We start from the raw sequence: 57671 nt of genomic DNA, 5'->3' as shown, positions 1-57671 counted from the left end.
CGATCATACCTCTTCCCACTGGAGTTTTCCATGCCAGGTTCAGTCCATCAATTGGAAAGAAAAAAATCAGTTAAAAGAATTTCTGGATGAGTATAACCAAACAACAGATCTAAGTGGTTTCATTTTTTACGTGGATTCTTATTTAGCGGAATTAGAAATTTATAATACTTTAAAAGATTATTGCTCTGAACTTATTTGCATTGATGACGACTGCCGTATTGAGTATCCCGTTGATTCCACAATATTAAATCCTGGTTATCCTGGCCTTTATTTAGAATACAACACTGAAAAATATAAAATTTTAACGGGTAAAGACAGAGTTTTACTGAGAAAACCATTTCGAGAAAACTTTGAAATCCCAAAGAAAAACAATCCTCCCCTGAAGATTTTGGTTACACTCGGTGGTAGCGACCCGCATTTATTTTCAGAAGCGATTCTTTCTCTGTTAGTAAAAAACTTTCCCACGATAGAGAAACATTTGGTTGTTGGTCCTGGGTTTACCAACGAAATTAAACTAAAAGACTTATCTGATAAAAAAACATACCTTCACAAAAAACTTTCTGCCATTCAAATGCGGGACTTAATGATCCAAATGGATTTTGCGATTACAGCAGGTGGGCAGACCACTTATGAATTGGATCGATGTAAAGTTCCTATGGTTATGATTAAAACCGCAGAGAATCAAGAAGGTAATATTCGTGGTTTTGTGGAGTTTCAAAAAGCCCAAGTCGTAAGAGAACCAAAAGAACTCGTAGGCATACTAAAAAACAACTTCTTTCAAACATCGGATATTGATTAGGCATAAAAAATTGGACTTTCACCTCCGACCTGTTTCCATTTCTGACTGCGAACTTCTGTTTGGTTGGGTTAACGAACCTGAAGTTAGAAAAAATTCGTTTGATTCGAAGCCGATCGAATGGAAGAATCATCTAGTTTGGTTTGAAAATAAAATTAAAGATAAAAATTCAATAATACTTATTTTAGAATCTGAAAAAAAGCCAATCGGTCAGATCCGATTTGATAAAGAGAATAAAACAAAAACTTATAGAATTGACTTTTCAGTAGATGCAAGATACCGGGGCAAAGGATTGGGAAATCATATAATTAAATTAGGATGCGAGTATTTAGAAAATCAGTTATTGAAGAACAAAATCTCTTTAATTGGAGAGGTTAAAACAGAGAATATTGCATCTCAAAAGAGCTTCCTTTCAAATGGTTTTAAAATTAACTCTAAAGGCTCGAATAAGATAGTATTTGAAAAAAATATTTAAAGCGGAAGAATACAGATATGAAGAAGACTATACTTACAATAGCCGCACACCCTGATGATGAGATTTTGGGCTGCGGTGGTACAATGGCTAGGCTTTCGGAGGAAGGTCACAACGTTCATATTTTAATTTTGGCAGAAGGATTGACTAGTAGGCAAGTAATTCGTGATAGAAATTCCAAAGTTACGGAGTTAGGTGATTTAGCTATTTCAGCAAAAAAATCTGCGGAAGTCGTAGGAGCAAAATCAATTGAATTGTTGGATTTTCCCGATAATCGAATGGATTCAATTGATAGATTGGATGTTATAAAGGTTATCGAAGAAAAATTAGATGAATTGAACCCATCGCTCGTTTTCACCCACTTTGGAAATGACTTAAATATTGATCATAGAGTTGTTAACGAAGCTGTCGTTACAGCCTGCAGACCAATTCCAGGTCATTCGGTAAGAGAACTCTATTTTTTTGAGGTTCCTTCTAGTACTGAGTGGCAAATTCAGAATGGTATATATTTTCAACCTAATGTATTTTTTGAGCTAGGAAATTCACATATCAAAAAGAAAAAAGAGGCACTTTTGTCTTACGATTCCGAAATGCGGAATTTTCCACACGCTCGTTCAATTGAAGCTGTTGAGGCTCTGGCAAAGTGGCGAGGAGCTTCAATTGGAGCAAATTTTGCCGAAGCGTTTATTGCAGGAAGAGTTATTAAGTAAACTATGTCATCATATTTGGTAGCAAGTGTTGGGAGCTGGAACAGGGAGCTTTACGAAAAATATTCCTCTAACATAGATGGAAATTGGCGATTTGTAGACACACCAGATAAATTAGTAACCGAACTTAAGGATTTCAGTCCAAAATTCATTTTCTTTCCCCATTGGCGTTGGATTGTCCCTGAGGATATTATAAATAATTATGAATGTGTTTGTTTCCATATGACTGATGTTCCATACGGTAGAGGAGGTTCTCCTCTTCAAAATTTGATCTTAGCAGGAAATCAAAATACTGTTTTAACAGCGTTGAGGATGGAGAAAGGTTTAGATTCAGGACCAGTGTATCTCAAACTGCCACTGAGCCTAGATGGTTCTGCTCGGCAAATATACTTAAGAGCATCAGAGCTAAGTTGGGAAATTATTAAAAAATTAGTGACAGAATCACATCAACCTTTTCCTCAAAAAGGTGAACCTACGTTTTTTAAGAGAAGAAAGCCAGAAGAAAGCGAGTTACCAAGTGACTTAGATATTGGTAGACTTTATAACTTTATCAGAATGCTTGATGCAGATGATTATCCTTATGCATTTATTAACTATGGTAATTATAAGTTGTGCTTCAATGAAGCCGACTTTTCGAATGGCAAACTAACCGCAAAAGTAGAATTTATTTTAAAAGGTAGTAACGATAAATGAGTCAATTTTCAATAGGGAAACATATCATAGGGAGTAACGTAAAACCATTTGTCATTGCAGAAATGTCGGGAAATCATAATCATTCAATTGAACGAGCATTTGAAATCGTTGATGCTGCCGCAGAAGCTGGTGCCCATGCGTTAAAAATTCAAACCTATACATCTGATACTATGACGATCGAGAAATCGGATGGAGAATTTTTTATTTCTGATCCAAAGAGCTTATGGAGGGGGAGTTCGCTATATGATTTATATAAAATAGCATATACTCCGTGGGAATGGCACAAGCCGATAATGGATAGATGTAAAGAGAAAGGAATTCTCTGTTTTAGTAGTCCCTTTGATTTTACCGCAGTTGATTTTTTGGAAGAATTAAATGTGCCTGCTTACAAAATTGCTTCTTTCGAAAACGTGGATCTTCCTCTCATCAAAAAGGTAGCAAACACTGGTAAACCGATTATCGTTTCTACTGGAATGGCAACTGTGCAGGAAATTGCTGATGCAGTGGAAACTATTAGAAGCACTGGGAACGAACAAATTATTCTTTTAAAATGTACGAGTACGTATCCTGCAACTCCTGAGACTACGAATATAATCACTATTCCGCATATGCGTGAACTATTCGGATGTGAAGTCGGTCTTTCTGATCACACAATGGGGATTGGTGTTTCTGTTGCAAGTGTTGCCTTAGGTGCGGTTGTGATCGAAAAACATTTTACCATAAGAAGAGAGGATGGAGGAGTCGATTCTACATTTTCGATGGAACCAGCAGAGTTGAAAGCCCTCGTCATTGAGACGGAAAGGGCATGGCAGGCAATGGGTAAAATTAATTACGGACCTACCGAAAAAGAGAAAGCATCGTTAGTGTTTCGAAGGTCTTTGTATGTCGTTGAAGATATAAAAGCTGGCGACGTGATCACTGAAAAAAATGTGAGGAGCATACGTCCAGGTTATGGATTGCCACCGAAATTTTTTGATGTCGTGATGGGTAAGAGAGTGAACCGGGATGTGAAGAGGGGAACGGGTTTAAGTTGGGAGATGTTGGGGTGACAAGAATTTTATTGAATGTGAGCTTAAACTAATATGAAGAAAAAGATTCTAAATTTTATAGATAACTACTTTCGAAAAAAGGATTTAAACCTTTTTTATGGAGATTTTTTAGCGGGTGCTGGAAATAAACTGGAAATCTTTCTTTTGGATTTACTAAAGAAAGAATTCTATAAAATCCATCTAAAATATTCCAGAAGAAAAGCCTTTAAGAAAGTTGCACTAAATTCTAAACTTTCTAGGAAAGAATACGATTCCTATTTAAATGAATTTAAAGCTAACGGTATTGTCGTTATAAAATCATATTTCTCACAGGAGGCCGAAGAAATCCTGAAAAACTATGATTATTTCTTCAAAAAGATTGAAAAAGACGATAAGGATTATAAGAGGATCTTTTCACTTTCGATTAAGGAACATTTATTTCAAAGCGTGCTTGATTCAAATATTTTGCAAATGTTATGTGAATATACTGGCACCCAACAATATCTTAGGGCATCACCAGCATTAAATATTACTTATCCAGGGTTTTCTGACATTACGTCGAAAAATATTGGAGAAACTAAATATAAAGATGGAGGTTTTGCAAATTTTTATCATCTAGATACTCCAAACTTAAGACAGTATCATATTTTGCTAAAAGATGTGGGAATGGACGATCCACACATGTTATTTGCAAGAAAGTCCAAGAAAAAATATTTTGGACTTCACTACCGAATTGCTAGTGAAGAATATGTGAATGCAAATTATGAGATAACACATTGTATCGGTCCAAAGGGAACTGTTTATGTTTTTGATGGTGGGAGTGGGCTTCATCGAATGTATGCAACTGAAAAGAACTATAGAATGACTATGGATATAATGTTTACACCGGGTAATTCTATATTAAAGGATTCCTGCCCGATTGTCAATCTTGGTGAAATGAAGTTTGAAGGCTTCGATGATTTACAGAAAGAATCTCTTAGGTATCTAAAATAAGTTTTGTGAAATTAGTTTTTTTTGATACAGAATTTACCGGGGAGAGAGCCGACACTACTTTGGTTTCTATTGGATTGGTCACTCTTTCAGGAGAAAGTGCATACTTTACTCTGAATGATTATGACCAATCCCAGGTTAGTGATTGGCTAAAAGAAAATGTCCTCTCGATGATCGATAGTTCCCAAAGCGTATCAAGTAAAGAAACCGCCGAAGGTATTCGTGTATGGTTAGAGAAACAAGCTGGCGATGATAAAATTTCCCTAGTTTCTTTCGGTAAAACAAACGATATTATTTTGTTGTTTAATCTTTGGAAAAATTTCAAAGAGGATCCTTCTCAATTTCATTTTCTTTATGATCTCCCGCCTTATCTAAATCATGCTGAACATATCGATTTTTGTACTCTACTTGTGACAGCCGGAGTATCCTTGTCATCCTTTGATAAGGAAAAATATGCAATGTTAGATAAAGTAGGGAAAAAGCATAATGCGTTATATGACGCAGAATTGTTGAGAAGTTGTTTTTTAAGATTAGTTTTAGAGAGCGATATTCTTTCTCAATTTAGAAAACGAATCGGCTTGGCTTTGTTTGATGGAATTGTTTTTTCTGAAGAAACGAACTTAAATTTCACCGCAAGTCACGTGGAGAACGGATCGCAGTTTTCTAATGCCATAGAAAACTTTTTATCGAATGATCCATTTTCCATTAAACAGATTTCCAAGCAGAACCAACAAAGTTCTGTCTATATTGTAGAGCAGAAAAATAAAAAATACATTCTGAGATCATTTTCTTTAGCTGAGTCAAGAATAGTAGAAACTCAATCAGAATTGTTGAATTTACTCCCAGAAGATATTATGATTCGGCCAATTTCTGTAGCAGGAAAGAAACATTATGTATTTAATACTTCTGATCTTAGTTTTATAATATATCCGTATCTGGACGGTCAGCCATTTAATGGACGGCCTGAAAAATTAACAAATATTATCGATTCAGCGATGAATCTATTTGAGTTACTAAATAGTAAGCAGTTGAACTCCAAATTGGTTACCTTAGACTATTCGGTATGGAATGTAGATGTTCTTAATATCTGGAAAGATAAGGACTTTTTTATCGATAAGATTGTAAATGAAGTATCAGCTCCCATCGGAAATTATATAAAAACCTATTACGATGAGATCATTCAAGAATTGGAAAATGTAATTGAAAATAGAGATAAATTCTCTTCGAACGCATTTGTTCATGCTGACTTAAACCATTCTAATGTGATCGTTGATGATGAAAAAGTTCGATTTATTGATCTTGAAGATCTATGCTTTTCGAATGTAGGGATTTCTGTAACTCACTGTGTCTTTAAAATTTGTCGTCACAGCATTTTTACAAAACAAATGAATTTAAATGAATTTAAGCTTAAGTTTGTAAGTGAGATTCGGCCAATGTTAGAAAAAAGTAAAATATCGCAAAATAATCTGCTCGATTTTAATCTCTATGGTATTGCTAGAATTTATTTCGATTTATTTGCAATAACCGAATATTTTTTCCTTAGAAAAGATAGAAGATACATGTATGATTTAAACAAGAAATTTTCGAATCTAATTGAGTTTAAAAGGATGTTTTATTAATGGATCTTGGTTTGAAGAATAAAAAGTGTTTTGTTATGTCCGCAAGCAAGGGAATCGGAAAGGGAATTGCAACTGCTTTGGCTGCTGAAGGAGCTAGTGTTACTATTTCTTCATCCAATATGGAAAATTTAAAAATTGCATCTAGTGAAATTGATTCAAAAACAAATATCAGGCCTAGTATACTAGAAGCTGATGCCAAAAATATAACTGAATATTTAAAGAAAGTATCGGATTTGTTCAATTCCTTAGACGGAGTAGATATCCTGATCACCAATTCACCGGGTCCTTCTCCGATTCATTGCGATCAAATTTCTGAGACAAATCTTCAGGGTTCGTTGGATGTAAATTTGAAGATCCAGATTTTAACTTCACAATTGGCGTTACCCTTTATGGTCAAAAAAAAGTGGGGCAGGTTGATACACTTAACGTCTACTACGGCAAAAGAGCCGGAAGAAGGTATGGTCCTTTCTAATTTAACAAGAGCTGCTGTTGGCGCCTATAGTAAGACAATTTCTCGTGAGTATGGAAAACACGGAATTACCAGCAATTCTATACTGACAGGCGGAGTTTTAACCGATCGCACTTTTGAATTATCAAAGAGAGAGGCAATCGAGAAAAATGTATCAGTTGATGAAATTATAAATAATTCAAATCAGCTTTTCCCAACGGGTTATTTCCCGAAGCCATTAGAGTTTGGAGAAATTATTGCATTTTTATGTTCACCAAATGCCGGCTTTTTGAATGGATTAAGTCTTCCTGTTGATGGGGGGCTTCTGAGGAGCCACTGATGACGTCTATGGTCGATCAAAGAAATAGCTTTTTCCAGTTTCGTCCTTTTGATGAAGAAATCGAATATAAGTTTCACTCGGCTGGTTTCGATACGAATGAGTATTTTGGGACGTTGAAAAATGAACTAGTTCGGTTTGGCTTAACACAAGTAGATACTTTAGATGAGTTGCTTCATTCCATTGATAAGAAGCTAACAGATGAACCTTATCGAAATTATATGAATCACCCGATTCGTGTTACTCTGTCTTATGTTTCTCTGTTATCAGAACCGACGATTCAGGATGTATTGTTTGGATTAAGTCATAATGTAATTGAATTGCAAATCCAAGATGGCTTAGGCATTAGTTTAAAGAATTTGGAAAAAATTCAAACTATTTCAATAGATAGGAAACGGGAAAAAGATAAAGTATATCGAAAAGAATTCTACGATCAAATTGAGTTTTATTCCCCTGAACTTCTATTGTTTAAAGCACTCGATAAATTAGATAACACATTAAGTTGGGTTTTCTTAGATCTTGATCAATATCACATAGATGTAGTGATTGAAGAAGTCTGTCCAAGGTTACGTAAGTATAATGAAAAAGTTTCAAGTTACTTAGAAAATCTTGTGTATTATACAATTGATGAGAAAGTTAAAAAAAGGTTTAGATTGAAGTATGATAAATAATAAATCAGTTGTTTGTATCATCACCGCTAGAGGTGGGTCGAAGGAAGTTCCAGGTAAAAATATAAAATCGATACAAGGAAAACCTTTAATTGCTTGGACAATACTGGCTGCTAAGAAATCGAAATACATTGATAGAGTGGTTGTAACTACGGATTCTGAGGAAATTATAAAAGTTTCGAAGGAGTTCGGTGCTGATGTACCTTTTAAGCGGCCAGATAATATTTCCGGTGATAAAGCAAAACAAGAAGATGCAATTTTCCATGCAATGGAATATTTTGAAAAACAAGAGGGGGTTAAATACGATTATATTGTTATTCTCACACCTACCCATCCATTACGGGATGAAATCGAAATTGATTTAGTGATAGAGGCATTAGTTAATGATCCTAATGCAAAAGCCTATGTAACAATGATAGAAGCAAAGGCAAATCCCCTCCATTGCAACACGATTCCTGAGAATAATTCTTTGGCTGATTTTTTATCTGATGATGTAAAGTTAAAAAACCGTCAGGAATTACCGACTTATTTTCAACCGAGCGGGTCAACTTCGGTGATTGAATGGGATTGTTTTGCGAAGAATGGTTCTATTTTTACAAACGATTCCTATGCATATTTGACTGATTCTATTTCTGGTCACGATATCAATTCAGTAATTGATTTCAAAGTTGCTGAAGTCCTTATGAAAGAAAAATATCACTCTTTATGAAATTTTGTAAATCTTGCCTACAACCTGACACAAGACCAAATTCAGTCTTCTATAGTGACGGGATTTGTCCTGCTTGTAAATACCACGACTCGTTAAAGGACGTAGATTGGGAAGACCGTAAAAGTGAGTTGGAAGCGATTGTCAGCTTTGGTAAGGCAAATAATCATTCTGGATATGATTGTATCATTGGTGTTAGTGGTGGGAAAGACAGTCTAAGGCAAGCACTCTTTGTTAAAGAAACCTTAAAAATGAAGCCACTCCTGGTTTCGCTCGGTTATCCTCCGGAACAGGTCACACAGCGAGGAGTCGAAAATATATCCAATATGATTTCTCATGGTTTTGATTGTGTTACGATCAATCCTGCACCTGGGATTTGGAGAGACCTAAAACGGAAAGGTTTTCGGCAGTATACCAATAGTTTTCGATCTACGGAATTAGCTTTATTTAGCAGTGTTCCCAAATTTGCGATAGCCTACCAGATCCCACTTATCTGGTGGGGGGAAAATTCTGCCTTACAATTGGGTGAAACAGCAATCTTAGGAAAAAGCGGAAGTGATGGTAACAACCTTCGAAAAATGAATACATTGAATGGCGGTGATATAACTTGGATTATTTCAGAGGAAATCAAAAAAAATCAAATCCTCCAGTATTGTTATCCGAGTCCTGAAGAAATGGAACAAGCTAACTTACGAATTACTTTTCTAGGTTATTTTTGGAAGGATTGGTCACTTGTCAATAATGGAATATTTTCAATGTTACGTGGTTTAGAAATAAGAGATGATAAACCTTGGGAAATTGGAGATCCGTATGGAGTTACCGCTTTAGATGACGATTTTGTGACTTTTAACCAAATGATAAAATATCTAAAATATGGTTTTGGTAGAGTGACTGATTACGTGAACGAAGAAATACGAAATGGATCAATGACTCGGGAAGAAGGCATTTCATTGGTTCAAAAATATGATGGAACCTGTTCTCCTTATTATATTGAAAAATTTGCAAATTACATTGGCATCACTGTTAGGGAATTTTGGGAACAGCTGGATCAATCAGTGAATAGGGATCTATTTGAAAAAGTATCACTGGGTGAATACAAACCTAAATTTACGGTAGGTGTGGGACTTTGAATACCAAATTAAAAATTGGTATCATTGACTACGGAGTCGGCAATACCTGCTCCATTTTCAATGCGCTTTCTTACTTAAGTTATTCGAAAGTATCGATCACAGACAAGGAAAGTGAGATTGAGTCAATGGATGCTCTCATCTTTCCTGGAGTTGGTGCTTTTGATGAGGCGTGCAAACAGCTTGCAAAGAGGCAATTAGCACCGGTTTTGAATGAACAAGTATTGGTGAAGAAAAAACCAATTCTTGGAATTTGTCTCGGTATGCAACTCTTTGCAACAAGTTCAGAAGAAAATGGACTTCATGAAGGTCTTAACTGGATTCCAGGACAAGTGAAAAAAATAGATACAAACAATCAATTTCCAATTCCACACGTAGGTTGGAATGATATAAATATCGAAAAGGAAGAACCAATATTTAAAAATAATTCCGATCATGTTCATTTTTATTTTGATCACAGTTATCATTTCGAATGCGAATCGAAATTTATTTCTTCTTGGTGTGATTATGGAGCCAAGATCACAGCATCTGTTCAAAAGGATAATATATTTGGCGTACAATTCCATCCTGAAAAAAGCCATATCAGTGGTTTGAAACTTTTTAGAAGTTTTTTATCTTCCATATAAAACATGCTTAAAAAACGAATCATAGCAGTAGTCATCGTGAAGGACGATATCGTAATACAGAGTATCGGCTTTCGTAAATATTTGCCTATAGGCAAACCAGAGATAACATTAGAATTTCTTACCTCATGGGGCATTGACGAAATTGTTTATCTCGATATTTCAGCAACAAAGGATCAAAAACTGCCGAATTACGAAATGATCCGGAGGGCAGCAAAGAAATGTTATGTTCCGCTTACTGTTGGCGGTGGGATCAGGCAAATGGACCAAGTTCATGAGTTGATGAGCGCTGGTGCAGATAAAGTTTCCTTGAATCAGATTGCTTGGAATGAGATTTCCTTTGTTAAGGAGGTTGCCTTAGCTTATGGAAATCAATGCGTAGTGGCATCAGTTGATGTCCTTAAAACTTCAAATGGCTATAAGGTTTACGATTACACAAAAAAACAAGCCACTGGAATGGATCCTACTGATTACGCAAAGAAACTTGCAGACTATGGTGCTGGTGAAATTTTTATAAACTCAGTGGATCGAGATGGAACTTATCTAGGTTATGATTTAGATTTGATTCAGTCGGTTACAAATTCAGTCCATATACCGGTAATTTGTTGCGGTGGTGCGAGAAATGCAGCGGATATGGTTCAAGTTTTTTCAAAAACAAATGTTTCTGCGGCAGCTGCTGCTAACTTTTTTCATTTTACTGAGCACAGCGTTAATGTTTCAAAATCTATTGTTTACAAAAATGAAAATATTCGTTTAGAAACTCATGCAAATTATTCAGAGAATACATTTGATTCTGATATGAGACTCACTAAAAAAGATGATAAGATTTTGGAGGAAATGCTTTTTCTCCGAATTGAAAAAGAGACTATATGAAGATTTGCAGTCGTTGTTTATATTCGGAACTTCATCCACTCAAGATTACAATTGATGAAGATGGAGTCTGCAGTGGGTGCCGAATCCATGAAGAAAAAGACTTACTCGATTGGAATGCGAGATTTCAAAAATTAAAGCAGATAACAGAGAATTACCGTAACCAATCAGGAAATAACTACGATTGTATCGTGCCAGTCAGCGGAGCAAGGGATTCTTATTTTATAGTTCATACAGTAAAAAATGTATTAGGTCTTAATCCTTTATTAGTTACATACAACAAACACTACAATACGGATCTGGGAATTCGCAACCTTGCCAATCTTCGAATCAAATTTAATCTTGATATCATGACACTTACGGTAAGTCCTGAGACGGTAAAAAAAATCACACGCGGCACGTTTCGAAAAATGGGTAGTATTTACTGGCATTGTATTGCGGGACAAACCGTATATCCAGTGCAAGTGGCTGTGAAATTTAAAATCCCTTTGATCATTTGGGGCGCCCACCAAGGTATCGATCAAGTGGGGATGTTTTCTCATCTTAATGAAGTCGAAATGACTAGAAAATACCGAAAAGAACATGATTTAATGGGTTTCGAAGCTGAAGATCTAATTGATGAATTTGATGGAATTGAAGAATCGGATATTTTGCAGTTTCGTTATCCGCATGACAAAGAGATTGAACGAATCGGAGTTCGCGGAATTTATCTGAACAATTATATCCGCTGGGACAGCAAAGCGCAACATGAGAAAATGATTGAGCTTTATGATTATGAAACTAGTGAACAAACACGAACCTTTGATACTTACAATGATGTTGATTGTTTCAATTATTCTGATGTTCACGATTATATAAAGTTTATTAAACACGGATATGGAAAGGTAACAGACCATGTTTGTCGAGAGATCCGACTTCGTCGACTCAGCAGAGAAGACGGGATTAAGTTAATAAAAGAATACTCAATAAAAGGGCCTAAAAATCTGAACCAATTTTTGAAATGGTTCGGAATGACTGAAAACGGGTTTAAATTTATTTTAGATCAACATCGAAATCCAAAAATATGGTTTAGAAATCAAAATTGGGAATGGGAACTAAAGAATCCAGATCCATTCCAAAATGAAAATAGTAGAAAGTCTGAAATAGATCAAGTTAGATTGGATCTTGTCGAAAACGAATGTAAGTTTAGATATACCCAAAATAAAAGACCAGATTTTTTAGATGATAATTATATTCTAATCGGGAAAGGATATTATAAGTAATTGTTTCATTTCTCTTTAGATATTATTTTCTCGGAGCTAACCATCGTTAGTTCTTTTTTTGCAATACTAATTAGGATATTTTTTCGAAAGGTTTATTATTTAAAACTCACTAGTAAAAATAGCGAAAAATTGGCGAATTTTCTGAAAAAAGTTGGAGTTATTGCCTTACCAATTGCTGAATTAAAGAAAATTTCTACTTTTGCAGATGCTGATAGTGATCCAAATGGATACTCTTGGAGTTGGTTGGATCAAAAACTGCAACACCTCCAATTGGATAAGTTAGGAAATTTATTTCCAAACGTGAAGAATTTAGATGAGAAAATATGTTTATATCTATTAGATTTTGTTGCGCTGAAACTCACTTCTTTAGGTAGCAAGTTGATCTTTTGGCGTGAAAATTTTCCTGAAAGAAAAATCATTTTAGTTAGCTTTTCTATAGAGGATTTTTCTATTCCAAAACTGCCTACTAACTGCATAAGGCTAGTGATTCCATTCCCCAATCTAATCGGCTATTTCAATTTTATTTTTAAAGTTATCCTTAGTGTTTTTTTAAAGGTTCGAAGTTTGGTTTCAAAGAAACCAAACTTAAATGAAAAATTTCGTCCGGAACCTCATTTCGGCTGGGAAAAATATGAACATGCTTATGTGACTCATTCTGGTTTAAAGTATGGGAGTTTATACGAAAAGAGTTTATACTATAGTGATACTGATTCTTTTTTTGAACCAAAAAACTTAGTTCATTTTGATTATTCTGGATATAATTCTCCTTCAGAAGAACTTCCTTGGTTTAAACTGACTCCTGCGAAGAGATTAAGCTTAAAAGATATAATTTCAATCAGTCTTAAGTTGGTATACATACTTAATTTTCTATCGATAAGATTGTCCTATCTTTCTGTAAAGATTAGAATATTGATCCTTGCTTTAAAATTTACTGCACATAAAAACGATCTGTCTTCTTTTAAACAATTGAAGCAGGCTTATATTGATTATGATATTATTTGCCCCAAATCATTGATTTTGGCATTAGAGTCGCATGGTGTTCTGACAATCGGCGTTCAGGAAAGGTTTGTTTATACATACTATAAGTCAGCGACTGTTATTTTGGATCAATATCTCGTATCAGGTCTTGACAGCCAATTGGTCATGGAAAAATCAAAGAATTACTTTTTCACAAACTCTATTCCAGTAGGACAATATAGAACAGATGAGTTTTTTAGAAAGTATCCCAAGAGTGCGAACGAAGATTCTTTAGGTGATTATAATAAAAGAATTTTAGTATTAGGTTATCATTGCGACATGACTTGGGTAGAAAGCCAAGTAAATCCTCTCCTGAATTGGCAAGCGCAGGCACATTTTTTAAACGAAATTATGGATCTTGCGACTGAATTTAAAGATTCCCTTTTTACATTAAGGTATAAGATGATAGATTGGTTGGAGTTGCCATATTTTTTTCAGGTAAAACTTCGACTAAAGGAATTTAAAAATATTATATTTTCCTATGAATATGGAATCTCATTCTATAGTTACTACTTAGCGCAGAATTCAGATATTATCATAGGGAAACACACTTCACTTATGGATGAAGCGATTTCTGTTGGAAAACCCGTATTAGTTCATGACTATACTCATAACATCAAATCTATTATTGGTGATACCTTTGATTATTTCGGATCTGGAATTATCTGTAAAAATTTTGATACTTTCAGAGATCGACTTAGACTTTTAGTAGAGGATGACTCCGATCTAAAACTTGAGATCAAGAAAGTATCTACAAAACTATACGGTGAGTTGTCTGATGGTAAAGTGAAAGAACGTGTTCATTTAGCCATTAAGTCTATGAAGTAGCCAAAGATGAATATTTTAGCATTTATTCCGGCAAGAGGTGGTTCGAAGGGAATACCCGGAAAGAACCTATATCAAATAGCAGGGAACCCCTTACTTTTTTACACCATTGATCTTGCAAAAAAAATAGATAAAAGTGTCATTCCATTTTTATCAACGGATGATATCGAAATCAAAGCTTATGGAAGATCATTAGGGTTAAACGACGATTATCTTAGGCCAAAGGATTTAGCAAGTGATTCATCCGCTACGATTGATGCGGTGATGCATGCTTTAGAGTGGATTCAGAAATCAAGTGAGTTGCAAGTCGACGCAGTCTTACTATTACAACCTACGTCACCCATTCGAATTTTATCAGAAGTGCAGAACGCTATCCATAGGTTCAAAGAAAAAAAAATGGAAAGTCTTGTGAGTGTGACTCTCATGAGAGAACATCCATTTGAATGTATTAAGTCCGTTGAGGAATCCTGGTCTTTTTTAGAGAAACCTAGTGAAAAAGTTACGGGAAGACAGGGTTATACAGGAAAGTATTACTTTCTGGATGGTTCTTTTTACTTAGCTTCAGTTGATTTTTTGAAAAACAATAAGGCTTTTGTAGTGGAAGGAAAAACCAAACTGTTTGAATCAGATTTACGTTATTCGATAGATATTGATGAATTAGAAGATATGAAAATTGCCGAAAGCATTTTAGAAAGGAAACTAAAACTATGAAAAATATACTGTTAATTGGTGGAGCAGGGTACGTTGGATCAGTGATTACTGATTTTTTACTTAGAAATGGCTATAAGGTTACTTGTTTTGACGGATTTTTGTATGAGAACCAAAGAACTGTACTTCCTTACATTTTGAATGAAAACTACAAATTTATTTGTGGTGATCTCTGTGACGAAGATGCAGTGAAGAAAGCGCTAGTTGGAATTGATTCGGTTGTTTTACTTGCCGGATTAGTTGGTGATCCAATTACAAAAAAATACCCCGATTTATCTAAAAAGATAAATGATGATGGGATATTGAATCTTTTCCAAATAATGAATGGAAAGGGAATTGAAAGACTTATTTTCATTTCAACTTGTTCTAATTATGGACTGATTAAAAACGACGAGCTTGCTGACGAAAACTTTGAACTATCTCCGCTTTCATTGTATGCAAAAGCGAAAGTTGCAGCTGAGAAAGAACTATTAAGTGAGAAAAATAATTTTGATTTTTCTACTGTAGTTTTACGATTTGCAACTGCATTTGGATTATCTCCAAGAATGAGATTTGATCTTACCGTTAGTGAATTTACTAAAGATTTAATTTTAGGAAAAGAATTACTTGTGTATGATGCTCATACATGGAGACCTTATTGCCATGTAAAAGATTTCGCAAGATTAATTGACATCGTTCTGAAATCCCCTAAAGAAAAAACTCATAAAGAAGTTTTTAATGCAGGTGGCGAAATCAATAATTTTACAAAACAAGGAATTTTGGATATAATCTTAAAATACTTACCCAATTCAAAAGTTAGTTTTAAAGAACATGGTAGTGATCCTCGTAATTATAAAGTTAATTTTTCAAAAGTGAAGTCAGTTCTCGGTTTTGAACCTAAATACACAGTGGAAGATGGGGTAAAAGAATTAATTGAAGCATTTCAATTGAACCTTTTTAAAAATTTAGAACAAGATATCAACTTTCATGGGAATTATACAATAAACTATCCATGATAAAATCTTTTTTAGATCTAGTCAGAGATCATTACAATTCAGCTGATGATTTCATTCCGCTCCATGCACCTGTATTTCGCGGGAATGAAATCAATTATGTGACTGAAACCATTAGGTCCACCTTTGTATCATCCGTTGGTGCCTATGTAGACCAATTTGAAGTGATGATGAAATCTATCACTGGCGCTAAATATGCCATTGCAACAGTAAATGGAACAGCCGCACTTCATATTGCTCTTCATAGTTTAGGAGTCAGTTCGGGGGATGAGGTTATTACGCAAGCATTGAGTTTTGTTGCAACTGCAAATGCCATAAGGTATACAGGTGCTGATCCTGTTTTTCTTGATGTTGATTTAGATTCCATGAGCCTTTCACCAAGTGCGTTGTTATTGTTTTTGGAATCTGAGTGCGAATTTAAAGACCAAATTGTTACGAACAGACAAACAGGAAAACGAATCAAAGCCATTGTTCCTATGCATACATTTGGAAATCCTGGTAGGATCGAAGAAATTTGTAAAATAGCAGAAAAGTTCCGATTAGATGTTGTTGAAGACTCTGCAGAATCTCTGGGAAGTTATGTGAATGGTAAACATACTGGATCTTTCGGTCGTTTAGGTGTATTCAGTTTTAATGGCAATAAAACCGTAACTTGTGGTGGCGGTGGTGCTGTGGTTACAGATGACGAAATTTTAGGAAAAAGATTAAAACATATTACCACAACTGCAAAAGTTCCCCATCCTTGGGAATATTCTCACGATGAATTGGGATTCAATTATAGGTTGCCCAATCTAAATGCTGCACTTGCTTGTGCACAGTTGGAGCAGCTTGATGTTTTTTTAAAAGAGAAAAGAAGCCTTTCTTTGAAGTATATTCAGTTTTTTGAAAATACTGAGATAACTTTCAAAAAAGAAATAAAAAATTCGGTTTCGAACTACTGGTTAAATACAATTGAATTTCAATCAAAATCAGATAGAGACAAGTTCCTGGCTGAAACCAATGGGGCAAAGGTTATGACACGTCCCTCCTGGAATCCACTGAACACATTACCCATGTACCAAAACTGTTTTTCTGATTCGTTAAAAAATACTAATCACATTGCAGATCGCTTAGTGAATATTCCTAGTGGAGTGAAATGGAAGGAATAATACTGATCGGAGGAGGCGGCCACTGCAAATCAGTGATTGAAGTCATTCGAAAAGAAGCTAAGTTTGAAATTTTAGGAATTGTTGATTCCAATTTACCAGTCGGTCACTTGGTTTTGGATGTGAAAGTATTGGGTAATGATTCCGATTTAAGTGAATTATCTAAAAAATGCAAAAACTTCCATATAACAGTGGGCCAAATCCAATCAAACGTAGTTCGTAAAAAAATAGCCAATGAATTAATTGCATTGGGCGCAGAACTCCCTAACATTATCTCTTCAAGTGCTATCGTTTCCTCCTATTCAAAGTTAGGTCAAGGAATCACTGTTATGCACCAGGCTACTATCCAAGCAGATGCTATGATAGGTGATTTCTGTATTATCAATGATCATGCACTCATTGAACATGAAGTTCATATAGGTAAGTTTTCTCATATTGCCACTGGGGCAATTGTCAATGGAAATGTTGAAATCGGAGAGAACGTCTTTATCGGAAGTGGAGCAGTCATTGTTCAAGGTACGAAAATTCCGGATGGAACTTTTATAAAAGCAAACCAGTTAGTCAAATGAAACAAAAAACAATAATTATAGCAGAAGCTGGCGTAAATCACAATGGTGATCTTAAAATCGCCGAAGAACTCATTCAAGTGGCCGCAAAAGCGGGTGCCGATTTTGTAAAATTCCAAACCTTCCAGTCAACCTCGATTTCTTCGAAACTTGCAGGCAGAGCGGAATACCAAAAGGCAAACATGAAAGAAGATGGATCACAAATTTCTATGTTAAAAAAACTAGAGTTGAATTTTGAGATGCATCAACACCTAATTCAAGTTTGTAAACAAAACAAGATTCAATTTTTATCAACTGCGTTTGATTTACCAAGCATTGAGTTACTCATCCAACTAGGAATCAATCTTTGGAAAATTCCCAGTGGAGAAATTACAAATTATCCCTATTTGAAAAAAATCGGCTCTCTTAAAGGGGAAGTGATACTATCTACTGGTATGTCTAATCTCGGTGAAATAGAAGCTGCTCTATCGGTTTTAGAAAATTCCGGAACTCAAAGAGAAAACATTACAATCTTGCATTGTACCACTGAGTATCCTGCTCCGATGAATGAGGTCAATTTGCGGGCGATGCTTGCGATTCAAAACGCATTTGGAGTTAAAGTTGGATATTCAGATCACACAGTTGGAATAGAGATATCTTTAGCAGCAGTGGCTCTTGGGGCAAATATGATTGAAAAACATTTTACCCTGGATCGAAATTTACCAGGTCCAGACCACAAAGCAAGTTTAGAACCAAATGAATTGAATGCATTGGTAAGCGGTATCAGAAATATTGAGCTAGCATTAGGTGACGGTGTGAAAAAACCTTTTCCTTCCGAAATAAGAAATATGACAATTGCTCGCAAGTCACTCATTGCTAAAGAGAACATTCGGAAAGGTGAGATTTTTACTGAACAAAATGTAACAACCAAAAGACCCGGAAATGGAATTTCTCCCATGAGGTGGGCTGAAGTAATGGGAAAAACAGCATCGAAAGATTTTTTAGAAGATGAATTGATTGAGATCTAAACTAAAGATTTTTTCCCAGTTTAAAGTTTTCAATTTAATGAGTAACCTGCAATGAATAGAAAAATTTGCTTTATCACTGGCACTAGAGCAGAGTACGGCTTACTCAAAAGATTAATGAAATTAGTTTATGATGCGCCGAATTTTGAAATACAAATCATTGCTACAGGTATGCATTTATCCCCGGAATTTGGACTTACCTATAAGGAAATTGAAGGTGATGGTTTTCGAATTGATAGAAAGGTAGAAATTCTATTAAGCTCTGATTCTTCTGTAGCCATTGGAAAGTCTATTGGTCTAGCTTTAATTTCTATGACAGAAGCACTAGAGCAGATGAATCCGGACTTGGTATTTTTAGTTGGAGATAGATATGAAACGTTAGCATGTGCTATAGCAGCCATGGTAACAAGGATTCCAATTGCTCATATACACGGCGGCGAAAGAACGGAAGGTTTGATTGATGAGGCAATTCGTCATTCAGTGACCAAGATGTCTTATTTGCATTTTGTGGCTAATGAAGAATATCGTACACGAGTCATTCAGCTTGGTGAAAGTCCTGAGCGAGTAAAAGTATGCGGTGGTTTAGGTGTCGATATCATACAAAACATAAAATTATTCTCAATTCAAGATTTGGAAAAATCTCTAAAGTTTCAATTTAAAGATAAAAATTTGATGGTTACCTTTCATCCGACCACATTGGAACATGCTACGTCTGAGGTTCAATTCAAAGAGCTTTTACGAGTGCTAAAGGAGTATGTTGGAAAAGGACATGGGCTTATTTTTACAAAAGCTAACTCCGATACCAACGGTCGAATCATCAATCAACTGATCGATGATTTTGTAAGGGAATATCCAGATAACGCAATTGCCCATGCTTCACTTGGTATTCAAAGGTATTTATCAGTTTTAAAATTTGTAGATGGAGTCATTGGAAATTCTTCGAGCGGTTTATTGGAAGTGCCAAGTTTTAAAAAAGGAACTATAAACCTTGGTGATCGTCAAAGAGGTAGAATTATGGCTACAAGCGTAATCCAAGCTGATTGTGATTATACATCGATTCGGTCAGCTTTGGAAAAATTGTATAGTAACGAATTTCAAGAAAGTTTGAAAAATACAATTAATCCATATGGAGAAGGTGGTGCTTCTGAAAAAATATTCAAATATCTAAAGGATTTAGATTTCGACAATTTAGATGTTAAAAAACCATTTTTTGATGTTAGGTACCAGCTATGAGAATCCTTTTCATAGGTTGTGTCATTTATTCTAAAAACATCTTGGAGTTGTTAGTTGAAAATAAGTATAATGTTGTTGGAGTGATTTCCAAGGATGATACAGGTTTCAATTCTGATTATTATGATACTTCTAACATTGCAAAGCAGTACAACATACCTTTTATTAAAACTAAAAATGTAAATGAATTACCTATTCTTGAATGGGTTAGGGAACTGAAACCGGATATCGTTTATTGTTTTGGTTGGAATAGTTTACTTGGAAATGATTTCATTCAAATCCCAAAGAAAGGGGTTGTTGGATATCACCCAGCTTCTCTTCCACAAAACAGAGGAAGGCATCCCGTTATCTGGGCATTAATATTAGGACTGACAGAGACAGCCTCAACATTCTTCTTTATGGGTGAGGGTGCCGATGATGGAGATATAGTTTCGCAGAAAAAGATAATTATAGAGAAAGAAGATACTGCGAGCACCTTATATGATAAGTTAATTCAGGAGTCTCGGGCACAGGTGATTGAATTTACGAATCTACTCATAAATAACCAATTAATTGCAAAAAAACAAGATCATAGTCTGGCAAATTCCTGGAGAAAACGTTCCAAAGTTGATGGGGTTATTGATTTTAGAATGTCCAGAAAAAGTATTTATAATTTAGTCAGAGCATTAACTAAACCTTACCCAGGAGCTTTAATCCTTTATAAGGGTGAGGAGTATCCTGTTTGGCAAGCAAAGATAGCAGAAACTCCACATTCTAATTTTGAACCAGGGAAAGTTTTAAAAATTTCTGAATCTTCTATTTTAGTAAAATGTGGTTTATTAACAGAAGCGATATTACTTGAAAATCATGAATTGCCAGATACAATACAAGTAGGTGATTATCTTTGAATAAAAAGTCAATTTTAGTTTTTACACCCCATCCCGACGATGAAACATTAGGTGCAGGTGGGTTTTTATTATCGAAGAAAAAAGCTGGATATGATCTTATTTGGCTTATTATGACACATATGAAGGAAGAGTTTGGTTGGACCAAAGACCAAATCAATCGGCGTGAAGCGGAAATTCAAAACGTATCACGAATGTATCCTTTTGACTATGTGTATAACTTAGGTTTTGAGCCGACCGGGCTTGATAAGTACTCATTTTCTGAATTAATAAGTCCAGTATTGGATATCGTTAAAAAACATCAGCCAGAGATTGTTCTATTACCATCGGCTCAGGATCCCCATACTGATCATAAAATCACTCATCAGATAGGAATTTCTGTTACAAAGAAATTTAGAAACTTAAATATAAAATCTATCCTTGAGATGGAGATATTGTCAGAAACAAATTTTGGTGAAATTGATTCCATCTCGGCAAATTTATATGTAGATATTTCTGATTTTTTCGAACGAAAAGTGGAAATATTAAAAGAGTATGAGGGTGAATTGGGAGAGCATCCTTTTCCTAGAAGTTTAGATTCTGTTAAAGCATTAGCAATTTTGCGGGGCTCTCAAAGAGGCACAATGTTTGCAGAAGCGTTCCGTATTCTTAAATCTTACGAGTAAGAGTAATAAATAAATGTCCAACCATTGGCATAAAGCACTACTTCGATCAAGCGACTCAATTGAAAAAGCGATACAAAATCTTGAGTTAACAGCACTACAAGTTGTGTTAGTCGTTGATGAGGGAAATAGTTTACTTGGTACCATCACCGATGGTGACATTCGCAGGGGACTCTTGAAAGGAATGGATATGACTGCCACCGTTCAGGGTATCTTAAATCCAAATTCTTTTGTCGTCACTCCATCCATGAGCCGAGAATTGGTTTTGCAACTAATGAAAGCCAATAAAATTCATCAAATTCCCATTGTTGATGAAAATCGGAAAGTATTAGGCTTACATGTGTTAGATGAAATTCTCCTGCCGGAAAAGAGGGAGAATGTGTTTGTGATTATGGCTGGGGGTAAGGGTGTCCGACTTCGCCCTTATACAGAAAATTGTCCCAAACCATTATTGCCGGTAGCTGGGAAACCAATCTTGGAACATATCATTGAAAGGGCAAAAGCAGACGGTTTTCAAAGATTTATTATTTCTGTTCATTATCTCGGACATATGATCGAAGAGTATTTTCAAGATGGGAAAAAATGGGATGTTGAAATTCGATATTTAAACGAGGATAAACCTTTAGGAACAGCAGGTGCACTGAGTCTTATCAGAGAGAAGATTAAACATCCGTTTTTAGTTTCCAATGGGGATGTATTAACCCATATTCGATATAGTGATTTATTAGAATTTCACCATGATCATAAAGCAGTGGCAACAATGGCAGTGCGAATGCACGAATGGCAGCATCCTTTTGGTGTAGTCCATACCAAAGGTGTTGATATCATCGACTTCGAAGAAAAGCCAATCTATAAAACTCACGTAAATGCGGGAATCTACGCTCTTAATCCTGAAATTTTTAGTTATTTGAACCAAGATGAATATACAGATATGCCAACTCTCTTTAGTAAGATAAAGGCAACCAAAAGGAAAACAATAGTTTATCCGATGCATGAATCTTGGATCGATATTGGGCGACCAGATGATTATGAATCAGCTGATCAAGTTTTTCAGTAGAATTAGTAAGGATTATATGAATAAGAAAAAAGTCATCATCATTGGCGGAGGAACCGCAGGTATTGTCATTGCAAATCGTCTTCAGGAGAAATTTGCGGTAACAGTCATTGAAAAAAGTGAGTATAAAGCATATCCATTGCTCTATCGTGTTCCATTAATGATTGGTATTTTATTCAGAAGGAAAAATTCGGAGTATATTCATAAGACAGAGTTTGATTTAGCCAATGGTCGTAAAATTCCATTTTATCAGTCAAATTTGTTAGGTGGAGCCTCAGTGATGAACGGGGCTGTACATGTTTTTGGTTTTTTATCCAAATGGATACCGATACTAAAGCAATTCGAATTTGAGGTGTCTGATTTAAATGAGAGTCACGAACTGCTTTATTCTGAAAACAAAGTAGTGAAGAATAAAATTACCATTAAAAAAGCTCCACTAAACTATATAGACAATTCATTTTTAGAAACTTTAAAAAGTCGGGGTATAGCTCTCGATAATATGAGTGTTTCGGAGAAGGAAGCATGTGGGCCAATTTTTAATACAGTTCGCACATTCTTTAGAACTTCGGTTCTGTCAGTATTGGGTAAAAAGAAGTTTAAGACAATTTTAAATGAAAAAGTCGAAAGGATTCTTTTTGATGAAAACGGATACACCAAAGGAGTGAAAACGAATCGTTCCACTTATAATTCGGATTTTGTGATTCTATCCGCAGGTGTTATGGGTAGTTGTTCTTTACTATTACAACAGCAGTTAGATCCCAATTCTTTGATTACTGATCCAAAAATCGGCAAAGAGATCCAAGACCATACAAACTTAAGAGTAAATGTTTTTGCCAATCATCCACTGAATTCCTTAAACGAGGTATACGCGAGTTTTTGGAAAAAGATGATTCTGGGAATCAAACATTTTTTAGGGATACCAACTGTAATGAGAGGAACAGGTGCTACTTCTGCGGCTTATCTAGACCTCGACAAAGATGGCGAAATTGATACCAGGATCCAAATCCTTCAATTTTCTGAATCGGGTAGGCACGGCAGTAAGGGTTCTGTTTTTAACACCTCTGAACCAAGTTTTTCAATCTCTATCAATGCAATACATCCATTATCGAAAGGTTATGTTTCTTTCCAAGATGGCAAATTAAAAGTGGATCCCAAGTTTTTATCTACGGAATCAGATGTAACTCTCTTAAAGCTTGCCATTAAGTATTGTATAGAACTTTTAAAATCAGCTCCGATACGGGATCATGTGAAAGAAATTGATCAACTAGATTTAATGGAAAAAGATCCAGACAAATACATTCAGGACACAATGTATAGTGGCCACCATTTGATAGGTGGATTACAAAATTCGATTACTTCGGACTTCGAATTAAAAAACTGTAAAGGATTATATGTTTGTGATGCGAGCGTATTTGATCGATTTGTTGCGAGCAATATTCATTCCTCTGTCGTATTACTTGCAGACATGTTTGCTAAGAAATTTATAAATAAGCAAGGTTAGGGAATCATAAGTGCCTGGATTTGAATTAGTCGGAAAAGAAGAAAGAGAAGAGGTCAACCAGCTTTTTGATGATGGCGGTATTTTATTTGCTCATGGCTTTGATGCGATTAGAAATGGTCGATACCGAGTTCGTGAGTTTGAAAAAGCTTTCGCGGAAAAAATTGGAGTAAAGTATGCACAAGCTGTGTCTTCTGGGACAGCCGCAATCAAAGTAGCTCTTTTCGCTGCAGGAGTTAGGTCTGGAGATGAAGTCATAACCCAAGCTTTCACATTCATTGCAACTGTTGAAGCAATAATTGATTTGGGTGCAAAGCCGATTTTAGTGAATGTAAATGACACTTTAAACTTGGATCCAGTAGAACTAAAAAAAGCAATTACCCCGAGAACAAAGGCAATTGTTCCTGTCCACATGTTGGGTGTTGCATGCGAAATGGATAAGATCCAAGAAATTGCCACTGAATATAATCTCGCAATTATCGAAGATAATTGTGAGTCGCTCGGTGCAAGATGGAATGGTAAATACTTAGGTACAGAATCTCTTGCTTGTGCTTGGAGTTTTGATGCAGGAAAAGTCATTATCACTGGCGAAGGTGGAATGGTGACCACCAATGATGAAGAGGTTTATAAACTAGCAAGGGAATATCATGATCATGGTCATGAATACAATGCAAAATTTCCGAGAGGAAGAGATACGCATAGGATTCGTGGCTTCAATTATCGGATGAGTGAACTACAGGCTGCTATCGGTTTAGCACAATTGAAGAAACTGGATTTCATTGTGGCCAAAAACGCTGAAAACTATAACATTTACTTTGAAGCGTTAAAGGAACTTTCAAATATTTCTTTTCGAAGAATTCCTAACAAATCGCAACCGCTATGTGATTGTTTGATCTTTCAATTGGATACTGCCGAAAAGGCAAAATGGGTAGTAACAGAAATGAATAAAAGTGGATTGGGAACAAAAAACGTTCCTGACGCGATTGAGTGGCATTTTGCTCGTTATTGGGATCATATGTTAGGCGAGCTAGGGATGTCTAAGAATGAATTGTTAGATACTATGGAACCCTCTGAAAGAGAGTTAAGCAGAAGTGTTGCCATACCAATTCTTGTAAAGATGGATAAAACCACCATAACATCTAATGCAGAGAAATTGGTATCAATTTTAAAACAAGTGAATTAACGAAGACAGATGCCCAAATATGAATCCATTATTTTTTTTGTAGAGACTCCTTTTACCGAAAGAGATGAAAAACGTTTTGGGATTAGAGAATTATCGCAACAAGGATTTATTGTTGAAGTTTTTCAGTTAGAAGATATATTTCATAAACAAAAATACTCAGCAACAAAAGAAAGTAACAAAAAAGAATATATTACATATTTTTCAACAATTAAAGAATTAGAGAATGAGTTACAAAAAAGAAGTAAAAGATTTTTGGTAATTTTATTAACGGGCTACTATTTAGAATTATTGAAATTATTTAATAAACAATGCATTGACTATGCTTTGTATTGTACAAATCGGATTCCAACACCACTGGAAGTAGTAAATGATAGTAAATACATCAGAATTAAGCAGAAATTAGTTGAAGAAGGTTTATTGTCGGTTTTGAAATCTATTGGGCGAACTTTAAAGAAATCCTTAGAAGTAGTGAATGGGAAAACACCCTTGGCACCAACATACGTTATTGCCGGTGGAAGTCGATCGATTGAACATTTAACAAAGAAAACACTAGATTCTGCGAGAGTAATTTGGACTCACGGTTTAGATTTTGATTTATTTTTGCAATCCAAACAAACAAATCGCATTTCGCATTCCTTTCTTGATATTTATGGAAACCTAGTAGAACAAAGTAAATTTAACAACTATATTGTTTTTTTGGATGAATATACTCCTTATCATCCAGATAATGATTTTTTTAAAATACCGCATGCAGACAAAAAGGAGACTTATTATCCAAGATTAGAGAGCTTTTTTCAATACCTTGAAAAAAAATACAATGCGAAAGTGATTATTGCTGCCCATCCAAGGTCGGAATATGAAACGAAGACACATTTTAAATCATTCACTATCATTAAAGATCGGACTTTGGACTTAATAGAAAACTGTCAATTTGCACTGATTCATTCTAGTACAAGCATTAATTTCATAAATCTCTTTGAAAAGGAAGCTGTATTTTTTTATACATCAACCATGCGAAATTTTTATAAAAACATGGTAGCTACGTTTGCAAATCTGCACGGAAAGAATCCAACTGAAATTGATTTTAATACTGATTATGATAGTCTAAACTTACTTGATGAAAAAATAGACCGAAGTAAATACCTGGAATACAGGAATGCGTTTATCAAAAGAAATGATTCAAGAATGGAATATTCTTGGGTTATCTTAGCCGATGAATTTAGAAATGAATGAAAGCATTGAATTTAAAGAATTTTCTTCTTTTGACTGGGAACGTCAAATTTTAATAGAAATTTCCCGAATTTTAAATCCTCCCTTTTCTGCAAACCAGGGAAGTGATGCGAAGTTTCATATATTGCTTTCCGGTGGAAATACACCTTTACCTATCTATCTTAATTTTCATAGGCTAAATCTCGATTGGTCAAATCTTCATATTTGGCTTGCAGATGAAAGATGTGTTGATTTACAAGATTCCGAAAGATCAGAGACTATGATAAAAAAAACTTTAGGTGATCCAATTCTCTGCCAAGCAAAATTTCACTCTCCTGGCACTGGAAATCCGACTCTAATGGCAAGTGAGTATAATCGGCAGTTGGTCGCTAACGAGAAGTTTGATTTAGCAATTCTTGGAATTGGTGAAGATGGCCATACAGCTAGTTTGTTTCCTGAAAATGATCTTGGGCAAGATTCGTCATCTGCCGATGTATTACCAATATATAATTCTCCAAAGTTTCCTAAGGAAAGAATTAGTTTATCCTTAAATAAAATCAATCAATCAAATCATGTATTATTTTTAGTTTCAGGTAATGGGAAAAAGGAAATCATTCAGAAAATTATGGCCGGCCATGTCTGCCCTGCATCGAAGGTGAAGGGTCGGTATAGCACTAAAATTTTCTATTGTATAGATTAAATGAAGATTCTTGTATTTGGTGGGTCAGGTTTTCTCGGATCTCATGTAGCAGACGCATTGAGCGATGCCGGTCATGAGGTAACTATTTTTGATTTAGTAAAATCGCATTGGTTGCGTTCAGATCAGAAGTTTGTTTCAGGTGACCTTTTAGATGAAAAGATCGTTTCTGAAATCGTCGCTGGGTTTGATGTAGTTTATAATTTTGCAGCACTTGCAGATTTAAACCAAGCACTTGATAAGCCAGTTGATACAATTCGTATTAATGTGCTTGGAAATACATACATTCTAGAAGCCTGTAGAAAACACAATGTTAAACGATTCATATACGCAAGTACTGTTTATGTTTATAGTCGTGAGGGTGGTTTCTATCGGTGCAGTAAACAAGCATCGGAAAGTTATATCGAGGAGTACCAAAAGTGTTTTGGATTGGATTTTACCATTCTTAGGTATGGCTCCTTGTATGGTCCGAGATCTGATGAGTCAAATGGTCTTTTTCGAATTGTAAAATCAGCTTTGGAAACGGGTCGGATTACATATGAAGGAAGTGCCGATAGTTTAAGAGAATATATTCATGTTGAGGACGCTGCCAAAGCAAGTGTTGTTGCAATGGGGGATGAGTTTAAAAACCAAAGTGTTGTTTTGACGGGGCAAGAACCTATGAGAGTCATTGAGCTACTCAAGATGCTCGCAGAAATCCTCGGGAGGCCCGATTCAGTTGAGTTTTTAGAAGGTGACCAAGTAGGTCATTACGTAAGAACTCCTTATGCATACCAACCGAAGTTAGGAAGAAAATACATTCCTCCAATGCATGTAGATCTTGGTCAAGGGTTACTCCAGTTGATTGATGAAGTAAAGTTTGTTACAAATAGATAAAAGGTAAAAAGTGAAACAAATTCTATTAGAATATATAAGAAAAGTCTTTAATTCAATCTATAAAGTATTAAGCCCGTTTAGACTTGGTCATGAGTTTATAGATAGTATTATCCAAAATTCTTGGCAAGAGGTTATCCGTGTTAAGCATAATGATTGTGATTTGCAATTTGTTGTTCCAAACTCGCTGAATCGATTTCGTGCACTTACTTTTTCTACTAAAGAACCAGAGACATTAGAATGGATTGATGGTTTAACAGAGGGAACCGTAATTTGGGATGTTGGCGCTAATGTGGGTCTCTATTCCTGTTACGCAGCAAAGGCACGAAATTGCAGAGTCTTCGCTTTTGAGCCTTCTGTTTTTAACCTCGAGTTATTATCAAGAAATATCTTTAATAATGGTTTGTCTGATAAGATAGTTGTTTTACCGATTCCGTTATCTGATAAGTTATCGATAAGCAAATTAAATATGACAAATACCGATTGGGGTGGGGCACTTTCAACATTTGGAAAAGAATACGGTCACGATGGAAAAACATTAAAGAAAACATTTGAATACCAACTGGTAGGGTTATCTATCGATGAGGTAGTCAAGTTACTAAAAATTCCAGCTCCTGATTACATAAAAATGGATGTAGATGGAATTGAACAATTAATTCTAGCCGGTGCAAAAAATACTTTAAAAAAAGTAAAAAGTATAAGCATCGAAATAAATGAAGATTTTACTGAGCAAAGACATAATTGTGAAAAAATCCTAACTTCCGCTGGATTGAAGTTTAAAGAAAAACGTCATTCTGAAATGTTCGATAGTGGTACGTTTAAGAATACATACAACCAGATTTGGGTTAGATAGATTATAAATTCATTAAGACATTTCAATCTCATCTTTTGGGATTTTGATGGAGTCATCAAAGATTCTGTTGATGTAAAAACAGATGCTTATCTTGCCTTGTTTCCTGAGGCACCCAAAAACATTTTAGAGAAAATTAAATCCCATCATTTAGAATACGGTGGGATCTCTCGGTTGGAGAAAATTCCACTTTATTTACAATGGGTTGGTGTACAACCTACAAACCAGGTGATTGGCGAGTATCTAGATCAGTTTGCCAACTTAGTCGTTCAGAAAGTAATTTCTTCTCCTTGGGTTCCTTGCGTAGAACAAGTATTAAGGCAAAAAAAGAGTCATCAAAAGTTTGTCATTGTTACGGGTACGCCACAAACAGAGATCGAAGAAATTCTCGTGCAATTGCAAATAAATTCTATTTTTGATCGTATTTTTGGGGCACCGACACAAAAATCGAAAGCAATTGAGTGGGCATTACAAAACTACAATATCGGAAAGGAAGATTCCATTTTGATCGGTGATAGCAAAACAGATTGGTTGGCTGCAGAAGAAACAGGGATTCAGTTTCTCCTTCGGGAAACGGACAATGGAGAATTTTTTAATCATTACTCGGGAAATAAAATAAAGGATTTTATAGGTTTCATATGATAGTAGCACTCCTTCTTGGCAGAAAAGGTAGTATTGGTTTTCCTGGCAAAAATACATTTCCCATTATGGGAAAACCATTGGCCTGGTACCCAATGAATATTGCAAAACGGACAAGAGAGATTGACAAGGTTTATCTCTCTACCGATGACCCTGAACTAAAGAGTTTGGCAAACGCGGAGGGCGTTGAGGTAATTGATCGTCCTCCCCATCTGGCAACCAAAGAAGCATTAGGTGAACATGCGTATCAACATGGTTTTTCAGTGATTCAGGAAAGAAATCCAGGAGAGACAATTGAATTAGTGGTATTACTTTTTTGTAATGCAGCAACTGTAACTTCTGATACGATTTCCAATGGAATTAAACAGCTAAGAGAAAATAAAGACGCAGATTCTGCTGTCACTGTATCCAAATACAATATGTGGTCACCCCTTCGGGCACGAAAAAAAGATTCCGATGGTTTTCTTCAGCCCTTTGTTCCTTTTGAAACGTTTGGGGATCCTAAAACTTTAAATTGCGATCGAGATTCGCAAGGTGATGTTTTATTTGCCGATATGGGAGTATCCATTGTTCGTCCGAATAACTTACTCCATTTGGAAGAGGGAATGCTTCCTCAAAAATGGATGGGGCAGAAAATTTTGCCTCTTTATCAAGAAGCCGGCTGTGATGTTGATTATGAATGGCAAATCCCGGTGGTAGAGTGGTGGTTAAAAAAATACGGTGAGTTTAGGTAACTAGTATGAAAGAGATTGATCCAAAAGTTTATAAGAAACATCACAGTTTCCAGGATTTTAAAAGCCATAAAACTGGAATTATCGAATACCAAAAAGGTAGAGCCGTTCGTGTTTTAAATGAATGGTCTATGGGAACACTTGTTACCACTCATCCTATTCACCAAAAAGAAAATTTTAAAGAAATCCTAACGCAAGTTTTGGTAGACTTAACTTCTACTTCTGATGAGGTTTTATTTAAGATCACTCCTTTTATTGCGGAGGAGATGTATACTTATAGCGATGAAGAACTTCTTCGTTTTTTTTATCATAGATATAGATACGATGTATTTCCTCAATTAGAGAAGTTAGACCAATATCCTCCATATTTGCAAATTGAACCATCTTCCATTTGTAATTATCGTTGTGTGTTCTGTTATCAAACAGATACTAACTTCTTTAAAAAAACAACCCCTGGTATGGGACAAATGAGTTTGGAACTTTTTAAAGAGATAGTTGACCAAGCTACAAACAATATTGAATTTCTTTCGCTTGCTTCTAGGGGAGAACCGCTACTCGCAAAAGAGATCGAAGGGATGTTGGTTTATGCAAAAGATAAATTTTTAAATCTAAAAGTTAATACGAATGCATCATTGTTAACAGAATCAAAGGTTCATGCCCTTCTTGCGGGAGGTGTAAAAACGGTAGTTTTTTCCGCAGACGCAGCTGAGGAGCCATTATACAGTCAGTTACGAGTCAATGGGAAACTAGATAAAGTCCTGAAAAATATAGAAATGTTCCAGAATATAAGACAGAAAGAATATTCTTCAGTACCCATCATAACACGAGTATCAGGTGTAAAAGTAACTGAGAAACAGGATATGGATTCTATGGAGAAAGTTTGGGGTAACCTTGTAGACCAAGTAGCATTTGTTAACTATAATCCTTGGGAAAATATTTATGAGGCAAAACCTAACGGTCAAACGAAAGCATGTTCAGATTTGTTTCGTAGAATGTTTATCTGGCAAGATGGATTAACCAATCCATGTGACAGTGATTACAGGTCTACTTTACAAATGGGGAAATTTCCAGAAAAATCCATTTCTGAATTATGGAGAATGGAAAGATACGAAGGTTTACGTGCTGCTCATAAATCTGGAAATAGGCAAATAGTAAATCCATGTAAAGGATGCGCGGTAGTTTAAATCTAAATGGCTAAAGTTGCAATCATTACTGGAGGGAGTTCTGATATTGGAGTTGCGATTGTTAAAAAATTTATTGAAGAGGGGAATAAAGTTTACTCTCAATATAATACAAACCCAATCAATTTAGAAAATCCAAATCTATTTCAAATTAAATCTGATTTTTTAAAGTTCGAAGAAGTTGATAGTCTAGTTGAATATGTTTTGAAAAAAGAATTGGTAGTTGATTATCTTGTGAATGCAGCAGGAATTATAGAAGAGCAAAACTTCCTTGTATGCAGCTCGGAGAAAATTGAAAATTTATTTCAGGTAAATCTCTTCTCACATATTTATCTAATGCAAAAAATATTTCCCTTGATGTTAGAAAATAAGTTCGGTCGAATTATTTCGCTAAGTAGTATTGGCGTAAAATATAGTGGATCAATTAATTCTACCTATTATAGTGCATCAAAGAGTGCACTGGAATCTGTTACAAGGTCTTATGCTAAATTTGGGGCCGAATCGAATGTTTTATGCAATAATATCAGAGTTGGCGTAGTAGATACCAAGATACATAGGAATAAAGATCTTTCTGCTCGGACTCAATTGATTCCAGTAAAAAGACTAGGCAGACCTGAAGAGATAGCTGGATTCGTTTTGTATTTATGTTCGGAGAAAGGGGATTTTGTCACAGGACAGGATATTGCTATTAGCGGAGGTGAATGAATTTTGCAATTGGAAAAACTTCCTTCACATTTAAAGAGGTATTTTGATCAGCTAAGTAAAGTTATTTCATATTCCAGTGAATCTTGGTATTATTCAACCAGTCATTTTTTTTCAAAAGTCGGTGCCTATGAGGCTGTAATTCAATTTCGGAATGGCTCCAGGGCTAATGTTTGGCTAATATTTAGTCAGCTTTGTCGTTATACGTTTAAGGTTAGTTTTTTATTTCTGTTTTATATATTCTCAAAATTGATTTATAAGATTTTTGGTTCCAAAACAAAAATAGCAAGAAAAGAGACTATTTATTTAGATTCGTATTTGTTGGTAAAGAACGCTTTGGAGGGTAAGGGGCTTGTTGAAAGTTACTTTCCTGGTTTAGTTGAGTTTTTAAACGGTAAGAATTATAATTGTATTATTCTGCCAAGACTTTATGGCTCGCATAGCCTAAAGGAAATTTATCAGCTTTTTAGGGTTTTTAAAAATAGTAAGGTTACAATTATAACAGAATTTCAACTTTTTGATTATCAAGATTACTTTAGACTGATAATTTATTTAATTGTTTATCCAGTTAAAATGTTGGATTTTTATTTTAAAAAAATTCAAACTCAACCAGAAAATGACTTTTTAAAGTATTATTTTTGGTTAGATATGAATGGCTCTAATTTTTATGGCGCTGTTCGTTACCTTTATGCAGAGAAATTGGCTAAAATCTTACGAGAAGGTGATCGGATCGTTCAATGGTTTGAGAATCAGCCCTATGAGAAATGTCTCAACCGCGCTTTGAATTCTAGTACTAAAAATATCAGAATTTTTGGTTGTCAGCTTTTTTTATACCCACAAGAGCTTTTTAACGCATATATTGATCCTAATGAGTTGGAGTTTCATAAGCCAGGAAAGATTTTGGTTAATGGCGAATTCTATTTAGAAAAGAGTGGTTCTGGAAATGCAATTGGACCTTCATTAAGATATAAAAAATTGTTTGAAACGGTAGTTCACAGGAATTTAACTACGGCTCGGTTAATTTTGTTATCTTACTTTGATAATGCTAATCAATCGATAATAAAGTTAATTAATTCATTGAATCAATCGGGTGTTCATCTGGTAAAGTTGCATCCTTCCGCATCAGAGTCTCAATTGAAAGATTTGATCAATTTTAATTATAGTATTGCACTTGAAGATATTTATTCACTTTTTAATAACGTGAGTATAGTTGTTGGAGCAGCTTCTGGCTCACTAATTGAGGCTATTGCTTGTGGAATTCCAGCCATTATAGTATCTGAAAATGGCGGAACTGAATATAATTATCTTCCCGATTTTTGTAAAGGTGTCTTATGGGATGTTGCATTTGATAGAGATAGCTTTTTAATTGTTGAGGAAATGTTGGTTAATAAAGTAAGCACTAACGATCCGTTAAGATTAAACATGATTCAACGAGTAAGAAACGAATTGTTTACTGAACCAACCAATGAAAGAATTATCGAAGCTTTTGAACTGAATTAGGATTTTAATAGAATCAAATTAATCCTTTTATTGAATATTACCAAGCTAAATTAAGGAACCAGAAATAGTTATAAAATGAGTATTTCAAAACATTATAAAAACAAAAAAGTTTTAATCACTGGTCATACAGGATTTAAGGGAGCTTGGCTTACTGCATGGCTTAAAATGATGGGAGCTGAAATTTGTGGGATTTCACTGGATCCGTTAACTACTCCGAATCATTTCGAAGTTGCTAACCTTCAAAAAGGGATCACTGATCACAGAATTGACATTCGAGACAGGGCCTCTTTAGAAAAGGCAATTCTTGATTTCAAACCTGATTTTGTTTTTCACCTCGCAGCGCAAGCCCTTGTTCGAAAATCCTATAATGATCCTTTGGAGACTTGGAATACCAATGTTATGGGAACTTTGCATGTATTGGAAGCACTAAGGAAATTAGACAAAGCTTGTTCTGCAGTTCTTATCACAAGTGACAAATGTTACGATAATGTTGAATGGATTTGGGGTTATCGTGAGAATGATGCTTTAGGAGGACCTGATCCTTATAGTGCATCAAAAGGTGCTGCGGAACTGGCTATCAAATCTCACATTAAATCCTATTTTCCAAAGGATACGAGTAAGGTAAGAATAGCCTCTGCAAGAGCAGGAAACGTAATTGGTGGCGGTGACTGGTCAGAAGATCGCATAATACCTGATTGTGTGACAGCATGGGCAAATCATGAAACCGTTGAACTTCGAAATCCAATGGCAACCAGGCCTTGGCAACATGTATTAGAGCCTTTGAGTGGATATCTAAGTTTAGGTGTTCATTTATACCAAAATAAAGAACTACACGGCGAGCCTTTTAATTTTGGACCATTAGCAAACCAAAACCATAGTGTTCTAGAACTGGTTAAACAAATGTCAATTCATTGGAATCAAGTAAAATGGAAAGATATATCGGGGGAAACAAAAGGTCCCTATGAGTCAGGTTTATTAAAGTTAAACTGTGATAAGGCACTTGCTCATTTAAATTGGGTAGCAGTCATGGGATTTGAGGAAACAGTGCAGTTTACTTCCGAATGGTATAATACATATTATAGTAATCCATCGGAAATTCAAAAAATGACAGATAGACAAATTGAACAATACCAAGAGAAAGCAAAGTCCAAAGGTTTGGCTTGGGCAAATGACTAGTAAAGACATTCTTGTAACTCCTTTAAAGGAGATTGAGACTCCGGGTGGAAATGTGCTACATGCTATCAAATCTGTGGAATCAACTTTCAAAGGATTAGGGGAAGTATACTTTTCTTGGATCGAATTTAATTTTATAAAGGCCTGGAAAAGACATAATCGAATGTTTATGAATTTAGTTGTTCCTGTGGGAAATGTGAAGTTTGTCTTTTTTAACGAATCAACAAATGAATTTCGAGTAGAGACTATCGGCGAGAAAAACTACTGCCGTATCTCTGTTCCACCTGGTATTTGGTTTGGGTTCCAAGGGATAGATTCACCAAAAAGTTTGGTGGTAAACATTTCCGACATTCTTCACGAACCGACTGAGTCTGACCGGTTAGATTTAAAAAGTATCAACTATAATTGGGAGTCTTATTGATGAAAGCAATCATTTTGGCAGGTGGGTTTGGGACAAGACTTTCCGAATATACAGATGTGATTCCGAAACCAATGGTTCCCATTGGTGGAAAGCCAATCCTATGGCATATCATGAATCACTTTGCGCGGTTTAATCACAATGATTTTTACATTGCTCTTGGTTACAAAGCAGAAGTTGTAAAAGAGTATTTTTTAAACTACCGATCTTTAAATTCTGATTTTTCAGTGAATTTAGAAACAGGCAAAATCACCCATTATAATTCTCCTAAAGTAGATTGGAACGTTACATTAGTCAATACAGGAGCTGACACCATGACAGGTGGGAGGCTTCTGCGAATGAAAGAAATTATTGGAAACGAGACCTTCTTACTCACTTATGGTGATGGACTATCGAATGTTGATATGGATAAACTAATTCAATTTCATAAATCTCATAAAAAAATGATTACAGTGACTGCGGTGCATCCTGGTGCTCGATTTGGTGAATTGGAAATCGAAACAGGTAGAGTCATTAGCTTTCAAGAAAAACCCCAAACAACGCAAGGATGGATTAATGGTGGTTTTTTTGTGATTGAACCTAGTTTTTTTGATCTTCTCGAAAATGATCAAACAATACTTGAAAAATCCCCGCTGGAAACAGCATCTAAAAATGGCGAACTTATGGCATACCAACATGAGGGTTTTTGGCAATGTATGGATACAAAGAGAGACAAAGATCATCTTGAAGAATTATTTCAATCGGGAAGGGCTCCCTGGCTAAATTAAAACTACTAGTCATTGGGGGAACCGGTTTTATCGGGTCTCATATAGTTCAAAAAGGGATCGATAGTGGACTTGAAGTTACTTCCCTTTCACTAAAGAAAAATCCAAATATCGATAAGGTAATTTCGATACAAGCTGATCTATCGGATCGCGCATCGCTGCATTCAATCCTTTCAAGTGAGAGGTATGACTATGTGATTCATTGTGGTGGTTACATCGATCATACATTGTTTCAGAATGGTGGTCAAAAAGTAATTTCTAATCACTTAACTTCTCTTTTTGATTTAGTTTCCGCTCTAGATAGATCAAACTTAAAAAAGTTTTTATATTTGGGTAGTAGTGATGAGTATGGAAATTCTCCTTCGCCTCAAAAGGAAGACCTCCGTGAAAATCCAATTTCACCATATTCTTTTGCTAAAGCCTCAGCTTCTCATTTTTTACAAATGCTTTGGAGGACTGAAAAATTTCCAGCTTCGGTTGCTAGATTGTTTTTAACTTACGGTCCAGGGCAAGATGAAAAAAGATTTTTACCTCAAATCATCAAAGGTTGTTTAAAAGATACCGTGTTTCCGTCATCTCTCGGGGAACAAAGTAGGGACTTTTGTTATATAAGTGATACTGTGGAAGGATGTTTCAAAATTTTAGAAACTAGTGAAGCCAATGGAGAAATTTTTAATATTGCCTCTGGTGAAAAAGTCACGATACGGCAAATCATTGAAAAGGTAGTATCGACCATCGGAAAGGGTAAACCTGATTTTGGAAAAGTTCCTTACCGCATTGGTGAAAATATGTCTTTGGTAGCTGACATTTCAAAAGCTAAGCGAATGCTTCATTGGAATCCAAATACGAACCTAGACCTCGGTCTTAAGAAAACAATCGAATACTATCAATGAAAAAAACAAATTCAGGGACACCAACCCCTTTAGTAAGTATTTTAATGAATTGTTACAATGGCGCTGAATTTTTAAGAGAAGCCATTGATAGTGTGATCGCTCAGACATATCAAAATTGGGAATTAGTATTTTGGGACAATCAATCAACAGATAAAAGTGCAGAAATTGTTCGCTCTTACAATGATCCAAGAATTAAATATTATTACTCACCTGAACATACTAAACTCTATAAAGGTAGGAATTTAGCAATAGGGAAGGTTAATGGTAAATACATTTCGTTTCTTGATACAGACGATGTTTGGGAAAAAAATAAACTAGAATTGCAGATGTCGGCTTTTGCTAATTCTGATTATGATCTAGTCTGTTCAAATTACGATTTAATTGATCCGAAATCCAAATTTATCAAAAAAGCGAATCGGTTTAACAAACCTTCTGGGTTTATCACCAAATATTTGATAGATGAGTATTATATCGGAATCTTAACAGTCGTTTTTGATGTTACACTATTAAAAGAGAATAATTTAAATTTCAATCAATCCTATAATCACATTGGCGATTTTGATCTGTTTTTAAAATTATCTGAAAATCATAAAATTCTATATATGAGTAACTCTCTGGCCAGTTACAGAATACACGATAATAATTTATCTTCTAAAAAAGAATTGGAACTTTTGCGCGAAATCAAGAAAATGATTCGGGAAATTTCACATAGAGATTTCTATTCTCGCAATTTGAAATTAATTTCAAAACTCAAATTAGTTAGGCAATTTATGCTATTAAAGTTAGTCATTAGAAAAGGGAAACCAGTAAAGATAAATAATATTCTGAGATTTATGTGTTATGATTTTTTAAAGTTTTCTAAATTACTAATATTGTTTTTTATACATAAACTAAAAAGTAACAGTAAAGTTTAGGGAGAAATCACTAAATATGTTTATACATTGGATACTAAGTGAATGAAGTAAGAGTATTACTCCTCTCTCCTCTACCGCCACCATCTGGCGGAGATTCAACATGGACTGTTATGTATTTGGAAAATGCACCAAAACTTGGTATCGCTGTGTCTTTGGTGAATACTTCGTTAATTGGACAAAGGTCTGAATCTGCTGGATATACTTACTCTCTATTTGATGAATTGAAGAGAGCATTTTCAATATGGATCAATTTGTTAAAGATTCTAATCCAGTGGAAAAAAACTAATATAGTTCATTTTAACTCTAATTGTTCCCCGAAAGGTTTAGTCAGAGATTATTTGAGTGTCCTTTTGATAAAATTGTTTTCTATACCAATTGTTTTTCATTGTCATTGCAATGTCCCGGATCAGTTGAGAGAAAGTAAGGTTGGGTTTTATTTTTTAAAAAATATAATAAAATTGGTGGATAGAGTCATCGTACTTAATTCGCGATCTAGAAACTTTATTTCCGCAAATTTTCAATTTGCATCTGATATAGTTCCCAACTTCATCAATTTAGATTTGGTTGGTTTGAAGCGGAATCGAGTTCTTAAGAAACTAAAAAAAATAACTTTTACAGGTCATATTCGACGAACTAAAGGGATTTTAGAAATTCTTAAAGTGGCAAAGGCTTTCCCCCAATTGATATTTTATTTAATTGGTCCGATGACAGAAAATTTGGAAGCAGAAGAATCGATTGGCTCCAATGTAAAGCTACTCGGGAGTATGGAACATGATCAGGTGTTGGATTTTCTAAGAGAATCCGATCTTTTTGTGTTCCCATCGCACACTGAGGGTTTTTCTGTTTCAATGCTCGAAGCTATGGCTACCGGTCTTCCTGTCGTAGCAACTGATGTTGGTGCTAATGCAGATATGATCGAAAGTAAAGGTGGCATTATCATTCCAGCGAACGATGTGTTCGCCCTTAAGAAAGCAATTGAAAGAATGAAAGACGTTAATTTGCGAAAGAAAATGTCTATTTTCAATATTGCAAAAGTTAAAAATAATTATACATCAGAAATAGTTCTTAATAAATACTTAAATATCTATAAGTTGTTAGTATAATTGAATTCATTTTATTAATTTGGAAAAAATTTCATGAACAAAGCATACCAAATCTGTACAAAAACTGTAATCGATTCAACCCTTCCTGATGTAACATTTGATAAGGATGGAATTTCCAGTATATACTGGGACTTCCAAAACAACGTAAAACCAAATTGGTTTCCAAATGAAAAAGGACATAAAATTCTAGAGACTTACGTTGATCAAATCAAGAAGTCTGCGAAGAATAAAGATTTTGATTGTATATTAGGACTAAGCGGTGGAGTCGATAGTTCCTATATGCTTCACACGATGGTAAAAGAGTATGGACTTAGACCTCTTGTTTTCCACGTAGATGGCGGTTGGAATTCTGAAATGGCCGTGAATAATATAAGTAAACTTGTAGATAAGTTAAATTTAGATTTATTCACAGAGGTAATCAATTGGAATGAAATGAGAGATTTTCAATTAGCATGGTTTAAGTCGGGAGTGCCTCATATTGATATTCCGCAGGATCATGCCTTTGGAGCAGTGCTTTATAAATTTTCAGACAAATATAATATCAAATATATACTCAATGGAGGTAATATAGCAACCGAATGCGTTATTATGCCATATAAGTATTATTATTGGGGTACTGATCTAGTTCATATACGCGATATTATCAAAAAATATGGAACGATACCAATGAAAACTTATCCTTTCAGCTCTGTTTATAGACATAAAATCTATCAGAAGTATATCAAAGGGATGAAAGTACTAAAACCTTTAAATTTTATGCCTTATTCCAAAAACTTGGCAATTGAAACTTTGGAGAAGGAATACGGATGGAAATCATATGGGCAGAAACATTTTGAGTCCAGATTTACGCGGTTTTATGAAGGATATTGGTTACCTACTCGTTTTAATTTTGATGTAAGAAGGAATCAACTTTCAAGTCTGATCTTAACGGGCCAAACGACAAGAGAGGAATCACTAGAAGCTTTAAAAAAGCCATCGTATGATCCAGAATTACTCAAACAAGATTTTGAATTCATTGCTACAAAGCTTGGGATAAGTGCAGATGAATTGGATCATTATCACAAGATGGATTTGAAGTTTTACTGGGATTACAAAAACGACCATAAGAAACTAAAGTTTTTAGAAAAAGTAATTACATTTCTTAACTTAGGTAGAAGGGGTGGGGCTTTTTAGCAATAACTCATATTTATGCTTACAATTATAGATTATGGTTTAGGGAATATACTTTCATTTCAAAATGTTTACAAAAGGATAAATGTTGAAACCCAGATTGCAAAATCTGTCGCTGGTTTAGAAAACGCCACTAAATTAATCCTTCCAGGGGTTGGTGCTTTTGACCATGCAATTGACCTTTTAAATGAATCAGGTATGCGAAGTAAAATTGAGGAGTTGGTATTGGAAAAAAAAATTCCCATAATTGGAATTTGCGTAGGTATGCAAATTTTGGCAAATTCAAGTGAAGAAGGAGTAAAACCTGGATTAGGGTGGATATCAGGATCTGTTAAAAAATTTAATTTTAATCAGTTAGAAAAAAAAATTCCCATGCCACATATGGGATGGAACGACGTGAAACCAAATGAAGCTGGATCTGAATTGTTTCGCGAGTTGGAATCAGATTCACGGTTTTATTTTTTACATTCCTATTATTTTGAATGTACGGATAAACAAAACGAAATTTCTAACACAGACTATGGTATTGTTTTTTCAAGTGCTATTAAAAAGAATAATATCTATGGTGTTCAATTTCATCCAGAAAAGAGTCATCACTATGGCCAAATACTTTTAAAAAATTTTGCTGAGATATAAATGCTAAGACCAAGAATCATTCCTTGTTTATTAGTAAAAGATGGCGGTCTTGTGAAAACACAGAGGTTTTCGGAACCCAAATATGTAGGTGATCCGATTAATGCTGTAAAAATCTTTAATGAAAAAGAAGCTGATGAGTTGATTGTAATAGATATTGATGCAACTCGATATGCTAAGGAACCTGATTTAAAACTTTTACAAAACCTTGCAAATGAAAGTCGAATGCCTTTGTGCTATGGGGGAGGCGTAAAAACAGTTATTCAAGCTAAAGCCGTTGTTTCTATGGGTATAGAAAAGGTGGCTTTAAGTTCTATCGTAGTAGAGAATCCTAATATTGTCTCGAATATTGCAGATGAAATAGGTAGTCAAAGTGTTGTAGCTGTGCTTGATATAAAGAAAAAAAAGTTAAGCTCTAACTATGAAATTTGGACTCATAACGGGACAAAAAATTCTAAAATAGACCCTGTTGATTTTTCACTTAGACTTCAAAGTTTGGGTGTAGGAGAAATAGTGATAAACTCAATCGATTATGATGGTATGATGAATGGTTTAGATTTTCCTATTCTTGAAAAAATTTACAATCAACTAACAATTCCGATGACAATCCTCGGTGGTGTTGGTAGCTTAAAAGATATTGAAGAAGCAGTGCAAAAATTTAAGTTTATTGGCGTCGGTGTAGGTAGCTTCTTTGTTTTTAAAGGGAAGTATCGTGCTGTGATGATTAATTACCCAACAATAGAAGAACGAGATAGTTTTTCTAAAGACCTATAGAATTTTTAGAAGGATTCAATAACTAGATGCTAAAAGCGAAAAGTATTCTTTGCACTAGATTTAATTTGCCGTTATTGATTTCGTTTTTCGGTTTATGTTTGGTTTTGCTTAAACTACTGTATAAATTTGAGAATGTATGGGAGTTTATGCCATACGATGAAGCCTATCATATACACTATACTATAACTGGTCATCTCGGAAGTGATGGGATTTTTTACCGACTATACTTATCTATTTTAAATCAGTTCGTCACTAATCCAATAGATCTTTATAGAACCAATTTTGCACTGGTAACAATTTTTTTTGGTTTTTCTTTGTTTGCATTTACTTTTAAGGTAACTAAGTCAGCATTTTTTGCTTTTTTGTTTTCCTATTTTTTTCTAATAGTAAATCCAACTTTTTCAATGTCACCTTCCTATATAGCTCATTTTAATGCTTCTTTTATGATGATTATTTTTACACTTGCTTTTGGTAGAAAAAAAGATCAAATGCTTTTGGTTTTGCTTATTGGTGGAGTAATTCTGACATTCATTAGACCTGAATATTCGCTTTCCTTACTATTAAGTATATTAGTAGTGAGTTTCTATGTTTTATACCAATACCTTACATACCAACGTTTAAAATATCCTATCATTATAGCATTGTTATTGTCCTTATTTTTATTTATCAAATACAATCCTACTGATGGACAAAGGAGTTCGATAGCATTTTGTCAGCATTATGCTTATGGGTTATTTCAGTTTGATATGTGGAATGAAGATCCTTGGTCTTATTGCGAACTAGCAATGAGTAGAGACTTCGGCTCTGCTAAAACTATCGCTGAGGCATTATTTGCAAATCCCAGTAAATTCTTCAGCCATGTAGTGCGTAATATTCTAATTCTCCCAAAGGAGTTGGGGAGTTTACTGATTCCTTTTTTTAGTGTTGAGCTTGGAAACAATACTGTTGGTATGCAAGTGGCAGCATACCCAGTAATCCTAATTATTTTATTTTGGTTTGCTGGATTGTTAATTAGTTTGTACCAAGGGCAGAGGAATTTGATATTAAGGTGTTTTGTATTAATTTATTCGATTCCAGTATTAGTGTCAACGATTCTGATTTATCCAAGACCTCATTATCTTCTGATGGTTGTACCATTTTTACTTATTTTCGGGTTCCAGAATATAAGGGAAAAGTTTGGATTGTTTAAGTATAAAGCAAAATTCTCTTTTCCATTAAATACCATTTTGATTGCTTCAATTTTGATTTATATTACACCTTGGAGATTGAGTGGGAAGTCTGGGTTGTCAGTTCCGGACGGCCAGGCTGGGATTCATGGAAAGGGTCTTTGTACAAGTGTTGATAATTTGAATTTTTTAAATCACTTGAACTTTGAGAATAGAGAAATAGTTCTATTGAGTAATCTTGGTTTTATTTCGACGTTTTTGCCAAAGGATATGCGAGTATATCACCATTTTGATAAAAATACCAATTTTGATGAATTTATTTTAAGAAATAAAATAAATTTAGTATGGATAAATTCAGCATTATTAAATGATTTAAATTTCAGAAACGATAACGAATTTAAAAAATTTGTTATTGGTAAGAATGAGGGATGGAAGAGAATGAATATTCCAAACTGCCCTAATGATTTTTTACTTTTTAACTTTTAATAACGAATAACAAACATGTTTAAAAATAATACACTACTCATTACAGGTGGAACTGGTTCTTTCGGGAAAGCAGTTCTGAATCGTTTCTTAAGTTCAGAAATTAAAGAGATCAGAATCTTTAGTCGCGATGAAAAAAAACAAGATGATCTTCGAAAAAAATACAACAATCCCAAGATTAAGTTTTTTTTAGGAGATGTGAGAGATGCCTCCTCTTTAACAGGTGCCCTTTCAGGAGTGGATTATATTTTTCATGCAGCAGCATTGAAGCAGGTTCCTTCTTGTGAATTTTTTCCAATGGAAGCATTTAAAACCAATGTGATTGGAACAGAAAATGTTTTGCAGGTTGCATACGACCTTGGTGTAAAAAAAGTTATTTGTCTAAGCACAGATAAGGCAGTTTACCCCATCAATGCAATGGGAATTTCGAAGGCCATGATGGAAAAAGTTATGGTGGCTAAAACAAGAAATTTTGACGAATCACGTATGATCGTTTGCGGAACCAGGTATGGAAATGTAATGGCATCCAGAGGTTCTGTAATTCCGCTTTTTGTCGACCAACTTTTAAAGAAACAAGCCTTTACGATTACCGATCCGAATATGACTCGTTTTATGATGACTTTGGATGATGCCGTCGAGCTTGTGTTATATGCTTTTGAGAATGGAAACAATGGCGATATTTTTGTTCAAAAATCACCGGCAGCGACGATAGAAATTCTAGCAAAAGCAATCCTCGATCTTTTCAATAAAAAGGATCATCCGGTCAAGACGATCGGTACAAGACATGGCGAAAAATTGTATGAGACGCTTTTGAGTAGGGAAGAAATTACTTCTGCAGAAGACATGGGTGATTATTTTCGTATTCCTCCCGATTTACGGGATTTAAACTATGATAAATTTGTAGAACAAGGTGAAGGAAAAATTTCAATCACGGAAGATTATAATTCTCATAACACAAACAGACTCAATTTGGAAGAAATGAAAGCTCTTCTATTAAAACTTTCTTTTATTCGAGACATTCTTGATGGAAAAGAAGCGGAAACTTGGGATTAAGTTCCTTGGCATTGTGATTTCGAAAAGATAAGTCGCTAAATGTTTTTAGGATTAGCCAGATAAATGAAGATACTCATTACAGGAGCAGATGGATTTGTTGCATCGAACCTACAAATCCATATTTCTCAAAACAAAAATCATGAAGTGTTGTTGCATAATAAAAGAACAACAGAAAGTGAATTATTCCAATTTTTAGAAACAGCAGATTTTATTTTTCATTTAGCGGGAGTGAATCGACCTTTATCGGAAAAAGAATTTTATATAGGCAATGCTGATTTAACAAAACAAATTGTTACACATTTAGAGAGTTTGAATAAAAAAACTCCTATTGTTTTTTCCTCTTCGATTCAAGCACTTCTAACGAATCCATACGGAATTTCAAAGAAACAAGGTGAAGATTCTATCTTTGAGTATAGTAAAAAAACAGGCGCACCTGTATATATTTATCGGTTACCTAATTTGTTTGGGAAGTTTTCAAAACCGAATTATAACTCTGTAGTTGCAACCTTCTGTTACAATGTATCAAGATCTTTACCGATAGTTGTTAACGACGCAGATAAAGAGTTAAATCTATGTTATATCGATGATTTGGTTACTAGTTTTCTAGAAACTTTAGATGGTAAGTTATCAACTGGTTTTGTTGATGTAACACCAGTATATACAATCTCACTTGCAGAATTAGCAAGTTTAATTTCTAGTTTTAGAGACAATAGGGAAAAACTATTGATCGAAAATGTTGGTCAAGGTTTCACTAGAGCATTATATTCAACCTATATTAGTTTTTTGCCGATAACCTCCTGCAGTTATTCCATACCAAAATATGAAGATCCGAGGGGTTCTTTTGTTGAGATGTTGAAAACAAAGGAATCCGGTCAGTTTTCTTTCTTTTCTGCATTACCAGGTGTTACACGAGGAAGGCATTACCATCATACGAAAACGGAAAAGTTTTTAATTATTAGGGGCAAGGCACAGTTTCGTTTCCAACATTTGGTCACAAAGGAATATTATGAGTTAGTGGTAACTGACGAAAACCCAACGATTGTTGATACGATTCCAGGTTGGACCCATGATATTACAAATATTGGCGAAAATGAATTGATAGTTATGCTTTGGGCAAACGAAGTTTTTAACAGAGAGCTACCTGATACTATTGCCGCTGAAATCACAAAATGAAAAAGTTAAAAGTATTTACTGTAATTGGAACAAGACCAGAGATCATTCGGCTTTCGCGGGTAATGATCGCACTTGATGAAGTATGTGATCACAAAATCATTCATACTGGTCAAAACTACGACTTTGAGCTTAATGAAATTTTCTTTCAAGATTTGGGAATCAGAAAACCTGATTACTTTTTGGAGGCAGCAGGGGGAACTGGAGCTGAGACAATTGGTAAAATTATAATCGGTTTTGATGAATTGTTGTCTAAAGAAACTCCGGATGCTCTCCTTGTGTTAGGTGATACTAATAGTTGTCTTGCTGTGATACCTGCAAAACGACGTAAAATTCCCATATTCCATATGGAGGCTGGAAACCGTTGTTTTGATTTACGAGTTCCAGAAGAAATCAATCGACGGATTGTGGATCATACATCTGATATTAACTTAACGTATAGTTCCATCGCTCGGGAATATTTATTACGCGAAGGATTGCCTCCAGACCAGATAATAAAAACCGGAAGTCCGATGTATGAAGTTTTAAGTCATTATAAAAATAGAATTCAATCTTCAAAAATTTTGGAACAATTGAATCTAAAAAGTAACGAGTATTTTTTAGTATCTGCTCATAGAGAGGAAAATATTGACTCCGAACAAAACTTCCGTTCATTAGTGGATACACTTAATACCATTGCTGAGAATTATAATCTCCCTGTGGTTGTCTCAACTCACCCAAGGACGCAGAAAAAAATAGATCATTATAAGATTCAATTTCATAAAAATATTCTGTTATTAAAACCATTAGGTTTTATGGATTATAACAAACTTCAAATCGAGTCGAAAGCAGTGCTTTCCGATAGCGGAACTATCACAGAGGAATCCTCTATTTTAAAATTTTCTGCTTTAAACATTAGAGAAGCTCATGAAAGACCGGAAGGTATGGAAGAGGCGGCAGTTATGATGGTAGGCCTTAGTAAAGAACGGATCCTTCAAGCACTGGCTTTATTGGAAACGGAAGGAAAAGATTTCTTTAACCAATCTAGATTGGTAGGAGATTATTCTATGCCCAATGTTTCTGCAAAGGTTGTTCGTATTATATTAAGTTATACCGATTATGTGAACAGAATCGTTTGGAAACGATACTGATATTTCTTTTTTAAATTTAATGAAAGTTCTCATCATTGTAGACGACTATTTACCAAAGAGCGTAAAGGTAGCTGGTAAAATGATGCATGAACTTGCCTTAGAGTTTTTACATTCTGGTTATGATGTCACTGTAGTGACTCCAGATCCAGATCGAAAAGAATCTTATATAATAGATGATCTAGATGGAATCAAAATACTTCGTTTCCGATCAGGAAGAATTAAAAATGTTTCAAAACCCATCCGACTAATCAATGAAATCCTATTGTCCTTTCGTGCGGTTAAGGCTTTATCACATTGGTTAAACGCAAATCCTCATGATTTCGTTGTATTTTATTCTCCCACTATTTTTTGGTCAGGGTTAGTTAAATATATAAAGAAAATTTGGAAATCTCCGTCTTACCTAATTCTCCGGGATTTTTTTCCACAATGGGTTATTGACAATGGAATCATTGGCAAACACTCTATACTCGCTTATTTATTCCGTTTTTACGAAAGAAAGTTGTATGCAACTGCTGACATAATTGGTATTCAATCCCCTGCCAACTTGAAATGGTTTTCAGAAACCAATCCAAACTTACGTAATACGCAACTATTATACAATTGGGCCTCTCCATTAGGAGATAACAAAAAAATGGTTCCAATTGATATTAGAAAAAAATACAATCTTAGTGATCGTATTATCTTCTTTTATGGTGGAAATATCGGTCATGCTCAGGATATGAAAAATCTTTTGATACTTGCGGAACGAATGTTAACTTTTCCTAAAGTACAATTTTTATTCCTTGGGGCAGGGGATGAGTTTCAATTAGTTCTAGATACGATTAAGAATAAGAACTTATCGAATTGCCTATTGTTAGAATCTGTGTCGCAGGATGTATTTACGTCTATACTGACTCAAATTGATGTAGGACTTTTTACTTTACATCCAGACCACAAAACGCATAACTTTCCAGGAAAAATTCTTGGATATATGCAAGTAGGTGTTCCGATTCTTGGTGCGGTGAATAGGGGAAATGATTTAAAAACTGTGATCGAAGAGGGAAAAGCAGGGTTTGTTTCTTTTGCAGGAGACCACGAAACTTTATACAATAATGCAGTTACCTTATTAGATACAAACCATCGCACAACGATGGGAAAAAATGCTATAAAACTTTTGGATACAACATTCTCAGTAAATACAACTGTAAAAAAAATCATTCATTCCTTAACAAAGGAAAAGGTATTTCCTTAAATGAAGGAGATTACTCGCCGACATTCAAGATGGTTTGAGCGTATTCTGTTAAGTTATTTGTTTCAGTTTATATCCGGTGGGATAGTCTTAATTGTAGCTTCAGCAATTCCCATTTGGGGATTTAAATTTTGGAAATCAAATGATCCAAATTTATACACCTCATTAGCTACTAGCTTATTATCTTTTCTGATTGCTACCTTTAGTTTGCGTAAGTTATTTAGATTACCAGCTTCTGAATCGGTTTCTTATGTTTTACCAATATCATTAATTTGTTTTGCATTTCCTATATGCATTATTCTTTTTTTGCGTATTTCTTATTCGATTCAAATCTACGTTATTGGATTCATAGTAACTTTGTTATGGTGCTTTGCGGGTTTTTTCTTGGGGAGAAGGTATCGATTAATACGGTATGCGATATTACCATCTAATTCCAGTGCTGACTTGGTTAGTTCACATGGGGCATTATTTTCAATTTTGAATTCTCCAGATTTAAATGGACAGAGATATAATGCAATTGTCGCTGATTTCAATAGTCCAATGTTATCTCCTGAATGGGAAAAATTTTTAGCAAAATGCACATTAGCAAGGATCCCTGTTTATTCTGAGAAAAAAATTAGAGAATTTGTAACAGGTAGAGTTAAAATAGACCACCTTTCTGAAAATGTTTTTGGATCACTTTTACCATCTGAGTTTTATGAAACAGTAAAACGATGGATTGATTTTTTTACATCCGTAGCTTTAATTCCGATTTTTTTGCCATTATTTCTTTTGATTGCTATATTGGTTAAACTTGAGTCTAAAGGTCCTGCTTTTTTTATTCAACCTCGAATGGGTTTTCGTGGAAAAGTATTTCCAATGTTAAAGTTTCGAAGTATGTATATGGATAAGGAGGGCAGTGGATTTACGAATCCTATTGATGATCCTCGCATTACGAAAATTGGAAAATTTATTAGGAAATACCGAATTGATGAATTACCACAGTTGTTTAATATTTTAATTGGACAGATGTCTTTTATTGGACCTCGACCTGAGTCATTTGAACTGTCCAAATGGTATGCAAAGGACGTTCCTTTTTTTGCTTATCGTCATGTAGTGCGACCGGGAATAAGTGGCTGGGCTCAAGTCGAACAGGGGTATGCGGCAGAGGTAGAGGGGATGAAGGTAAAGTTAGAATATGATTTTTACTATATTAAGAATTTTTCCTTTTGGCTGGATTTATTGATTACATTTAAAACTATAAAAACAATAGTAACTGGGTTTGGGGCAAGGTGAGAAGATCTTGTATATCAAATTTTGAGTCTAACGAATATTAAGAATTTATAATAAGTTTTTGTAAGATGAAAAATAAATTTTTAATATTGAATTTGCTTAAAAAAATTTTTGCTTCACTTTATTTGAAGGTTAGTTCCCTTTAATGCATCGTATCTCTCGGGTTCTTTAGTTTATATGCTCCTTATAACTCTATTTTTTTATATTTCAATTATTATTTGGTTATGCCTTAGTGGATCTCGTTCAATCGCAATAGTTCTTGTTCTCATTTGGTGGGGTAGTTGGAATACCCTGTCGTATCTCTCAATTTCAGGTCTTTTTGTTTTAAGTTTTAATACTCAGTGTATGTATTTTCTTTTCTTTTCTCTTTTTTCATTTTCTTACATTGCACATGAACGAATATTTGAAAGTAATTTTGCTGGAGATTCTAACTTAACAAATAACAACGATTTTTATAGTATTTTGCTTTGGATTTCCATTTGTTTTGTTTTACCAGTGCAGCTGTTTTTCGCATCTCATACGGTTTATATCCTAAAGTATATAATGCCTCCTGCTACGTATAGAAATGATGTATTTGGACTTTTAACTGGATCAGCAACTGTATTTTTTAATTCGAATACAGTTGCACTTTTACATTCACTAGTTATTGGACCTTTTCAATATATCTTGTTGTTTTCAGGTTTAGCTTTTTATATACTAAGAAAGAGGTATGGATTGCTTTTGATTGGAGTCGTATTAGTAATTTTAGATTCGCTGATTATGTTTGGCCGGTTTGGTTACCATTATCTTTTAATTTCGGTTCTTCTTGGGTTAGTTTTTATTACTTATTTTAATGGTTTCTCTAAGTTGCGAAGTAATTTATTAAAGGCTTCATTGCCTATTTTTTTACTACTTTTTTTGACTCTTTGGATTACTTTTTATAGAGGATCAAAATCTGTGTTAGATATTTTTGATTTGTTTGTTGTAACTTACCATACGGAATCTTTTTCAATATTCGACGTGGAACTAAAAAATCCGAGTTCGATATTATATCAATATTCCTATGGATTATCTATGTTAGGCGGAATTGAGAGGTATTGGGTTCTAGTTTTAAATAAGTTGGGAATTGGTTATCTTTCTCAAACGGATATCGTTGGTGGTTATCTTCACCAAGATTTTGATATTGGAGTAGATAGGTTTGGGAAGCCCATTCAATTGAATGCCTATGGTTCAATTTTCTTTACTATGTATCGAGATGGTGGAGTCTTCGGAGTTATCTTTTTTGCTGCTATTTTTGGCTTTTTGTTTTCTTATTTCTCTGTTTCTCTTAAAAACAGAGATCCATATCGCTTCTCTCTACTAATAGGATTAATGTTTATTTTAATTTATGGAATTTTCCAGCCTACAACCTTAGGTCCGATGCTTCCTGCCTTATTTTTTCTTGTTGTTATGAAGTTTTTCATTCAAGTGTACAACCGAGTTAGGTTTTGAAATCAATTTTTATTAATGGTTTTTGGCTAATCATAGACAAATTACTTAAATTGTCCGTCGGACTAATTGTAAGTGTTTGGATTGTTAGATATCTTGGGCCCGAATGGTTTGGTAAATTCAATTTTCTTAATGCTTTGATTGTCCTTTTTGGCACGTTAATTTCGTTTGGTTCAGAGGGTATTCTTGTCAGAATGTTAGTCTCGGAGCCAGAAAAACGAGATGAAGTTCTCTTGTCTGCATTTTGGATTCATTTTACATTTGGAATCCTTTCGGTTTTATTGTCTTTTTGTGCGCTTTGGATTTTGAAACCGAATGATGGTTTATATTTCTTAATGCTTATATTGAGCGTTCCATCCTTATTTCGTTGCTTTTCCGTAGTTCGTTTTGTTTTTGAAGCAAAACTTGAGGTAAAGTTTGTAGTATGGGCCGAAAATATTGTTTTTCTGGTTTTATCAGTAGTTCGCGTTTGTTTGATTTCATACAGGTTTCCGCATTTAGCCCTTTTCATTACTTTTGCCGTGGAAGGAGTAATATCTTCGTTATTGATATACTTTCTTTATCTAAGACAGAATGGAACAATTTCGTTTCACTTCCCTCGTTTGAATCGGGTCAAAAGTATATTAAGCGATTCATTTCCACTACTTCTTGCAGGTCTTGCAATTATTTTATATATGAAAGTTGATCAGATTATGATAGGCTCGATATTAGGTGATAGTCAGTTGGGCCTATATAGCGTTGGTGTTCGCTGGAGTGAATTTTGGTACTTTATTCCTATAGGATTAGCATCGTCTTTTTTTCCAAATCTGATCAAATTGAAGAATGAATTTTCATCAGATTATGATAAAAGATTTTTACTTTTGCATGGAATTGTTTTTTGGATTGCTTTTTTAGGTGCTTCTGCAGTTCAACTTTTTGCTGAACCTTTGATTAATGTTTTATATGGTGACTTATTTCAGTCGTCTGCCTCCATATTAAAAGTCCATATTTGGTCTGGCATATTTGTTTTTTTAGGAGTTGCTGGCGGAAATTTTTTTCTGATAGAGAACTTACAAAAGTATACCATTTGGAAAAGTTTATTTGGTTTAGCCGTCAATGTTATTCTTAATTACTTATGGATACCTACCTATGGAATTATGGGGGCTGCAGTTGCTACTCTAATATCTCAGTTCTGCGCTAGTACCCTCTTTTTGTTCTTTTTTAAGGATTTGAGACCATTGTTGAGATTTCAGCTATTGGGATTGTTTTTCTGGAACCTTAATATTCGAAGTTTTGCTAAAAAATTGTTGGAAATAAATAAAAATAAATGATCAAAGGGTTAATTTTTTTACTAAGTAATTTTGTTCAGTTTTTTTTTAAATCTGGGAATGAATATACACTAATTAATCGATTGGATTCCATTGGGGATTATATTCTTTTTCGGAATTTTCTTTCCCCGCTAAAAAATTCGAAGTTTATCCAAAAAAGAAAAATCCTTTTTCTGGCAAATGTTGCTTGGCGTTCTATTTATGAACACTATGACCGAGAATTTGCTGATAAGGTTATTTGGGTTAATGTAGAGCGGCTTGCTCGTAATCGATTTTATAGAATCTATATCTTATTGAGATTAAGTACTTTTAATATTGGAAAGATCATTCAACCGACTTTTTCAAGAAATCATATCGTTGATTTTCTTTTATTACCACTCTCATCAGCCCAGAAAATAACTTCAAAAGGAGATGACCTGAACTATTTAAAAGAAGTAAAATTGTTTAATGATCGTCAATATGATCAATTAGTTGATAATATTGATTCGAACCAATTTGAATTTGAAAGAAATCGTCATTTTTTTAATTACTTAGAGCCGGTTTTTTCTTTAGTTGATTTAGATTTACCATATCGAAAATTTCATGATAAGGAAAAGTTTGTTTCTTTTTTTATCGGTTCAAGTTCTCCATTTAGGCAGCTCTCCATTGAGAATATGAAGTTTATTTGTATGGAGATTCTAAATCATACAAAATACAAAATAACAATTCTTGGTGGTAAAAACGAAGCTAAAAAAGGAACCATCTTGTCGGAATTGTCAGATAGGATTACCTCACAATGTGGACTTACAAATTTAATAGAAACAATTGATTTTATTGGTAACTCTTCTGCAGTTTTGTCAATGGATTCTAGCGGTGTGCATATTGCGATGGCTACAAAAGTTCCGAAAGTATTTTGTTTCTCAAATGGAAATCATCTTTTTCGGTTTATCCCTTATCCTAAGAATTATAAACAAATGATAGCATATTTTCCTCCTCTCATTCAGATGAATATGAGTTCACATAAAAAAATACTATACGACTCTTTTTCTCGTGGGTCGACCATACCCATTGATTCAATTGATTTAAAAAAGCATATAAAAGAAATTATAAAAGAAATTAACAAAATATGAAACTTCCTGTATTGTTGATTGGTTTCAATAGACCTGATTTGACTGAGATTACTTTAAATCGTATTTTAGAATATAAACCAACGATTATTTATTTTGCTGTTGATGGCGCTCGTGATGGAAAAGAAGGGGAGGTCGATAAGGTTACTTCAGTTCGACAGTTAATGGAAAAAATTCCGAAATCCGTTCAGGTGAAAACCAGGTTTTCAAAAAATAATCAAGGATGTCGCTTAGGTGTTTCATCTGCGATCTCTTGGTTCTTCGAGTCGGAAGAGATGGGGATAATTTTAGAGGACGATTGTTTTCCGGACTTATCCTTTTTTACATTTTGCGAAGAGCTGCTTGAGAGATACAAATTTGATACAAAAATTGGGATGATTTCAGGTGTGAACTTTTTTTATAACAAAATTCATCTAAAAGAGTCTTATTTTTATTCAAAATACTTTCATATTTGGGGCTGGGCAACATGGCGGAGAGCTTGGGAAGGATACAAGTCCAAGGATCTTAATTTAGAGAATGTAGAAGATATCCTATCAACATATTTTAAATCGCAAAGACAGATAAAAACTTGGAAACATTGGATAGATGAATCGTCGAGTGGCAAAGTTGATACTTGGGATCATCAATGGTCATACCATAATTGGAAAGAAGATCGAATTTCCATTATGCCATCCAAAAATTTAGTTCGAAATTTGGGATTCAGAGAAGATGGAACTCATACTGTTGATCAGAATTCAAGTTTTGCAAATTTAAAAATCGAAAAATTTGATTTTCCTTTGGTTCATCCAGAGAAAGTGAAGTTAGTTGATTTCTTTCATGAATTTGTTGAGATATTTTATTATCCATCCAGGATCAATAGACAGTTATTGAAATTAAGGGTTTTTATCTTTAATTTATTTAGGAATTAGTATGCGTTTATTTAAAAAGATCATATCGAAGTTAATGAGACCCTTTTTAAGGGAAGTAATTGAAAAACAATACCAACTGATCGAAAAAATAGAGAATTTTCATATATCACTTGGTGAGTTACAATCGCGACTGAATGTAAACTCTGAAAATCGAACATTTTCGAATAGCGGATTTAAGGTTTTTTCACAATGGGATGAGGATGGTTTAATAGACCACATCATTAATAGGATTCCTGAAATACCTAAATCTTTTATCGAGTTTGGGGTGGAGAATTATTCTGAATCAAATACACGTTATTTGATGATGAGTCGACATTGGGAGGGAATGGTAATTGATGGCTCAAAATCAAATATTGAATACATCAGACAACAAAATTACTTCTGGCAAAATTCGTTGCGAGCAGTGAACGCTTTTATAACAAAAGATAATATCAATTCCTTAATTAAGGATCAAGGGTTTTCGGGAAATATTGGGATATTAAGTGTAGATATCGATGGAAACGACTATTGGGTATGGAAACAAATCGAATCTGTGTCGCCAGTTTTAGTGATTACCGAAATTAACAATTCGTTTGGTGCTGAAAAGAAAATTTCGATCCCTTATGATTCTGGATTCCAAAGGTTTAATGCACATTACTCTGGATTATACTATGGAGCCTCATTGCCAGCTTTTATCGATTTGGCAAATCAAAAGGGTTATAAATTCATTGGATGTAATAACATTTGCAATAATGCATTTTTTATTAGGAATGATTTTGCAGAAAGATTTAGCGAACGATCTGCATCGGAAGTCTATTTGCCAAATCCTGCCAGAGAATCCAGGAATGAAAAGCGGGAGCTTACATATGTTACGGGGATTTCTAATCAAATTAAAATTATTTCAGATTTACCTGTCTTTAATTTCGAAACAAATTCTATTGAGAAAATAGGTTCGGTATTAAAAAACTAGTCTCCCTTTTTGGGAAAAGGAATTTTATCATTTACGCTATTTGTTTAAAATTGCCGAGAATAAATTTAAAAACTTAAAAATGCTGAAATTTGAATTTCAAAATCGATTAAAAATTACGATACTGCCCTCAGTAATTCCGAAAAACTGGGGTGAACTTTTTTTTAGGCTATGGTTAACGTTTGCGTTCGCCATTATTGCAATTCTTTTTACGGGCTTACACAACCAATTAAATTTTAATTTTATTGGTCACGAAAAATTTCTATTACATGATTATGGAAAACCCTTTGTGTCTAGAGCACTAACAAGTTGGGTTGGCCAATTTATTAAATCTAAAACAGATTATACTGCCGAAGAAATTGTTTATTTTTTAGAGTTTATCGGATATTTTTTTGTATTCGTTTTTTATTATCGATATTCGAAGTTATACGGAACAAAGGAATTTGCCCTTATCTCTACTTTGTTTTTTATTCTCTTGATACCATGGTTTTCTTATTTGCCTAGATATATGCCATTGTATTTTTTATACGATACATATTCTATTTTGTTCTGTGTTTTGCTGTTATATTCGATTCAGACACAGTCTTATTCTGTGTTCTGTATTTTAATTTTTCTTGCTACTTTAAATAGAGAAACGTCTTTAATCTTTATTTTTTGTTACTTTTTAGTTCATTGGAAATTTACCGAAAAGAAAAGTTTATTTCCCAAAGTTTTCTTTTTAATGTTTATCTGGAGTGGAACAAAATTATTTCTACATTATCTATTTATGGATAAAGTTGGTTTGGTGTATCAGGATCAATATGTATCTAATATAAGTTTTTTTACCTCAGCAATGTACGAAATTCAAAACCCGAGTTTTTTTGAAGCGTATTATCGAGTTGCTTTTTTGTTTTTTCCTTTATTCCTTATATTTCCATTATTTTTTAAAAGTAATCTTGCTAAATTACCGTTCCGGTTGCGGAGGATGTTACCCGTAGGTTGGTTGGTATTATTGATTTATTTATATACTGCAAATATATATGAATATCGTATCTTCACTGAATTTTTACCTTTATACTCTTTGCCACTAGCATTAATCATTAGAAAACGATTAGAGTTCGCTGCTTGAACTAATGACCATAAATCTGATTAATTATTTCATAATTTTAGTTATAACGACCTTTATTTTTAACGTTAAGTTTTTTAGGAAACAGTAGTATGTCACCAAAATTATCTATCATCACAATTGTATTAAATAATAAACAATTTTTTGAATACACGCTGAAGAGCGTTCGAGAACAAAGTTTTAAAGAGTTTGAATATATCGTTATTGATGGCGGTTCAACAGATGGCACACTGGAACTCATAAAAAAGAACAGGTCTGGGATTAATTACTGGGTAAGTGAGCCTGATCGTGGGATTTACGATGCCATGAACAAAGGGTTAAAGGTAGCAAAGGGCGAGTGGATTATTTATTTGAATGCAGGGGATCGATTTGCTGATCGTAATGTTTTGACTTCGTTTTTTAAATTGAAAAATTTGGGAGAGGTAGATTTTGTTTTCGGGAACTGGTATACATGTAATTTGTTAAAAGATCCTAATTCGCTTTTTCCGGGTTTTGCAAATTATGAAAAGGGTGCAATTCTACACCAATCAGTGATCTATAAAAGGAAATTACATAATTTATATGGTAACTATCTCATCACACCTAAACTGATCATTTCAGATTATGTTTTTTTCTTGACCATACCCAAAACGAAAGTTTTCCATTTTGACCAACCCATCTCTATTAATGATAATACTGGTGTATCAACGGCGCCATGGTCGTATAAACAAAAATTGGCGATTGATTTTGTTTTTGGAAGAATCACTGCACTTCAACTGGCTTTTTTATTATTAAAATTTCATATTCCAAGGTTTGATCGCTACTTAATAAATTATTTCAAAAGGAATATCTCCTGGTTTAAAAAATAGACTACAATCAAATAAGATTGTAGTTGAAAGTTTCATTAGTCCGTCTCTCACTTTTCGTGATGGTTAGGTGCTTCAATTAGCAGAAATTAAACCGTATATATTGAACTTGGTGTTTGTATTGGTAATGAAACAAGTTGACATATACTTATCCGGGAAAGTTTGTAAAATTTCCCACAAAGTTGTGTTAATTTATGAGATTATTTGAATTATTTTATAGATTCATCGTAGAAATTTTGTTAGTTTCTATATTTTTTTTCTTACTTATCTTTTTTCAGTATAAGGGCGGAGATTTGGGGATATTTGAGTTAGCCAATTGGCGGTATGTTCATTTAAGTGACGCTAGTGAGAATATTAAGAATGCTTTTTTCTAGCAAAGGGTGGAAAATTAAACGAGCATGTGACAAGCAATCACATACCCGGTCTGTATCTTTATCTTTCTTTGTTTTTTCTTTTTTCTTTTTTACCAAGGATACTTCTTCTTAATTCATTAGGTAACGGAATTTTCATAATTGTACTTTCTAGTTTTATAACAATTTTTACCATAGTTAGGTTATCATTTTTTTCAGTATCTTTGATGTTGAGTGATAGGCAGGTCAGCCTTTTTTTAAAGTTTGTTTTTGTTTGGTTTTTTTACATTTATTGACGAGTTTTGATTATTTTCGGTTTTTGTCAGAAACATATCTCCCTTTTTTACAACTAACTTATTTGAGTTTATTTGGTTATTATTAGGTAACCGCAAAGAACGTTTTGGTTATTTGGTTGCTGCACAAAGGATCAAGGGATTGTCATTATATTTAGCTATTTGGAATACAATTAAACCTAAATCTAAGATTAAAGATAAATCAAAAATGATTAAAACATTATTTCAAAAGTTGGTCTCCAGAAATAGTCCCAGATCTAGCATATAATTGTTATGGTTTAGAATATTTCTGTTTTGAAGGTGATGGGCTTTGGACTTCTACTGACTAAGAGCTCGTAAACTTATCAAAAAAAAGAAGTGGTTAAACTTAGATTAACTAAACTTCAAGACATTAAAGAAGGTTTTGTTGTTCGCCAGAAAAAGGCTTACCCCGTTTATGATGATGTTTACCAAAATCATATCAATGTATTAAAAGCTGAGATACAAGGTAAATTTACAAATCTC

At 34.3% G+C, this 57671-nt stretch carries 58 protein-coding genes (2 of these 58 cut by a window edge); all 58 read left to right on the top strand.

Translation table 11 applies throughout. The features are described 5' to 3' along the window. Nucleotides 1-799 carry the 3' portion of a glycosyl transferase gene (locus EHQ24_RS18195; RefSeq protein ID WP_135603013.1) on the top strand. It extends 125 nt beyond the left edge of the window, so 799 of the gene's 924 nt are visible here — the last part of the coding sequence; the start codon falls outside the window, past its left edge; its stop codon occupies nt 797-799. Nucleotides 800-809: 10 nt separating this feature from the next. Continuing rightward, on the top strand, nt 810-1271 hold the full coding sequence (locus EHQ24_RS18190) for a GNAT family N-acetyltransferase (protein WP_167483104.1): 462 nt from the start codon (nt 810-812) through the stop codon (nt 1269-1271). A gap of 17 nt (nt 1272-1288) precedes the next feature. Continuing rightward, the gene (locus EHQ24_RS18185) at nt 1289-1978 is read left to right on the top strand and encodes a PIG-L deacetylase family protein (RefSeq protein ID WP_135603011.1); all 690 of its coding nucleotides are present in this window, start codon (nt 1289-1291) and stop codon (nt 1976-1978) included. Between the two features lie 3 nt (nt 1979-1981). Then, the gene (locus EHQ24_RS18180) at nt 1982-2668 is read left to right on the top strand and encodes a formyl transferase (protein ID WP_135603010.1); all 687 of its coding nucleotides are present in this window, start codon (nt 1982-1984) and stop codon (nt 2666-2668) included. Then, nucleotides 2665-3717, top strand: a complete 1053-nt coding sequence (pseI, locus tag EHQ24_RS18175; RefSeq protein WP_135603009.1) for a pseudaminic acid synthase — start codon at nt 2665-2667, stop codon at nt 3715-3717. Before EHQ24_RS18180 ends, pseI begins: the two co-directional genes overlap by 4 nt. 33 nt (nt 3718-3750) lie before the next feature. Then, nucleotides 3751-4689 (top strand): hypothetical protein, encoded by a 939-nt coding sequence (locus EHQ24_RS18170; protein WP_135603008.1) that lies wholly within the window; start codon nt 3751-3753, stop codon nt 4687-4689. A 5-nt stretch (nt 4690-4694) separates the two neighbouring features. After that, on the top strand, nt 4695-6305 hold the full coding sequence (locus EHQ24_RS18165; protein ID WP_135603007.1) for a 3'-5' exoribonuclease domain-containing protein: 1611 nt from the start codon (nt 4695-4697) through the stop codon (nt 6303-6305). Further along, on the top strand, nt 6305-7093 hold the full coding sequence (locus tag EHQ24_RS18160) for an SDR family oxidoreductase (protein WP_135603006.1): 789 nt from the start codon (nt 6305-6307) through the stop codon (nt 7091-7093). Before EHQ24_RS18165 ends, EHQ24_RS18160 begins: the two co-directional genes overlap by 1 nt. 8 nt (nt 7094-7101) lie before the next feature. Continuing rightward, a complete protein-coding gene (locus EHQ24_RS18155; RefSeq protein WP_135603005.1) occupies nt 7102-7761 on the top strand; it encodes a hypothetical protein in 660 nt (219 codons plus the stop codon). Next, a complete protein-coding gene (locus EHQ24_RS18150) occupies nt 7751-8467 on the top strand; it encodes an acylneuraminate cytidylyltransferase family protein (protein WP_135603004.1) in 717 nt (238 codons plus the stop codon). Before EHQ24_RS18155 ends, EHQ24_RS18150 begins: the two co-directional genes overlap by 11 nt. Continuing rightward, nucleotides 8464-9594, top strand: a complete 1131-nt coding sequence (locus EHQ24_RS18145; protein ID WP_135603003.1) for an N-acetyl sugar amidotransferase — start codon at nt 8464-8466, stop codon at nt 9592-9594. The genes EHQ24_RS18150 and EHQ24_RS18145 overlap by 4 nt, the downstream gene beginning before the upstream one ends. Continuing rightward, nucleotides 9591-10217, top strand: coding sequence for an imidazole glycerol phosphate synthase subunit HisH (gene hisH, locus EHQ24_RS18140; protein ID WP_135603002.1), 627 nt, complete (start codon nt 9591-9593; stop codon nt 10215-10217). Before EHQ24_RS18145 ends, hisH (EHQ24_RS18140) begins: the two co-directional genes overlap by 4 nt. Nucleotides 10218-10220: 3 nt before the next feature. Then, complete coding sequence (gene hisF / locus EHQ24_RS18135) at nt 10221-11087, top strand: imidazole glycerol phosphate synthase subunit HisF (RefSeq protein WP_135603001.1); 867 nt, start codon at nt 10221-10223, stop codon at nt 11085-11087. Continuing rightward, nucleotides 11084-12346 (top strand): N-acetyl sugar amidotransferase, encoded by a 1263-nt coding sequence (locus EHQ24_RS18130; protein WP_135603000.1) that lies wholly within the window; start codon nt 11084-11086, stop codon nt 12344-12346. Before hisF ends, EHQ24_RS18130 begins: the two co-directional genes overlap by 4 nt. Next, a complete protein-coding gene (locus EHQ24_RS18125) occupies nt 12347-14191 on the top strand; it encodes a hypothetical protein (protein WP_167483103.1) in 1845 nt (614 codons plus the stop codon). Between the two features lie 6 nt (nt 14192-14197). Beyond that, nucleotides 14198-14899, top strand: a complete 702-nt coding sequence (locus EHQ24_RS18120; RefSeq protein WP_135602998.1) for an acylneuraminate cytidylyltransferase family protein — start codon at nt 14198-14200, stop codon at nt 14897-14899. Continuing rightward, entirely contained in the window at nt 14896-15891 is a 996-nt protein-coding gene (locus EHQ24_RS18115; RefSeq protein WP_135602997.1) for an NAD-dependent epimerase/dehydratase family protein, read from the top strand. Before EHQ24_RS18120 ends, EHQ24_RS18115 begins: the two co-directional genes overlap by 4 nt. After that, nucleotides 15888-17036, top strand: a complete 1149-nt coding sequence (locus EHQ24_RS18110; protein WP_135602996.1) for a LegC family aminotransferase — start codon at nt 15888-15890, stop codon at nt 17034-17036. The genes EHQ24_RS18115 and EHQ24_RS18110 overlap by 4 nt, the downstream gene beginning before the upstream one ends. Continuing rightward, nucleotides 17024-17602 carry a NeuD/PglB/VioB family sugar acetyltransferase gene (locus EHQ24_RS18105; RefSeq protein WP_135602995.1) on the top strand — a complete coding sequence of 193 codons (579 nt, stop codon included), beginning with the start codon at nt 17024-17026 and terminating at the stop codon, nt 17600-17602. Before EHQ24_RS18110 ends, EHQ24_RS18105 begins: the two co-directional genes overlap by 13 nt. Next, a complete protein-coding gene (neuB, locus tag EHQ24_RS18100) occupies nt 17599-18606 on the top strand; it encodes an N-acetylneuraminate synthase (RefSeq protein WP_135602994.1) in 1008 nt (335 codons plus the stop codon). Before EHQ24_RS18105 ends, neuB begins: the two co-directional genes overlap by 4 nt. Before the next feature lie 51 nt (nt 18607-18657). Beyond that, nucleotides 18658-19836: a UDP-N-acetylglucosamine 2-epimerase gene (neuC, locus tag EHQ24_RS18095; RefSeq protein WP_135602993.1), complete on the top strand. Its 1179-nt coding sequence runs from the start codon at nt 18658-18660 to the stop codon at nt 19834-19836. After that, nucleotides 19833-20720 carry a methionyl-tRNA formyltransferase gene (locus tag EHQ24_RS18090; protein WP_135602992.1) on the top strand — a complete coding sequence of 296 codons (888 nt, stop codon included), beginning with the start codon at nt 19833-19835 and terminating at the stop codon, nt 20718-20720. Before neuC ends, EHQ24_RS18090 begins: the two co-directional genes overlap by 4 nt. Beyond that, a complete protein-coding gene (locus EHQ24_RS18085; RefSeq protein ID WP_135602991.1) occupies nt 20717-21382 on the top strand; it encodes a PIG-L deacetylase family protein in 666 nt (221 codons plus the stop codon). The genes EHQ24_RS18090 and EHQ24_RS18085 overlap by 4 nt, the downstream gene beginning before the upstream one ends. 13 nt (nt 21383-21395) lie before the next feature. After that, nucleotides 21396-22436, top strand: coding sequence for a nucleotidyltransferase family protein (locus EHQ24_RS18080; protein ID WP_135602990.1), 1041 nt, complete (start codon nt 21396-21398; stop codon nt 22434-22436). Between the two features lie 16 nt (nt 22437-22452). Further along, nucleotides 22453-23934 carry a GMC oxidoreductase gene (locus EHQ24_RS18075; RefSeq protein WP_167483102.1) on the top strand — a complete coding sequence of 494 codons (1482 nt, stop codon included), beginning with the start codon at nt 22453-22455 and terminating at the stop codon, nt 23932-23934. Nucleotides 23935-23944: 10 nt separating this feature from the next. Continuing rightward, nucleotides 23945-25114 carry a DegT/DnrJ/EryC1/StrS family aminotransferase gene (locus tag EHQ24_RS18070; protein ID WP_135602988.1) on the top strand — a complete coding sequence of 390 codons (1170 nt, stop codon included), beginning with the start codon at nt 23945-23947 and terminating at the stop codon, nt 25112-25114. A 9-nt stretch (nt 25115-25123) separates the two neighbouring features. Continuing rightward, complete coding sequence (locus EHQ24_RS18065) at nt 25124-26347, top strand: hypothetical protein (RefSeq protein WP_135602987.1); 1224 nt, start codon at nt 25124-25126, stop codon at nt 26345-26347. Next, on the top strand, nt 26340-27023 hold the full coding sequence (gene pgl / locus EHQ24_RS18060; RefSeq protein WP_135602986.1) for a 6-phosphogluconolactonase: 684 nt from the start codon (nt 26340-26342) through the stop codon (nt 27021-27023). The genes EHQ24_RS18065 and pgl overlap by 8 nt, the downstream gene beginning before the upstream one ends. Beyond that, nucleotides 27024-27896 (top strand): NAD-dependent epimerase/dehydratase family protein, encoded by an 873-nt coding sequence (locus EHQ24_RS18055; RefSeq protein ID WP_135602985.1) that lies wholly within the window; start codon nt 27024-27026, stop codon nt 27894-27896. It abuts the gene before it with no gap. Nucleotides 27897-27906: 10 nt separating this feature from the next. Beyond that, nucleotides 27907-28746 (top strand): FkbM family methyltransferase, encoded by an 840-nt coding sequence (locus EHQ24_RS18050; RefSeq protein WP_135602984.1) that lies wholly within the window; start codon nt 27907-27909, stop codon nt 28744-28746. Beyond that, nucleotides 28747-29385, top strand: coding sequence for an HAD family hydrolase (locus EHQ24_RS18045; RefSeq protein ID WP_341867252.1), 639 nt, complete (start codon nt 28747-28749; stop codon nt 29383-29385). Next, a complete protein-coding gene (locus tag EHQ24_RS18040; RefSeq protein ID WP_135602982.1) occupies nt 29382-30116 on the top strand; it encodes an acylneuraminate cytidylyltransferase family protein in 735 nt (244 codons plus the stop codon). The genes EHQ24_RS18045 and EHQ24_RS18040 overlap by 4 nt, the downstream gene beginning before the upstream one ends. Before the next feature lie 5 nt (nt 30117-30121). Continuing rightward, nucleotides 30122-31297: a radical SAM/SPASM domain-containing protein gene (locus EHQ24_RS18035; protein ID WP_135602981.1), complete on the top strand. Its 1176-nt coding sequence runs from the start codon at nt 30122-30124 to the stop codon at nt 31295-31297. A gap of 6 nt (nt 31298-31303) precedes the next feature. Next, complete coding sequence (locus EHQ24_RS18030) at nt 31304-31999, top strand: SDR family NAD(P)-dependent oxidoreductase (RefSeq protein ID WP_135602980.1); 696 nt, start codon at nt 31304-31306, stop codon at nt 31997-31999. Nucleotides 32000-32008: 9 nt separating this feature from the next. Beyond that, complete coding sequence (locus EHQ24_RS18025) at nt 32009-33496, top strand: glycosyltransferase family 4 protein (protein ID WP_167483101.1); 1488 nt, start codon at nt 32009-32011, stop codon at nt 33494-33496. 75 nt (nt 33497-33571) lie between these two features. Next, nucleotides 33572-34672 carry a CDP-glucose 4,6-dehydratase gene (rfbG, locus tag EHQ24_RS18020; protein ID WP_135602978.1) on the top strand — a complete coding sequence of 367 codons (1101 nt, stop codon included), beginning with the start codon at nt 33572-33574 and terminating at the stop codon, nt 34670-34672. Between the two features lie 166 nt (nt 34673-34838). After that, nucleotides 34839-35090 (top strand): hypothetical protein, encoded by a 252-nt coding sequence (locus tag EHQ24_RS19385; RefSeq protein WP_244310502.1) that lies wholly within the window; start codon nt 34839-34841, stop codon nt 35088-35090. After that, nucleotides 35090-35854 carry a glucose-1-phosphate cytidylyltransferase gene (gene rfbF, locus EHQ24_RS18010; RefSeq protein ID WP_135602976.1) on the top strand — a complete coding sequence of 255 codons (765 nt, stop codon included), beginning with the start codon at nt 35090-35092 and terminating at the stop codon, nt 35852-35854. The genes EHQ24_RS19385 and rfbF overlap by 1 nt, the downstream gene beginning before the upstream one ends. Next, the gene (locus EHQ24_RS18005) at nt 35818-36744 is read left to right on the top strand and encodes an NAD-dependent epimerase/dehydratase family protein (protein ID WP_208725860.1); all 927 of its coding nucleotides are present in this window, start codon (nt 35818-35820) and stop codon (nt 36742-36744) included. Before rfbF ends, EHQ24_RS18005 begins: the two co-directional genes overlap by 37 nt. After that, nucleotides 36741-37658, top strand: a complete 918-nt coding sequence (locus EHQ24_RS18000) for a glycosyltransferase family 2 protein (protein ID WP_135602974.1) — start codon at nt 36741-36743, stop codon at nt 37656-37658. The genes EHQ24_RS18005 and EHQ24_RS18000 overlap by 4 nt, the downstream gene beginning before the upstream one ends. Before the next feature lie 38 nt (nt 37659-37696). Continuing rightward, entirely contained in the window at nt 37697-38761 is a 1065-nt protein-coding gene (locus tag EHQ24_RS17995; RefSeq protein WP_135602973.1) for a glycosyltransferase family 4 protein, read from the top strand. 33 nt (nt 38762-38794) lie between these two features. Next, a complete protein-coding gene (locus tag EHQ24_RS17990) occupies nt 38795-39934 on the top strand; it encodes an N-acetyl sugar amidotransferase (RefSeq protein ID WP_135602972.1) in 1140 nt (379 codons plus the stop codon). Between the two features lie 15 nt (nt 39935-39949). Continuing rightward, nucleotides 39950-40567, top strand: a complete 618-nt coding sequence (hisH, locus tag EHQ24_RS17985; protein ID WP_135602971.1) for an imidazole glycerol phosphate synthase subunit HisH — start codon at nt 39950-39952, stop codon at nt 40565-40567. Continuing rightward, complete coding sequence (locus tag EHQ24_RS17980; protein ID WP_135602970.1) at nt 40568-41338, top strand: AglZ/HisF2 family acetamidino modification protein; 771 nt, start codon at nt 40568-40570, stop codon at nt 41336-41338. 146 nt (nt 41339-41484) lie between these two features. Next, the gene (locus EHQ24_RS17975; RefSeq protein ID WP_135602969.1) at nt 41485-42990 is read left to right on the top strand and encodes a hypothetical protein; all 1506 of its coding nucleotides are present in this window, start codon (nt 41485-41487) and stop codon (nt 42988-42990) included. Between the two features lie 15 nt (nt 42991-43005). Then, the gene (locus tag EHQ24_RS17970) at nt 43006-44040 is read left to right on the top strand and encodes a polysaccharide biosynthesis protein (RefSeq protein WP_135602968.1); all 1035 of its coding nucleotides are present in this window, start codon (nt 43006-43008) and stop codon (nt 44038-44040) included. 63 nt (nt 44041-44103) lie between these two features. Beyond that, a complete protein-coding gene (gene wbjC / locus EHQ24_RS17965) occupies nt 44104-45213 on the top strand; it encodes a UDP-2-acetamido-2,6-beta-L-arabino-hexul-4-ose reductase (protein ID WP_135602967.1) in 1110 nt (369 codons plus the stop codon). Beyond that, the gene (gene wecB / locus EHQ24_RS17960; RefSeq protein ID WP_135602966.1) at nt 45210-46340 is read left to right on the top strand and encodes a non-hydrolyzing UDP-N-acetylglucosamine 2-epimerase; all 1131 of its coding nucleotides are present in this window, start codon (nt 45210-45212) and stop codon (nt 46338-46340) included. Before wbjC ends, wecB begins: the two co-directional genes overlap by 4 nt. Nucleotides 46341-46359: 19 nt before the next feature. Next, complete coding sequence (locus tag EHQ24_RS17955; RefSeq protein ID WP_167483099.1) at nt 46360-47571, top strand: glycosyltransferase family 4 protein; 1212 nt, start codon at nt 46360-46362, stop codon at nt 47569-47571. Then, entirely contained in the window at nt 47572-48843 is a 1272-nt protein-coding gene (locus tag EHQ24_RS17950; protein WP_135602965.1) for an exopolysaccharide biosynthesis polyprenyl glycosylphosphotransferase, read from the top strand. A 174-nt stretch (nt 48844-49017) separates the two neighbouring features. Next, complete coding sequence (locus EHQ24_RS17945) at nt 49018-50310, top strand: O-antigen polymerase (protein WP_135602964.1); 1293 nt, start codon at nt 49018-49020, stop codon at nt 50308-50310. Further along, nucleotides 50307-51617 carry a flippase gene (locus tag EHQ24_RS17940; protein WP_135602963.1) on the top strand — a complete coding sequence of 437 codons (1311 nt, stop codon included), beginning with the start codon at nt 50307-50309 and terminating at the stop codon, nt 51615-51617. Before EHQ24_RS17945 ends, EHQ24_RS17940 begins: the two co-directional genes overlap by 4 nt. After that, nucleotides 51614-52723, top strand: a complete 1110-nt coding sequence (locus EHQ24_RS17935; RefSeq protein ID WP_135602962.1) for a lipopolysaccharide heptosyltransferase family protein — start codon at nt 51614-51616, stop codon at nt 52721-52723. Before EHQ24_RS17940 ends, EHQ24_RS17935 begins: the two co-directional genes overlap by 4 nt. Then, on the top strand, nt 52720-53628 hold the full coding sequence (locus EHQ24_RS17930; protein WP_135602961.1) for a hypothetical protein: 909 nt from the start codon (nt 52720-52722) through the stop codon (nt 53626-53628). The genes EHQ24_RS17935 and EHQ24_RS17930 overlap by 4 nt, the downstream gene beginning before the upstream one ends. A gap of 1 nt (nt 53629) precedes the next feature. Then, complete coding sequence (locus tag EHQ24_RS17925) at nt 53630-54577, top strand: hypothetical protein (protein ID WP_135602960.1); 948 nt, start codon at nt 53630-53632, stop codon at nt 54575-54577. A 286-nt stretch (nt 54578-54863) separates the two neighbouring features. Next, nucleotides 54864-55682 (top strand): hypothetical protein, encoded by an 819-nt coding sequence (locus tag EHQ24_RS17920; protein ID WP_135602959.1) that lies wholly within the window; start codon nt 54864-54866, stop codon nt 55680-55682. Nucleotides 55683-55771: 89 nt separating this feature from the next. Continuing rightward, entirely contained in the window at nt 55772-56527 is a 756-nt protein-coding gene (locus EHQ24_RS17915; protein ID WP_135602958.1) for a glycosyltransferase family 2 protein, read from the top strand. A gap of 997 nt (nt 56528-57524) precedes the next feature. Beyond that, nucleotides 57525-57671: the 5' portion of a hypothetical protein gene (locus EHQ24_RS17910; protein WP_135602957.1), read on the top strand. The gene runs 201 nt beyond the window's last position; only the first 147 of its 348 coding nucleotides appear in the window; its start codon is at nt 57525-57527; its stop codon lies off the right edge, out of view.

Origin of the sequence: Leptospira noumeaensis (genome assembly GCF_004770765.1) — a bacterium.
Lineage (GTDB): Bacteria > Spirochaetota > Leptospiria > Leptospirales > Leptospiraceae > Leptospira_A > Leptospira_A noumeaensis.
The sequence above is the reverse complement of the archived record's forward strand: the minus strand, read 5'-3'. Positions and strand labels throughout refer to the sequence as shown.

What these genes read in the sequence shown, in the direction of transcription:
- EHQ24_RS17980 (WP_135602970.1), top strand. Translation starts at nt 40,568, where the DNA reads ATGCTAAGACCAAGAATCATTCCTTGTTTATTAGTAAAAGATGGCGGT.
- EHQ24_RS18180 (WP_135603010.1), top strand. Translation starts at nt 1,982, where the DNA reads ATGTCATCATATTTGGTAGCAAGTGTTGGGAGCTGGAACAGGGAGCTT.
- neuC (WP_135602993.1), top strand. Translation starts at nt 18,658, where the DNA reads ATGAATAGAAAAATTTGCTTTATCACTGGCACTAGAGCAGAGTACGGC.
- EHQ24_RS17925 (WP_135602960.1), top strand. Translation starts at nt 53,630, where the DNA reads ATGCGTTTATTTAAAAAGATCATATCGAAGTTAATGAGACCCTTTTTA.
- EHQ24_RS18000 (WP_135602974.1), top strand. Translation starts at nt 36,741, where the DNA reads ATGAAAAAAACAAATTCAGGGACACCAACCCCTTTAGTAAGTATTTTA.
- EHQ24_RS18115 (WP_135602997.1), top strand. Translation starts at nt 14,896, where the DNA reads ATGAAAAATATACTGTTAATTGGTGGAGCAGGGTACGTTGGATCAGTG.
- EHQ24_RS19385 (WP_244310502.1), top strand. Translation starts at nt 34,839, where the DNA reads ATGAATTTAGTTGTTCCTGTGGGAAATGTGAAGTTTGTCTTTTTTAAC.
- hisH (WP_135602971.1), top strand. Translation starts at nt 39,950, where the DNA reads ATGCTTACAATTATAGATTATGGTTTAGGGAATATACTTTCATTTCAA.
- EHQ24_RS17970 (WP_135602968.1), top strand. Translation starts at nt 43,006, where the DNA reads ATGTTTAAAAATAATACACTACTCATTACAGGTGGAACTGGTTCTTTC.
- EHQ24_RS18035 (WP_135602981.1), top strand. Translation starts at nt 30,122, where the DNA reads ATGAAAGAGATTGATCCAAAAGTTTATAAGAAACATCACAGTTTCCAG.
- EHQ24_RS18040 (WP_135602982.1), top strand. Translation starts at nt 29,382, where the DNA reads ATGATAGTAGCACTCCTTCTTGGCAGAAAAGGTAGTATTGGTTTTCCT.
- EHQ24_RS18145 (WP_135603003.1), top strand. Translation starts at nt 8,464, where the DNA reads ATGAAATTTTGTAAATCTTGCCTACAACCTGACACAAGACCAAATTCA.
- EHQ24_RS18090 (WP_135602992.1), top strand. Translation starts at nt 19,833, where the DNA reads ATGAGAATCCTTTTCATAGGTTGTGTCATTTATTCTAAAAACATCTTG.
- EHQ24_RS17945 (WP_135602964.1), top strand. Translation starts at nt 49,018, where the DNA reads ATGCTCCTTATAACTCTATTTTTTTATATTTCAATTATTATTTGGTTA.
- EHQ24_RS18150 (WP_135603004.1), top strand. Translation starts at nt 7,751, where the DNA reads ATGATAAATAATAAATCAGTTGTTTGTATCATCACCGCTAGAGGTGGG.
- EHQ24_RS17975 (WP_135602969.1), top strand. Translation starts at nt 41,485, where the DNA reads ATGCCATACGATGAAGCCTATCATATACACTATACTATAACTGGTCAT.
- EHQ24_RS18080 (WP_135602990.1), top strand. Translation starts at nt 21,396, where the DNA reads ATGTCCAACCATTGGCATAAAGCACTACTTCGATCAAGCGACTCAATT.
- EHQ24_RS18170 (WP_135603008.1), top strand. Translation starts at nt 3,751, where the DNA reads ATGAAGAAAAAGATTCTAAATTTTATAGATAACTACTTTCGAAAAAAG.
- EHQ24_RS18110 (WP_135602996.1), top strand. Translation starts at nt 15,888, where the DNA reads ATGATAAAATCTTTTTTAGATCTAGTCAGAGATCATTACAATTCAGCT.
- EHQ24_RS18160 (WP_135603006.1), top strand. Translation starts at nt 6,305, where the DNA reads ATGGATCTTGGTTTGAAGAATAAAAAGTGTTTTGTTATGTCCGCAAGC.
- EHQ24_RS18075 (WP_167483102.1), top strand. Translation starts at nt 22,453, where the DNA reads ATGAATAAGAAAAAAGTCATCATCATTGGCGGAGGAACCGCAGGTATT.
- EHQ24_RS18065 (WP_135602987.1), top strand. Translation starts at nt 25,124, where the DNA reads ATGCCCAAATATGAATCCATTATTTTTTTTGTAGAGACTCCTTTTACC.
- rfbF (WP_135602976.1), top strand. Translation starts at nt 35,090, where the DNA reads ATGAAAGCAATCATTTTGGCAGGTGGGTTTGGGACAAGACTTTCCGAA.
- pgl (WP_135602986.1), top strand. Translation starts at nt 26,340, where the DNA reads ATGAATGAAAGCATTGAATTTAAAGAATTTTCTTCTTTTGACTGGGAA.
- EHQ24_RS17935 (WP_135602962.1), top strand. Translation starts at nt 51,614, where the DNA reads ATGATCAAAGGGTTAATTTTTTTACTAAGTAATTTTGTTCAGTTTTTT.
- EHQ24_RS17990 (WP_135602972.1), top strand. Translation starts at nt 38,795, where the DNA reads ATGAACAAAGCATACCAAATCTGTACAAAAACTGTAATCGATTCAACC.
- EHQ24_RS17955 (WP_167483099.1), top strand. Translation starts at nt 46,360, where the DNA reads ATGAAAGTTCTCATCATTGTAGACGACTATTTACCAAAGAGCGTAAAG.
- EHQ24_RS17915 (WP_135602958.1), top strand. Translation starts at nt 55,772, where the DNA reads ATGTCACCAAAATTATCTATCATCACAATTGTATTAAATAATAAACAA.
- EHQ24_RS18105 (WP_135602995.1), top strand. Translation starts at nt 17,024, where the DNA reads ATGGAAGGAATAATACTGATCGGAGGAGGCGGCCACTGCAAATCAGTG.
- EHQ24_RS17950 (WP_135602965.1), top strand. Translation starts at nt 47,572, where the DNA reads ATGAAGGAGATTACTCGCCGACATTCAAGATGGTTTGAGCGTATTCTG.
- neuB (WP_135602994.1), top strand. Translation starts at nt 17,599, where the DNA reads ATGAAACAAAAAACAATAATTATAGCAGAAGCTGGCGTAAATCACAAT.
- EHQ24_RS18155 (WP_135603005.1), top strand. Translation starts at nt 7,102, where the DNA reads ATGGTCGATCAAAGAAATAGCTTTTTCCAGTTTCGTCCTTTTGATGAA.
- wecB (WP_135602966.1), top strand. Translation starts at nt 45,210, where the DNA reads ATGAAAAAGTTAAAAGTATTTACTGTAATTGGAACAAGACCAGAGATC.
- wbjC (WP_135602967.1), top strand. Translation starts at nt 44,104, where the DNA reads ATGAAGATACTCATTACAGGAGCAGATGGATTTGTTGCATCGAACCTA.
- EHQ24_RS17930 (WP_135602961.1), top strand. Translation starts at nt 52,720, where the DNA reads ATGAAACTTCCTGTATTGTTGATTGGTTTCAATAGACCTGATTTGACT.
- EHQ24_RS18185 (WP_135603011.1), top strand. Translation starts at nt 1,289, where the DNA reads ATGAAGAAGACTATACTTACAATAGCCGCACACCCTGATGATGAGATT.
- EHQ24_RS18130 (WP_135603000.1), top strand. Translation starts at nt 11,084, where the DNA reads ATGAAGATTTGCAGTCGTTGTTTATATTCGGAACTTCATCCACTCAAG.
- hisF (WP_135603001.1), top strand. Translation starts at nt 10,221, where the DNA reads ATGCTTAAAAAACGAATCATAGCAGTAGTCATCGTGAAGGACGATATC.
- EHQ24_RS18120 (WP_135602998.1), top strand. Translation starts at nt 14,198, where the DNA reads ATGAATATTTTAGCATTTATTCCGGCAAGAGGTGGTTCGAAGGGAATA.
- pseI (WP_135603009.1), top strand. Translation starts at nt 2,665, where the DNA reads ATGAGTCAATTTTCAATAGGGAAACATATCATAGGGAGTAACGTAAAA.
- EHQ24_RS18055 (WP_135602985.1), top strand. Translation starts at nt 27,024, where the DNA reads ATGAAGATTCTTGTATTTGGTGGGTCAGGTTTTCTCGGATCTCATGTA.
- EHQ24_RS18030 (WP_135602980.1), top strand. Translation starts at nt 31,304, where the DNA reads ATGGCTAAAGTTGCAATCATTACTGGAGGGAGTTCTGATATTGGAGTT.
- rfbG (WP_135602978.1), top strand. Translation starts at nt 33,572, where the DNA reads ATGAGTATTTCAAAACATTATAAAAACAAAAAAGTTTTAATCACTGGT.